Origin of the sequence: Amycolatopsis roodepoortensis (assembly GCF_014873915.1) — a bacterium.
In the GTDB taxonomy this organism is placed as follows: Bacteria; Actinomycetota; Actinomycetes; order Mycobacteriales; family Pseudonocardiaceae; genus Amycolatopsis; species Amycolatopsis roodepoortensis.
This window is the reverse complement of record NZ_JADBEJ010000001.1, coordinates 733,799-789,561: the sequence shown is the minus strand read 5'-3', so window position 1 is coordinate 789,561 and position 55,763 is coordinate 733,799. Positions and strand designations below refer to the sequence as shown.

53 protein-coding genes and 2 riboswitches (2 of these 55 running past the window's edge) are annotated in these 55,763 nt (G+C 70.5%); of the genes, 27 read left to right on the top strand and 26 right to left on the bottom strand.

All coding sequences use genetic code 11. From position 1 onward, the window contains the following. Positions 1 to 1,923 carry the 5' portion of a hypothetical protein gene (locus H4W30_RS03820; RefSeq protein ID WP_192741512.1) on the bottom strand. 522 nt of this gene lie to the left of the window's left edge, so 1,923 of the gene's 2,445 nt are visible here — the first part of the coding sequence; it begins with the start codon at positions 1,921 to 1,923; the stop codon falls past the left edge of the window. An 89-nt stretch (positions 1,924 to 2,012) separates the two neighbouring features. Next, a riboswitch (cobalamin riboswitch) is annotated at positions 2,013 to 2,080 on the bottom strand. A 136-nt stretch (positions 2,081 to 2,216) separates the two neighbouring features. Further along, positions 2,217 to 2,342, top strand: a riboswitch (cobalamin riboswitch). 32 nt (positions 2,343 to 2,374) lie between these two features. Between H4W30_RS03820 and H4W30_RS03815 the strand changes: the two genes are divergently transcribed. Beyond that, positions 2,375 to 3,379, top strand: a complete 1,005-nt coding sequence (locus H4W30_RS03815) for a prenyltransferase/squalene oxidase repeat-containing protein (protein WP_225948753.1) — start codon at positions 2,375 to 2,377, stop codon at positions 3,377 to 3,379. 117 nt (positions 3,380 to 3,496) lie between these two features. Here the strand turns inward: H4W30_RS03815 and H4W30_RS03810 are convergent, their stop codons facing one another. After that, complete coding sequence (locus H4W30_RS03810; protein WP_192741511.1) at positions 3,497 to 5,863, bottom strand: helix-turn-helix transcriptional regulator; 2,367 nt, start codon at positions 5,861 to 5,863, stop codon at positions 3,497 to 3,499. 48 nt (positions 5,864 to 5,911) lie between these two features. After that, positions 5,912 to 6,508: a QsdR family transcriptional regulator gene (locus H4W30_RS03805; protein WP_192741510.1), complete on the bottom strand. Its 597-nt coding sequence runs from the start codon at positions 6,506 to 6,508 to the stop codon at positions 5,912 to 5,914. A 140-nt stretch (positions 6,509 to 6,648) separates the two neighbouring features. Here H4W30_RS03805 and bdeA point away from each other — a divergent pair, with 140 nt between their 5' ends. The 6 genes from bdeA (at position 6,649) to H4W30_RS03775 (ending at position 12,227) form a co-directional block, all read left to right on the top strand. After that, entirely contained in the window at positions 6,649 to 7,509 is an 861-nt protein-coding gene (gene bdeA, locus H4W30_RS03800) for a bis(hydroxyethyl) terephthalate hydrolase (RefSeq protein WP_192741509.1), read from the top strand. 80 nt (positions 7,510 to 7,589) lie between these two features. Continuing rightward, the gene (locus H4W30_RS03795; RefSeq protein WP_192742413.1) at positions 7,590 to 8,339 is read left to right on the top strand and encodes an ABC transporter ATP-binding protein; all 750 of its coding nucleotides are present in this window, start codon (positions 7,590 to 7,592) and stop codon (positions 8,337 to 8,339) included. Beyond that, positions 8,326 to 9,030, top strand: coding sequence for an ABC transporter ATP-binding protein (locus tag H4W30_RS03790; RefSeq protein WP_192741508.1), 705 nt, complete (start codon positions 8,326 to 8,328; stop codon positions 9,028 to 9,030). The genes H4W30_RS03795 and H4W30_RS03790 overlap by 14 nt, the downstream gene beginning before the upstream one ends. Positions 9,031 to 9,041: 11 nt before the next feature. Beyond that, positions 9,042 to 9,920 carry a branched-chain amino acid ABC transporter permease gene (locus tag H4W30_RS03785; RefSeq protein WP_192741507.1) on the top strand — a complete coding sequence of 293 codons (879 nt, stop codon included), beginning with the start codon at positions 9,042 to 9,044 and terminating at the stop codon, positions 9,918 to 9,920. Position 9,921: 1 nt separating this feature from the next. Beyond that, entirely contained in the window at positions 9,922 to 10,923 is a 1,002-nt protein-coding gene (locus H4W30_RS03780) for a branched-chain amino acid ABC transporter permease (protein WP_192741506.1), read from the top strand. Beyond that, a complete protein-coding gene (locus H4W30_RS03775) occupies positions 10,920 to 12,227 on the top strand; it encodes an ABC transporter substrate-binding protein (RefSeq protein WP_192741505.1) in 1,308 nt (435 codons plus the stop codon). The genes H4W30_RS03780 and H4W30_RS03775 overlap by 4 nt, the downstream gene beginning before the upstream one ends. Before the next feature lie 149 nt (positions 12,228 to 12,376). Here the strand turns inward: H4W30_RS03775 and fahA are convergent, their stop codons facing one another. The 3 genes from fahA to H4W30_RS03760 form a co-directional block, all read right to left on the bottom strand. Then, positions 12,377 to 13,552, bottom strand: coding sequence for a fumarylacetoacetase (gene fahA / locus H4W30_RS03770; protein ID WP_192741504.1), 1,176 nt, complete (start codon positions 13,550 to 13,552; stop codon positions 12,377 to 12,379). After that, positions 13,549 to 14,391, bottom strand: coding sequence for a hypothetical protein (locus H4W30_RS03765; RefSeq protein WP_192741503.1), 843 nt, complete (start codon positions 14,389 to 14,391; stop codon positions 13,549 to 13,551). The genes fahA and H4W30_RS03765 overlap by 4 nt, the downstream gene beginning before the upstream one ends. An 80-nt stretch (positions 14,392 to 14,471) precedes the next feature. After that, positions 14,472 to 15,014, bottom strand: a complete 543-nt coding sequence (locus tag H4W30_RS03760; protein ID WP_192741502.1) for a MarR family winged helix-turn-helix transcriptional regulator — start codon at positions 15,012 to 15,014, stop codon at positions 14,472 to 14,474. A 206-nt stretch (positions 15,015 to 15,220) separates the two neighbouring features. Here H4W30_RS03760 and H4W30_RS03755 point away from each other — a divergent pair, with 206 nt between their 5' ends. The 3 genes from H4W30_RS03755 to H4W30_RS03745 are packed head-to-tail and all read left to right on the top strand — an operon-like array spanning position 15,221 to position 17,813. Then, entirely contained in the window at positions 15,221 to 15,838 is a 618-nt protein-coding gene (locus tag H4W30_RS03755; RefSeq protein WP_192741501.1) for a DUF1989 domain-containing protein, read from the top strand. Further along, on the top strand, positions 15,835 to 16,947 hold the full coding sequence (locus H4W30_RS03750; protein WP_192741500.1) for an oxidoreductase: 1,113 nt from the start codon (positions 15,835 to 15,837) through the stop codon (positions 16,945 to 16,947). The genes H4W30_RS03755 and H4W30_RS03750 overlap by 4 nt, the downstream gene beginning before the upstream one ends. After that, positions 16,944 to 17,813 (top strand): polysaccharide deacetylase family protein, encoded by an 870-nt coding sequence (locus H4W30_RS03745; protein WP_192741499.1) that lies wholly within the window; start codon positions 16,944 to 16,946, stop codon positions 17,811 to 17,813. Before H4W30_RS03750 ends, H4W30_RS03745 begins: the two co-directional genes overlap by 4 nt. On the opposite strand, the gene H4W30_RS03740 is transcribed toward H4W30_RS03745, so the two are convergent. Beyond that, on the bottom strand, positions 17,801 to 19,360 hold the full coding sequence (locus H4W30_RS03740; protein ID WP_192741498.1) for a helix-turn-helix domain-containing protein: 1,560 nt from the start codon (positions 19,358 to 19,360) through the stop codon (positions 17,801 to 17,803). The two genes, H4W30_RS03745 and H4W30_RS03740, sit on opposite strands and share 13 nt — an antisense overlap. A gap of 118 nt (positions 19,361 to 19,478) precedes the next feature. Between H4W30_RS03740 and H4W30_RS03735 the strand changes: the two genes are divergently transcribed. From H4W30_RS03735 to H4W30_RS03725, 3 genes are read left to right on the top strand one after another with little or no spacing between them, the layout of a single operon-like run. Next, complete coding sequence (locus H4W30_RS03735) at positions 19,479 to 20,681, top strand: serine/threonine-protein kinase (protein ID WP_192741497.1); 1,203 nt, start codon at positions 19,479 to 19,481, stop codon at positions 20,679 to 20,681. A gap of 56 nt (positions 20,682 to 20,737) precedes the next feature. Next, the gene (locus H4W30_RS03730; protein WP_192741496.1) at positions 20,738 to 21,364 is read left to right on the top strand and encodes a ClpP family protease; all 627 of its coding nucleotides are present in this window, start codon (positions 20,738 to 20,740) and stop codon (positions 21,362 to 21,364) included. After that, a complete protein-coding gene (locus tag H4W30_RS03725; RefSeq protein ID WP_126734194.1) occupies positions 21,361 to 21,951 on the top strand; it encodes a ClpP family protease in 591 nt (196 codons plus the stop codon). Before H4W30_RS03730 ends, H4W30_RS03725 begins: the two co-directional genes overlap by 4 nt. A 309-nt stretch (positions 21,952 to 22,260) precedes the next feature. On the opposite strand, the gene H4W30_RS03720 is transcribed toward H4W30_RS03725, so the two are convergent. After that, positions 22,261 to 22,593: a helix-turn-helix domain-containing protein gene (locus H4W30_RS03720; protein WP_126734195.1), complete on the bottom strand. Its 333-nt coding sequence runs from the start codon at positions 22,591 to 22,593 to the stop codon at positions 22,261 to 22,263. A 45-nt stretch (positions 22,594 to 22,638) separates the two neighbouring features. Beyond that, positions 22,639 to 23,583, bottom strand: a complete 945-nt coding sequence (locus tag H4W30_RS03715) for a GlxA family transcriptional regulator (protein ID WP_192741495.1) — start codon at positions 23,581 to 23,583, stop codon at positions 22,639 to 22,641. Between the two features lie 71 nt (positions 23,584 to 23,654). Between H4W30_RS03715 and H4W30_RS03710 the strand changes: the two genes are divergently transcribed. Continuing rightward, on the top strand, positions 23,655 to 23,990 hold the full coding sequence (locus H4W30_RS03710; RefSeq protein WP_192741494.1) for a cupin domain-containing protein: 336 nt from the start codon (positions 23,655 to 23,657) through the stop codon (positions 23,988 to 23,990). Here H4W30_RS03710 and H4W30_RS03705 read toward each other — a convergent pair. The 4 genes from H4W30_RS03705 to H4W30_RS03690 form a co-directional block, all read right to left on the bottom strand. Further along, on the bottom strand, positions 23,975 to 24,550 hold the full coding sequence (locus H4W30_RS03705) for a dienelactone hydrolase family protein (protein ID WP_192741493.1): 576 nt from the start codon (positions 24,548 to 24,550) through the stop codon (positions 23,975 to 23,977). The genes H4W30_RS03710 and H4W30_RS03705 overlap by 16 nt on opposite strands. Beyond that, positions 24,547 to 25,206, bottom strand: a complete 660-nt coding sequence (locus H4W30_RS03700; RefSeq protein WP_192741492.1) for a pentapeptide repeat-containing protein — start codon at positions 25,204 to 25,206, stop codon at positions 24,547 to 24,549. The genes H4W30_RS03705 and H4W30_RS03700 overlap by 4 nt, the downstream gene beginning before the upstream one ends. Positions 25,207 to 25,275: 69 nt before the next feature. Further along, complete coding sequence (locus H4W30_RS03695) at positions 25,276 to 25,452, bottom strand: CsbD family protein (RefSeq protein WP_034316186.1); 177 nt, start codon at positions 25,450 to 25,452, stop codon at positions 25,276 to 25,278. A gap of 77 nt (positions 25,453 to 25,529) precedes the next feature. Beyond that, a complete protein-coding gene (locus H4W30_RS03690; RefSeq protein ID WP_225948751.1) occupies positions 25,530 to 25,733 on the bottom strand; it encodes a hypothetical protein in 204 nt (67 codons plus the stop codon). 131 nt (positions 25,734 to 25,864) lie between these two features. Here H4W30_RS03690 and H4W30_RS03685 point away from each other — a divergent pair, with 131 nt between their 5' ends. From H4W30_RS03685 to H4W30_RS44460, 3 genes are all read left to right on the top strand, one after another. Beyond that, positions 25,865 to 26,392, top strand: a complete 528-nt coding sequence (locus tag H4W30_RS03685) for an EF-hand domain-containing protein (protein ID WP_192741490.1) — start codon at positions 25,865 to 25,867, stop codon at positions 26,390 to 26,392. A 78-nt stretch (positions 26,393 to 26,470) separates the two neighbouring features. Beyond that, positions 26,471 to 28,987, top strand: a complete 2,517-nt coding sequence (locus tag H4W30_RS03680; RefSeq protein WP_225948750.1) for an ATP-binding protein — start codon at positions 26,471 to 26,473, stop codon at positions 28,985 to 28,987. Next, positions 28,984 to 29,568, top strand: coding sequence for a helix-turn-helix transcriptional regulator (locus tag H4W30_RS44460; RefSeq protein ID WP_192741488.1), 585 nt, complete (start codon positions 28,984 to 28,986; stop codon positions 29,566 to 29,568). The genes H4W30_RS03680 and H4W30_RS44460 overlap by 4 nt, the downstream gene beginning before the upstream one ends. Before the next feature lie 52 nt (positions 29,569 to 29,620). Here H4W30_RS44460 and H4W30_RS03670 read toward each other — a convergent pair whose 3' ends face one another. Both H4W30_RS03670 and H4W30_RS03665 read right to left on the bottom strand, forming a co-directional pair. Further along, positions 29,621 to 30,256 (bottom strand): helix-turn-helix transcriptional regulator, encoded by a 636-nt coding sequence (locus tag H4W30_RS03670; RefSeq protein WP_125682074.1) that lies wholly within the window; start codon positions 30,254 to 30,256, stop codon positions 29,621 to 29,623. An 82-nt stretch (positions 30,257 to 30,338) separates the two neighbouring features. Then, positions 30,339 to 30,590 (bottom strand): hypothetical protein, encoded by a 252-nt coding sequence (locus tag H4W30_RS03665; RefSeq protein WP_126734204.1) that lies wholly within the window; start codon positions 30,588 to 30,590, stop codon positions 30,339 to 30,341. A 277-nt stretch (positions 30,591 to 30,867) separates the two neighbouring features. Between H4W30_RS03665 and H4W30_RS03660 the strand changes: the two genes are divergently transcribed. The 5 genes from H4W30_RS03660 (at position 30,868) to H4W30_RS03640 (ending at position 40,818) form a co-directional block, all read left to right on the top strand. Then, positions 30,868 to 32,931 (top strand): BTAD domain-containing putative transcriptional regulator, encoded by a 2,064-nt coding sequence (locus tag H4W30_RS03660; protein WP_192741487.1) that lies wholly within the window; start codon positions 30,868 to 30,870, stop codon positions 32,929 to 32,931. Positions 32,932 to 32,991: 60 nt separating this feature from the next. Next, entirely contained in the window at positions 32,992 to 36,636 is a 3,645-nt protein-coding gene (locus tag H4W30_RS03655; RefSeq protein ID WP_192742412.1) for a BTAD domain-containing putative transcriptional regulator, read from the top strand. A gap of 20 nt (positions 36,637 to 36,656) precedes the next feature. Further along, on the top strand, positions 36,657 to 37,916 hold the full coding sequence (locus H4W30_RS03650) for an ABC transporter substrate-binding protein (RefSeq protein WP_192741486.1): 1,260 nt from the start codon (positions 36,657 to 36,659) through the stop codon (positions 37,914 to 37,916). A gap of 11 nt (positions 37,917 to 37,927) precedes the next feature. Continuing rightward, a complete protein-coding gene (locus H4W30_RS03645) occupies positions 37,928 to 39,277 on the top strand; it encodes a GH1 family beta-glucosidase (RefSeq protein WP_192741485.1) in 1,350 nt (449 codons plus the stop codon). 305 nt (positions 39,278 to 39,582) lie between these two features. After that, positions 39,583 to 40,818, top strand: coding sequence for an HNH endonuclease signature motif containing protein (locus tag H4W30_RS03640; RefSeq protein WP_318780523.1), 1,236 nt, complete (start codon positions 39,583 to 39,585; stop codon positions 40,816 to 40,818). Positions 40,819 to 41,179: 361 nt separating this feature from the next. Here the strand turns inward: H4W30_RS03640 and H4W30_RS03635 are convergent, their stop codons facing one another. The 8 genes from H4W30_RS03635 to H4W30_RS03600 form a co-directional block, all read right to left on the bottom strand. Next, positions 41,180 to 42,007 carry a carbohydrate ABC transporter permease gene (locus H4W30_RS03635; protein ID WP_192741484.1) on the bottom strand — a complete coding sequence of 276 codons (828 nt, stop codon included), beginning with the start codon at positions 42,005 to 42,007 and terminating at the stop codon, positions 41,180 to 41,182. A 2-nt stretch (positions 42,008 to 42,009) separates the two neighbouring features. After that, on the bottom strand, positions 42,010 to 42,903 hold the full coding sequence (locus H4W30_RS03630) for a carbohydrate ABC transporter permease (RefSeq protein ID WP_225948748.1): 894 nt from the start codon (positions 42,901 to 42,903) through the stop codon (positions 42,010 to 42,012). After that, positions 42,900 to 43,661 carry a DeoR/GlpR family DNA-binding transcription regulator gene (locus tag H4W30_RS03625; protein WP_192741483.1) on the bottom strand — a complete coding sequence of 254 codons (762 nt, stop codon included), beginning with the start codon at positions 43,659 to 43,661 and terminating at the stop codon, positions 42,900 to 42,902. The genes H4W30_RS03630 and H4W30_RS03625 overlap by 4 nt, the downstream gene beginning before the upstream one ends. A gap of 135 nt (positions 43,662 to 43,796) precedes the next feature. After that, a complete protein-coding gene (locus tag H4W30_RS03620; RefSeq protein ID WP_192741482.1) occupies positions 43,797 to 44,978 on the bottom strand; it encodes an RNA polymerase sigma factor in 1,182 nt (393 codons plus the stop codon). Continuing rightward, a complete protein-coding gene (locus tag H4W30_RS03615) occupies positions 44,978 to 45,334 on the bottom strand; it encodes a YciI family protein (RefSeq protein ID WP_192741481.1) in 357 nt (118 codons plus the stop codon). Before H4W30_RS03615 ends, H4W30_RS03620 begins: the two co-directional genes overlap by 1 nt. Positions 45,335 to 45,361: 27 nt before the next feature. Then, positions 45,362 to 47,182: a glutamine--fructose-6-phosphate transaminase (isomerizing) gene (gene glmS, locus H4W30_RS03610; protein ID WP_192741480.1), complete on the bottom strand. Its 1,821-nt coding sequence runs from the start codon at positions 47,180 to 47,182 to the stop codon at positions 45,362 to 45,364. Positions 47,183 to 47,224: 42 nt separating this feature from the next. Further along, positions 47,225 to 47,497: a hypothetical protein gene (locus H4W30_RS03605; RefSeq protein WP_192742409.1), complete on the bottom strand. Its 273-nt coding sequence runs from the start codon at positions 47,495 to 47,497 to the stop codon at positions 47,225 to 47,227. Positions 47,498 to 47,553: 56 nt separating this feature from the next. Then, positions 47,554 to 48,630: a M20 family metallopeptidase gene (locus H4W30_RS03600; RefSeq protein ID WP_192741479.1), complete on the bottom strand. Its 1,077-nt coding sequence runs from the start codon at positions 48,628 to 48,630 to the stop codon at positions 47,554 to 47,556. 30 nt (positions 48,631 to 48,660) lie between these two features. Between H4W30_RS03600 and H4W30_RS03595 the strand changes: the two genes are divergently transcribed. After that, on the top strand, positions 48,661 to 49,845 hold the full coding sequence (locus H4W30_RS03595) for a cytochrome P450 (RefSeq protein WP_192741478.1): 1,185 nt from the start codon (positions 48,661 to 48,663) through the stop codon (positions 49,843 to 49,845). Positions 49,846 to 49,849: 4 nt separating this feature from the next. Here the strand turns inward: H4W30_RS03595 and H4W30_RS03590 are convergent, their stop codons facing one another. Then, the gene (locus tag H4W30_RS03590; protein WP_192741477.1) at positions 49,850 to 51,412 is read right to left on the bottom strand and encodes an adenylate/guanylate cyclase domain-containing protein; all 1,563 of its coding nucleotides are present in this window, start codon (positions 51,410 to 51,412) and stop codon (positions 49,850 to 49,852) included. Between the two features lie 61 nt (positions 51,413 to 51,473). Continuing rightward, the gene (locus H4W30_RS03585) at positions 51,474 to 52,277 is read right to left on the bottom strand and encodes a class I SAM-dependent methyltransferase (protein WP_192741476.1); all 804 of its coding nucleotides are present in this window, start codon (positions 52,275 to 52,277) and stop codon (positions 51,474 to 51,476) included. Between the two features lie 115 nt (positions 52,278 to 52,392). Here H4W30_RS03585 and H4W30_RS03580 point away from each other — a divergent pair, with 115 nt between their 5' ends. Next, positions 52,393 to 52,647: a hypothetical protein gene (locus tag H4W30_RS03580; RefSeq protein WP_192741475.1), complete on the top strand. Its 255-nt coding sequence runs from the start codon at positions 52,393 to 52,395 to the stop codon at positions 52,645 to 52,647. A 49-nt stretch (positions 52,648 to 52,696) separates the two neighbouring features. On the opposite strand, the gene H4W30_RS03575 is transcribed toward H4W30_RS03580, so the two are convergent. Further along, positions 52,697 to 53,407, bottom strand: a complete 711-nt coding sequence (locus tag H4W30_RS03575; protein WP_318780522.1) for a MerR family transcriptional regulator — start codon at positions 53,405 to 53,407, stop codon at positions 52,697 to 52,699. Positions 53,408 to 53,469: 62 nt separating this feature from the next. On the opposite strand from H4W30_RS03575, the gene H4W30_RS03570 reads away from it, so the two are divergent. The 3 genes from H4W30_RS03570 to H4W30_RS03560 all read left to right on the top strand — a co-directional run. Continuing rightward, positions 53,470 to 53,919: a DUF6194 family protein gene (locus tag H4W30_RS03570; RefSeq protein ID WP_192741473.1), complete on the top strand. Its 450-nt coding sequence runs from the start codon at positions 53,470 to 53,472 to the stop codon at positions 53,917 to 53,919. 18 nt (positions 53,920 to 53,937) lie between these two features. Beyond that, positions 53,938 to 54,657: a TioE family transcriptional regulator gene (locus H4W30_RS03565; RefSeq protein ID WP_192741472.1), complete on the top strand. Its 720-nt coding sequence runs from the start codon at positions 53,938 to 53,940 to the stop codon at positions 54,655 to 54,657. A gap of 205 nt (positions 54,658 to 54,862) precedes the next feature. Then, positions 54,863 to 55,763 carry the 5' portion of a S1 family peptidase gene (locus H4W30_RS03560; RefSeq protein ID WP_192741471.1) on the top strand. Its footprint extends 257 nt past the window's final position, so 901 of the gene's 1,158 nt are visible here — the first part of the coding sequence; the start codon lies at positions 54,863 to 54,865; the stop codon falls past the right edge of the window.

Below are 55,763 nucleotides of genomic sequence, written 5' to 3'. Positions count from 1 at the left end.
GGGCGCGGCGTCGGTATGCGGACGGGCGGCCAGCGCGGTGACCGCGGCGGCGGTCGCGGCGAGGTCGCCCGAACCGCATTCCACGGTGTCGAGATGCTTCGGGAAGGTTCCGTCGGCGCACTGACGCGAAAGGAGCAGTTCGACCGCGGGTCCGGGATCGGCCGCGGTGGCGAGCACCGCCCAAGAGTGCCGCTCGACGGTCTCGTCGGCGTCGGCGAACGATCCGGTGTCGGTGAACTCGCCGTCGGTGCCGCGCAACTTCACCAGATCGTCGCGCAGTTGCCCGGCGGCATCCGACTTCGCGAACTCGGCGACGAGCACGAGTTTCGCGAGCGGCTCGGCATACGACGCCTCGCCTTGCTCATACGGCGCGCCGTGGGCATAGGCCCGCACGGCTTCCGGCTTCAGCAGGAACTGCGACGCGCGGGCGACCGCGTCCGGCTGCTGGTCCAGCGCTCGCAGGGCCAGCACCACGTCGGCGGTGGCGTCGTAGTCGACGTAGGTCTTGCCGTCCTCGGCCACCTCGACGTGGTCGCCGCCGGCGAGCCGGTTCGCCAGGTAGGCGCCGAGGCGGGCGGCTGGTGTGGCGCTGTCCGGGATGGCGATCGTGGCCGGTGGCTGGACGGCGGTGGACGCCCTGGGCGTGCCTGCCTTCTTGGGTCTGGGCGGCGGCGTCACCGCGGTCGTGATGGTGGTCGCTGTGGGAGCCGGGGCGACGTTGGCCGGCGGCCGGACGTCACCCTTCGCGAGTGCGTAGAAGCCGACCTGCGCCAACCCGAGCGAAGCCTGGGCACCCGCGCGGATCCAGGTGTCGAGCCCGCTGATCCCCGAAGTGCGCGCGGCCTCGTAGGTGGCGGGGTTGTAGGCGATCGCGCCGAGTTCGCCCGCGAGCTTGGTGCCGGAGTCGGCGGCGTTCGCCTGTGCGGATTTGAGGTACCGCACGCCCTTGTCCACCGCCGCGTCGGCGCCGCCCGCGTCGGCGAGGGCCTGGACGACCAGGCCGGTGCTGTTGGTGTTCGGCGCCTCGGTGCTGACCCCGCCGCCCCAGCCGCCGCCGGGGTCCTGGTTCGCCTTGAGCCAGGAGACGGTCTTGGCGATCGGCGCGTCGAGTCCGGTCGCGCCCGCCTTCCGTGCGGCCAGCAGCGCCGAGAGCCCGAGACCGGTGGCGTCGCCGTCGGTCGGGGAACGGCCGAGCGGCTTGCCCTCGTCGCAGGTCGAAAGCTTGTGGCCGCTCGGGGTGACGTGGTCGCCGGTCTCCTCCGTCGCGATGTATTCGAACACGAGGCGGAAGTAGCCCTCGGAACACTGCTGGGTCAGCAGCTTGTCGATGGCGATCCGGTCGTTCTCGCCCGCCACGGCGAGCCCGATGACGCCGAGCGCCTGGCCGAACGTGTTCGCGTCGTTGTTCACCGCGCCGGTGCGTTCCGGATCTTTGGAGTAGTCGCTGATCCGGCCCTTGTCGGGGCCGTTGCGCATGATCGCGGCGTGGGTCTCGGCGACCAGGTCGTGGCCGTCGAAGCTCCGGGCGTTACGGCCGGCGACCTGGGCGGCGACCAGCGTCTTGGCCAGCGAGCCGCCGACGACGACCTTGTCGAATCCAGGTACGGGAACGAGCTTGTCCCAGGTGAAGTAGTCGCTCGCGTGACCTTCGTCGTCGAGGAACCTCATGATCGGCTCGGCCTTGGCGCCGTCGCCCGACGCGTACAGCGCGAAAAGCACGTCGAGCATCAGGCCGTGGTCGGGCAGTTCGCCGCCGAGGGGGTTCTCGATCGTGCCGTCCGGCTTCAGCTTCGTCGCGAGCCAGCGGGAATTCGCCTTCGCGGCGCCGGGATCGTTCCCGGCGATGGCCGTCCCGGTGAGCAGTGCGGCGACCACGCCGAGGCTGACGGCGAACGCCGTCGCGGCCAGGTACCCGCGGCGCATGACTCCTCCTTGCGGCGTGACGGAGGACGGCGCGGGACGCCGCGGTCACCCCTGTTTATCGCGACAGTGGTTCGTGCATCCGCCCGTTCGGTATCCCGGCTCGCCCTGGTGAAGGGCCTACGGTTGCGCGACAGCGCCGGATTTCGACCGGCTTCCCCGTCACGGGCGGCGGTGTTCTGTTGTCGAGCGAGGCGAGGTTAACACTCGATCACCTCCGGCAGGCACCGCTGACCAGGTCGGTCACCAGGATCACACCGGCCCTTCGCGCCCGGCGGTACCCGGGCGCTCGCCGGGGATGAGATTCTTCGGTTCGTCCGATTCAGCGCGGTCGTGGGGGAAGTCCGGTGAGAGTCCGGCGCTGTCCCGCAACGGTGTGCCTCCAGGCGAGCCCGGTCACCCACGTCGCGCGGTGTCACCGACTCCTGTCGTGGAAATGCGGGAAAGGGTTCTCATGAGACGTTTGGTTTTCGCTGTCGCCATGCTGTGCGGGCTCGGGCTGGTCGCCGCTCCGGCGGCGGCCGCGGCCACCCACAACAAGGCGGACGCCGCCGCGGGCTGGCTCGCGAGGCAGATGACCGACGGGGAACGGTTCGAGGCCGACTTCGGCGGCCAGAAGTTCCCCGACCAGGGTTTGACGATCGACGCCATCTTCGCGTTCGCCGCGGCCGGGGTGTCGGACACGAACGCGGGCAAGGCGATCGTGTGGCTGGCGAAACCGGAGATCACCACGGCCTACGTCGGCGGTGGCACGGAGGCGTACGCGGGCGCGCACGCCAAGCTGCTGCTCGCCGCGCAGATCCGCGGCAAAGACTCGGCGTCGTTCGGCGGCGTCGATCTCAAGGCGGGCCTGCTCTCGCTGCTGACGCCGTCCGGCCGGTTCTCCGACCGGTCCGAATACGGCGACTACTCCAACGCCCTCTCGCAGTCGCTCGCCCTGCTGGCGCTGGACCGCACCGGCGAGGCGCCGGCGCAGGCCGTGGCGTTCCTCTCGGGCAGCCAGTGCCCGGACGGCGGTTTCCCGCTGAACTTCGGCGAAGCGACGTGCACGAGCGACGTCGACGCGACCGCGACCGTCGTCCAGGCCCTGCGCGCCACCGGTGACGCGGTGAACGCCGGCGAGGGCACCTCCTGGCTGGTCTCCAGGCAGCACCCGAACGGCGGCTTCGGTTTCGGCACCGACGCGCCGAACGCGAACAGCACCGGCCTCGCCGCGCAGGCGCTCGCCGGGCACCGCCCCGCCGCCGCGGTGAAGGCGCGGGAATTCCTGCGGTCGCTGCAGACCGGCTGCACCGGCGCCGAGCCGGACCGCGGCGCGATCGCCTACGACGCCACGGGCCTGAACCCGTCGACCGCCCCGCGCGCGACCGCGCAGGCGATCCTCGGCCTGGCCAGGGTTCCGCTGAGCGACCTGCACGGCGGCGGACGTCCTCAGGCCCCGGTCCTGGCCTGCGCGTAACTCGCGTGATCAGAGACGTAACTCGCGTGTTTGGAGGCGTAACTCGAGTGTTACGCCTCTGATCACGTGAGTTGCGGCTCCAATCACGCGAGTTACGCCTTCGATCACGCGAGTGCGTCATTCGCCGGCGGCGACGCGGCGCGCGAGTTCCACGCGGGACCGCACTCCCAGTGCCGTGAAGATGTTCCGCAGGTGGTGATCCACCGTGCGATGGCTGATCACCAGCCGCCGCGCGATCTCCTTGTTCGTCTCCCCCGCTGCCACCAGCCGGGTGATGGCGTCCTGCTGCGGGGTGAGCCCGGCGAGCGACCGGTGCGGGGTGTCGACGGTCTCGCCGGTCGCCCGCAGCCCGGACCGCGCCCGTTCGGCGAACCGGGTCGCGCCGACGTTTTCGAAGCCCCGTAAGGCATCGCGGAACTGGTCGCGGGCGTCGCGGGTCCGGCGATGCCGTCGCAGCAGGGTGGCGTACGCGAACCGGGTCCTGGCGAGTTCCATCGCGCCACCCGCCCGCCGGTGCGCCTCGATGGCCAGTACGAAACGCCGTTCCGCGGTCTCCGGATCCGCCGCGGTCAGCGCGTGACAGCGGTGGCTCAGCGCGAGCCAGCAGGGTTCCGCGCCCGCGAGGGTCCAGCGGTCGAACACCTCCAGCGCGACGAGCGCGCGTTCGGGCCGCCCGGAACAGACGGCCGCTTCGACGAGTTGCGGAGTGGCCAGCACCCGGATGACCGGCTGGTCGCCGGAAACGCCCGAAGCGAGATCTTCGAGCCTGCTCAACGCGTCGTCGGGCCGGTCCTCGGCCAGGTCCAGACAGGCGTTCGCCCACGCGGCGACCGCGGCGGGCCTGCCGAGGCCGCGTTCGGCGATCCCCTCGGCCGCCTCGTCCAGCTCCGGTACGCGGTCACCGAGCAGGGCGGCGGCCAAGCCCAGCAGCGTCAGATGCTCCATCCGCAGGTTGTGCGGTGCGCGCAGCCCGTCGCGGGACGCCGCCCGCGCACAAGGGATTCGGTCGAGCGCGATCGCCGAGAGCGACAGGTAGATCAGCGCCCACGGCAGTTCCGCGTGCCGTTTGCCGAGCCGCGCGCGGCTCACGGCCGCGGCCGCGTATTCGTGCGCCCGTTCGGCATGCCCGCGGGCGAAGGCCGCTTCGGCCGCCCAGACGGCCCCGGCGACGTCCGAGCCGGCCATCCCTTTGGCGACGGCGTCCGTCAACGGAGCGACGGCGTCCTCGTGACGGCCGACGTAAACCGAGGTGAGACCGTGGAAATGGGCGGAGGCCAGCTCGTCGCCCGCCGGGACCGTCCGAGCGAGGGCCCGGTAGCCGCTCAGGTCACCGCCGAGCCTGCGCGCCTCACCCGCCAGCAGGAGCGCGCCCGCCGGGTCGGGCAGCAGTTCCGCGGCCGCGCCCAGTTCGTGGGTGGCGACGGCGGGATCGCCGTCGCGCAGCTCGATCTCCCCGTGCAGCAACGCCACCGCGCCCGGCGCGGTGTCCACTTTGGACAGAAGCAGGCGCGCCCAGCCCGGTCTGCCCGCCTGCCAGGCCGCGTCCGCCGCCGCCAGGAGCCGGGCCGCCCTGGTCCCCGGATCGGCGGTCAGGGCGGCCGCGCGTTCGAGCTGCCGGGCCGCGGCCGCGTGATCCACCGCCGGTGCGGCGGCGAGCGCGTCCGCGAGCGGCTCGGACGGCGTGGCCGTCGCCATCGCCCGATGCCAGAGCGCGTCCGGCCCCTCCTCGGCTGAGGCCAGCCGCGCGTGCGCCGCCCTGCGGTCGGCCGGGGACGCCGCCGCGTACCAGGTCGCCTTCCTCGCGGAGAAGTCCATGCAGGTGGCCAGAAAACCGAGACGTTCGTCGAGCCGCATCGCTTCGAGCTCGGCCGCATAGCGAGGCAGACGCTCCCGCAGGACCGGCGAGACCGGCTCCCGCCCGGCCGCCTGAGCGGGTGTCAGCGAAGCCGCCAGCGCGACCAGGTCGGCCGGGTTCCCGTCACCCAGTTCGACCAGCTGCGGGCGCACCCCGGCGGGCACGCCGCGGTCACGCAGCACCTGATCGGCGGCGGAATCGGTCAGCGGCGGCAGCTCGACGGAGTCGAACTCGTCGGATCCGGACCGCGAGGCGAGCACCATCCCGACCGGCGCGCCCGCCAATCGCCTGGCGGCGAAACCCAGCGCCGCCAAGGATTCCGGATCGACCCAGTGCGCGTCGTCGACCCAGCAGATCGTCGGCGCCGAAACCGCGCCGAGACGTTCACGCGCCTCCGCGCCGCCCGAGACCGGCGCGCCGAACATCCGCTGCAGGGCGCCGTAGGGCAGCTCGCGTTCCGCGCGCAGGCCCCGCACACCGACGAGCCGGACGCCGAGGGTGGCGCGCAGCGCGGTGAGCAGGGCCGACTTACCGAGCCCTTCCGCGCCGCGGACCAGCACGGCACGTCCGGCGGCCGACCGCAGCCCGCCGAAGAGGTCGTCCCTCCCCCGCAGCGGGTACACAGGCATCGGCGCCTCCTCGAGATCCCTCTCGATGAAACACCAGACGCAAGTGTTTCACAAGGTCTTGCTCGGCACCCGTCCTTCCACGAGCGCCCCGAGCAGCGTCGACGCCGCTTCGAGATCGGGGGTCCGGGAGGCGAGGACGTCCGAGTACAGGAACGCCTCCCCCAACCGCACGATGGCGTAACAGAGGCTGTCCAAGCCGACCGCCGGTTCGAAACCGCCGTCCTCGACGTCGCGGCGAAGAAGCTCGACATGCGCCGCGATCACCCTCGGCTGGACGCGTCCGTGCGGGTCGGTCAGCAGCCGGATCGCCAGCACCGGCTCGTCGTCGAGGAAGCGCCGGAACCCGGCACTCGCCGCCAGCACGGACCGGTACTCGCGCATGATCGAGAGACAGCGCAGTTCACCGGCCGCGTTGCGCACCACGTCGCCCTCATCGCGCTCCCAGGTGCGCGCGGCGGCCGTCAGGGTGCGCTCGGACAGGTAGTAGAGGGCATCACCGAGCAGGTCTTCCCGGTTGCCGACGCGGCGGAACAGGGTGCTGCGCGAGATGCCCAGTTCCTGGGCGAAGGCGGAGGTGTCGACGCGGACGCCGCGATCGATCCACCGCGCCGCGGTGCGGACTATGTCCTCGGCTGAGGGGTTCACGATCGCCGATCGTACGGGCGACCGGCCCGGCGGGAACGCTCGCGGACCAAGACTGGCGATTTCACCGATGCAGCGGGCTCCGGCCGTTTGCCACAGTCCATCACCACGGACCGTGTTCAACGGCGAACGGAGACGGCACCATGCGCAGTACGACTCGGATCCTTTGTGGACTGGCCACCGTCGCGGCACTCACTGTCGCCCCCACGGCGGCCTACGCCGCCGAGAACCCCTACGAACGAGGACCCGACCCGACGGAAAGCAGCATCGAAGCCACCCGCGGCTCGTTCGCGGTATCCCAGACCTCCGTGTCGAGTCTGGCCGTCACCGGCTTCGGCGGCGGAACCATCTACTACCCCACCAGCACCGCGCAGGGCACGTTCGGCGCGGTCGCCATCTCGCCCGGGTTCACCGCGACCCAGTCGAGCATCGCGTGGATGGGCCCGCGGCTGGCGTCGCAGGGCTTCGTGGTGTTCACGATCGACACCAACACGATCTACGACCAGCCCGACAGCCGAGGTGACCAGCTCCTGGCCGCGCTCGACTACCTGACCCAGCGCAGCACCGTCCGCTCCCGCGTCGACACCACCCGGCTCGCGGTGGCCGGCCATTCGATGGGCGGCGGCGGTTCGCTCGAAGCCGCGCAGGACCGGCCGTCGCTGCAGGCCGCGGTGCCGCTCGCAGCGTGGAACACGCAGAAGTCGTGGTCCACCCTGCGGGTGCCGACGTTCGTCATCGGCGGCGAGTCCGACTCCGTCGCGCCGGTGGCGTCGCACTCGATCCCGTTCTACACCAGCATTCCCGCTTCGTCGGAGAAGGCGTACATGGAGCTGGACAACGCGAGCCACTTCTTCCCGAACACGGCGAACACGACCATGGCCAAGTACACGATCTCGTGGCTGAAGCGGTTCGTGGACAACGACACCCGCTACGAGCAGTTCCTCTGCCCCGCTCCGGACGACCGCACGATCAGCGACTACCGGGACACGTGTCCGCACGCCTGAGTGTCATCGGTCCCGGCGCGCCCGCGCCGGGACCTCCTCTCTCCGTTGGGAGTTCTTGCGTGACCCTGTCGACCTTCGAGATGTCCGGTGTGACGGTGACCTTCGGTGGTCTCGTCGCCTTGTCGGACGTCTCCCTGACCGTCGCGCCGGGCCGGGTGCTCGGGGTGATCGGCCCGAACGGGGCGGGCAAGACCACGCTCTTCAACGTCGCGTGCGGTTTCGTCCGCCCGGACACCGGCACGCTGACCTGGCGCGGGCAGGAACTGCGGCGGCTGCGCCCGCATCACCTCGCCGGCCTCGGGATCGCCCGCAGCCTGCAGGAACTCGGCCTGTTCGACCGGATGACCGTGCTGGACAACGTCCTCGCGGGGGCGGGCAGGCACACGGAATCCGGCTTCTGGTCGTCGTTGCTGGGCTTGACGAAGGACGAGAAGGCGCTGACCGAGCGAGCGATGGCTCAGCTGGAGGCGTTCGACATCGCCGACGTCGCCCATCGCTATCCCGCGAGCCTTCCGTACCCGGTGAGGAAGCGGGTCGCGCTGGCGCGGGCGCTGGTGAGCGAACCCGACCTGCTGTTGCTCGACGAACCGGCGGGCGGCCTGTCGTCGGCCGAGATCGACGAGGTCGGCACGCTGGTCCGCGGCCTGACCGAGCGGATGTCGGTGATGCTGGTGGAGCACCATATGGATCTGGTGATGGGCGTCTGCGACGAGATCGTGGTGCTGGACTTCGGCAGGGTCATCGCCCGCGGCACCCCGGACGAGATCCGCGCGGATCCGGCGGTCCAGGCGGCCTACCTCGGCGAGGAGGTGGCCGGTGCTGACCGTTGAGAACCTTTCGGCGAGCTACGGCCCGGTGCGCGCACTCGACTCCGTGAGCCTTTCGGCCGCGGAGGGCGAGATCACCGCGGTGCTCGGCGCGAACGGCGCGGGCAAGACCACCTTGCTGCGCACCATTTCCGGTCTCGTGCCACCGGCGGGCGGCGAAATCTCGCTCGCGGGCCGGGACTTGCGCCGAGTGTCCACAGAGGACCTTCCCGCGCTCGGGCTCGCGCACGTCCCCGAAGGCCGCGGCGTGCTGGCCGAACTGACCGTCGAGGAGAACCTGCGGCTCGGCGCGCTCGGGGCGCGCGGCCGCGCGACGGCGGCCGATCTCCGCCGGATCTACGACCTCTTCCCGGCGCTGGCCGACCGCAAGAACGGTCTCGCGCACGTCCTTTCCGGCGGGGAACGGCAGATGCTGGTCATCGGCCGCGCGCTGCTCTCCCGGCCGAAGGTGCTGCTGCTGGACGAACCGTCCTTGGGCCTCGCGCCCCGGATCGTGGCGCGGATCTTCGGCTTGCTGCGCGGTCTCGTGCACGACGAAGGGCTGGCCGTCGTGCTGGTCGAGCAGAACGCGCGCAGCGCGCTGTCCATCGCCGACCACGGGGTCGTGCTCAACCTCGGGCAGGTCGTCGTCCGGCGGGACGCCGCCGCGCTGGTCGCGGACGACGCCCTCCGGCACGCCTACCTCGGATTCTGAAAGGGACCCCTGTGCAGCAACTGCTGACCACCGCGCTCACCGGCCTGACGCTGGGCGTGGTCTACGCCGCGTTTGCGCTGGCGCTCGTGCTCATCTGGCGGGCGACGCGGATCGTGAACTTCGCGCAGGCGCCGATGGCGATGATCACCACCTACCTCGCGCTGGTCCTCATCGACGCGGGCTGGTCGTACTGGGCCGGTTTCGCCGTGGCGCTGCTTTCGGGACTGGTGCTCGGCGCGCTGGTGGAACGGTTCGTGATCCGGTTCGTCTCCGGGAAACCCGAGATCAACGCCGTCATCCTCACCCTCGGGCTGTTCATCGTGCTGCACGCGCTGGCGGCGCTGGTGTTCGGCTCGCGGTACCGGTCGTTCCCGGCGCCGTTCGGGCTCACCGGTTTCCGGGTCGGTGACACGACGATCGCGCTGACCGGGTTCGGCGTGTTCACCATCGCCGCGGTCGGCGTGGTGCTGATCGGGCTCGTGTTGTTGTTCCGCGGTACCGATCTGGGCCTGCGGATGCGGGCCGCCGCCTTCGACCGGGAGGTGGCCCGCCTGCTCGGCGTGCGGGTCGGGCGGATGCTCACCCTCGGCTGGGCGCTGGCCGCGCTCGCCGGTTCGCTGTCCGGTCTGCTGATCGCCGGCGGCGGCCTCGTCCATCCGTCCTATATGGACGGTGTGGTGGTGTACGGTTTCGTCGCCGCGGTGCTCGGCGGGCTGGACAGCCCGGTCGGCGCGGTCGTCGGCGGCGTCGTCCTCGGCCTGTCGCTGAGCCTGGTGAGCGGCTACATCGGCTCCGAGCTCGTTCCGCTCGCCGCGCTGGCACTGCTCATGGTGGTGCTGCTCCTGAAGCCCGGCGGCCTGTTCGCGAGCGTTCGTGAGCGGAGGGTTTGACATGCCACGCCGCACTCTGCTGATCGCGCTCGCCGCGCTGGTCGTCGTCGTACTGGTCCTGGAGACCTCCGGACCGTTCCTGACCTCGCAGCTCACCACGATGGCGTACTTCGCGATCGCGGCCGCGGGCCTGACCGTCCTGACCGGGCTCAACGGGCAGCTCTCGCTCGGGCACGGCGCCCTAATGGCCGTCGGCGCGTACTCGACGGCGCTCCTGCTGAAGTCGGAATTCCTTCCGCTGCCGGTGATCCTGGTGCTGGCGATGGTGATCACGCTGGCCGTCGGGGCCCTCGTGGGCGTCGCCGCGGCCAGGCTGCACGGACCGTATCTCGCCGGGGCGACGCTCGCGCTCGCCGTCGCGGTCCCCGGGATCCCGTTGTTCTTCGGCGAAGCGCTCGGCGGCGAGCAGGGCTTGCCCGTGCGGATGCCGGAGATCCCCGGCTGGCTGGCGGACGCCGCGTACTTCGTCACGGGGCAGGAACTCACGTCGATCCGTTACCTCGCTTACCTTTCGTGGCTCGCGGTGATCATCGTGTTCGTCCTGCTGGCGAACCTCTCCCGCGGCCGCGTCGGACGTGATTGGCGGGCGGTGCGCGACGAAGACGTGGCCGCCGAACTGGCCGGGATCGACCTCGGCCGCACGCGGGTGCGGGCGTTCGTCGTCAGTTCGGGCTGCGCGGGGCTGGCCGGAGCGCTGATGGCGTTGTCGGCGCGGCTGGCGGCGCCGAGCGGATTCGCGCTGACGTTGTCGCTGCTGCTGGTGTCCGCGGTGGTGCTCGGCGGGCTCGGGAGCCTGACCGGAGCGCTCGCCGGGGCCGCGCTGCTGACCTTCCTGCCGCCGCTGGTGACCGGCGCGGGAACGGATCTCGGCCTGTCCGACGTGCAGGCCGCGCATCTGGCGCCGTTGATCTACGGCCTGGTCACCGTCCTGATCGTGCTGCTCGCGCCCGCCGGTCTCGCGGGTGGGCTGCGGAAACTCATCCACCGGAGGAGAACTTCATGAAACGCTGGACCAAGGCCGTGGCCGTCTTCCTGGCCGTCACGGTCACCGCCGCCTGCGGCGCGGGCGGCAGACCCGAGGGCGAGCAGAAGGGTTCGACGGTCGGCGTCACCGACACGACCATCAAGATCGGGGCGCATTTCCCGCTGACCGGCGTCGCCGCGCCGGGCTACAGCGAGATCCCGAGCGGTCACCAGGCCTACTACGACTACGTGAACGCGAACGGCGGCGTCAACGGCCGCAAGATCGAGTTCGTGGTGAAGGACGACGGCTACAACCCGACCACCACGAGCGCGGTCACCGACGAACTGGTGCTCAAGGAGGAGATCTTCGCGATGGTCGGCGGCCTCGGCACGCCGACGCACAGCGCCGTCGTCGATTTCCTGAACAACTCCAAGGTGCCGGACCTGTTCGTGTCCTCGGGTTCGCTGCGCTGGGGCGACGATCCGAAGAAGGCGCCGTTCACCTTCGGCTGGCAGCCGGACTACGAGATCGAAGGCAAGATCATCGGTGACTGGGTGCGGCAGAACCTGCCGAACGCCAAGGTCGGCCTGTTCCTCCAGGACGACGACTTCGGCCGCGACGGAGAGAAGGGCGCCCGGCGTTATCTCGGCCAGCAGATCGTGGAGGTCGCAAAGTACTCGCCCGGCAACACCGACATCGCGCCGCAGATCGCGAAACTCAAGGCCGCGGGCGTGGATCTGGTGCTGGGCTTCACCGTTCCGTCGTACACCGCGCTCTCCCAGCTGGCGTCGCTGAAGATCGGCTTCAAGCCGAAGTGGGTCTACAGCAACGTCGGCTCCGATCCCGCGCTCGTCGGTTCACTGCTCGCGCGGTTCTCCGAAGGCAAGGTCACCAACGGCGCGTCGCTCATCGACGGCGTGGTCACCACCGAGTACCTGCCCGGTGTCGACGCGCCGGACAACGCCTGGACGAAGCTGTGGCAGAACGTCTGGAAGGCCCACGGCAAGGGCGGCGACCTGACGAACTACCGCATCTACGGGATGGCGCAGGCGTACACGTTCGTCCAGGCGTTGCAGGCGGCCGGGAAGGACCTGACGCGCGAGCGTCTCGTCGAGGTGCTCCAGCAGTCCGGGAAGACGTTCCAGGGACCGGGTCTGGCGCCGTTCCGGTACACCGCCGACAGCCACCTGGGCATCTCCGGCATGTCGGTGGTCGAGCTCAAGGGCGGCGTCGGCAAGGATCTGACGCCGGTCCTGGTGTCCGACCTCGGCGACGCGCCCATCAAGGCGGACGACTCCGCCGCGAACGACGCGCCGCCGCCCAACGGGATTCCGGGGAACTGAACGGTGACAGAGGGGCAGCTTTGACGCCAGGTCTCCGGTAACGGACCATCGGCAACCGGCCACCTGTCGCGAAAGCCACTTTCGGGACACCAGACGTCCCGAAAGTGGCTTTCGCGACACACCACACCGGTCACAGCCGCCGCATCGGCTCAGTTCGACGGCAGAACGCGCCCGCGCACCTCGCCGAACCCGATCCGCGAGCCGTTCGCGCCGGGCGCGGTCCCGGTGATCACGACCTCGTCGCCGTCCAGCAGGAACGTGCGCTCCTCCCCCTTGACCGTGAGCGGTTCCTTGCCGCCCCAGGACAATTCGAGGAAAGCGCCGCGCTGGTTCTTCTCCGGTCCGGAGATCGTGCCGGAGCCGTACAGGTCGCCCGTGCGCGAGGAAGCGCCGTTGACCGTCAGGTGCGCGAGCATCTGAGCGGGCGACCAGTACATCTCGCGGAACGGCGGGCGGCTGACCTCCTCGCCGTTCCATTCGATGACGAGGTCGATGTCGAGGCCCCACGGTTCGCTCTCCCGCAGGTACGGCAGCGGCTCCGGGTCCGTCTGGCCGGGCAGCGGGATTCGCGCTGCCTCCAGCGCCAGGATCGGCACCACCCAAGGGGAGATCGACGTCGCGAAGCTCTTGCCGAGGTGCGGACCCAGCGGAACGTATTCCCAGGCCTGGATGTCGCGGGCGGACCAGTCGTTGAGCAGGACCGCGCCGAAAACGTGGCGGGTGAAGGAATCCGGGGTGATCGGGGTGTTCAGCGGGGTGCCGGTGCCGACGATGAACCCCATCTCGGCCTCGATGTCCAGCCGCGTGCTCGGCCCGAACACCGGCGCCGCTTCGGCCGGGGCCTTGCGCTGGCCGCTCGGGCGCACGATGTCCGTACCGGAGACCAGGACGGTGCCGGACCGGCCGTGGTAGCCGACCGGGAGGTGCTTCCAGTTGGGCAGCAACGGTTCCGCGTCGGGCCGGAAGAGCCTGCCGACGTTCGAGGCGTGGTGTTCGGAGGCGTAGAAGTCGACGTAGTCCGCGACCTCGATCGGCAGGTGGAGGGTCACCCGTTCGATCGCGTGGACCGCGCCGTCGGGGACCTCGCCGGAGACCAGGTCGCGGATCCGCTCCCGGACCGCCACCCAGCGGTCGTATCCCTGCGCCATGAACGGGTTCAGCGCCGGCGCGGCGAACACGTCGTCACCCAGCGCCGCTGCCAGGTCGAGAACGGAGTCGCCGACGCGCACGCCGACGCGCGGGGAATCGCCGTCGACGGAGAACACGCCGTACGGCAGGTTGTCGATCCCGAACAGGGAGCCTGCGGGGATGTCGATCGTGGTCATGCCTCTCCTCGGGGCGCGTCGAGCAGGCCGAGTCCGGCCAGTTCGGTCAGGGGGTCGGTGATGCTGCAGGTGCCGAACGACGTGAAGGCCGCGCGGAGGGCGGCGGCTCGATCCGCGTCCAGTTCCCGGAGCCGCCCGGCGATGACGGCGCCGTCTCGTTCGGCGAGAACGGCTTCGGCGTCGCCGTCGGTGAGGACGGCGTCGGTCGCGAGCATCAGGTTGAGGAAGCCGTGCTGTTCGAAGCCGGTCTCCGGATCGGTGTTGCGGAGGGCGTGGTGCAGCCCGGCGGTGGCCTTGAACGGAACGCCCGCCCCGACGGCCGCCCGGACCGCGGCGGCCAGTTCCGCTTCGCCGGGGTACAGCTCGGCACGGACGCCACCGGTGCGGAATTTCGCGTGGTGACCGGTGCCGGAAAGGGCGGTCAGCAGCGGGACACGGCGCTCGTCGCGCGGGATCTCGACGAAGACCGGCGCGGTGGCCCGGGAAATCCCGGTGAGCACCTCGTCCGGGCCCATCCCTTCCGGGACGGCGATCTCGAGCGCGTCGAGTTTCACCGGGAGTTTCTTCACGGCGTCGAGCACGCCGTCGAGCTGGGCGGGCCCGCCGGGGAGGGTCACCGAGACCGGCAGCGGGGTCGCCCGGTCCCCCAGCACTTCGGCGAGGTCGCCGAGCGCGGTGGCGGCGATGACGAGCGGGCCGACGAGGCCGGCGTACCAAGCGTCGAGGTGCTGGTTGTGTGCCGCGACGGCGTCCGGCAGCGGGGCCAGACCCGGCGGGAACACCGCGGCGTCGTCGCACAGCCCGGCGAAGAGCGCGGGAATCCGTCCGCCGTCCACCATGGTCTCCTCCTCGCCGATTTAGTTCATGCTTTTACTACCCCTGAGGCAGGGTAGTCCGGTCGTCCGCGCGACGGGAAGGCCTACTTGCGGCTCCGGGTGCCGAACTCGGCGCGGCTCGTGATCAGCTTGCCCAGCAGCATGACGAGGATGCGCTGTTCGGTCTCGGTCAGCGCGTTGGTCCAGCCGAATTCGCGCTCGTTGTGCTCGCGGAAGACGGAGACCATCTCCTTCTGCCCCGCCTCGGTGAGCGACAGCTGCACCGACCGGCCGTCGCGCTCGTCCGGGACCCGATGGAGCATCCCCTCCGCGACCAGCGTCTTGACCAGATTCGACACCGCCGCCCGGCTCATCCCGGTCAGCCGGGCGGCGCTCGTCGGTTCGAGCGGCCCGGCGAGCCACACAACGAACAGCAGCCGGAACGCCGACCACGACCGGCCGCGCGGCCGGTGCACCGCGGCTTCGAGGTCGTAGGTCACCAGGTCGGAGGCGCGATTCAGGGTCAGCAGCACCTCGGTCGCCAGCTGGTGCCGGAAGCCGTACTCGTGCGCGAGCCGTCGGTTCGCCAGCGCCACGAACGACCAGAAATCGAGCCCGGCCGCGTCCACAGCGTCGACGTCTTCCATCGGCGAACCCTAACCCGGCTCCGCGAAAATGGTCAAAGTCGAAACTATCTCACCGCGTAACTCGCGTGATTGGAGCGGTAACACGGTGTTGCGGCTCCAATCACGCGAGTTACGCCTTGCCCGATTGGAGGTTTCTCTATCGATACGCCTGGATAGTGGAGGTTTATCCATAGCTTGCCGCCCGTCCGCCCCTGTTTGCTGGAGCCATGAGCAGAACGGAAGTGCCACCGGGGACCGCCAAGGCCGTCCGCGTGGCCGCAGGGGATCTCGTGCGGGTGATCGACACCGAAGGCGGCCAGGTCGGCGACGTGTTCGCCTTCCGCGACGGCGGCGGGACCGAACTGACCGAGCACCACAGCGCGGCGCACACCCGCGCCGGGGTCGACAGGCTGTTCCCCGCGGTCGGCGAAGCCTTCCTGACCGACCTGCGCCGTCCGATCCTGACGCTGATCGAAGACACCTCACCCGGCGAGCACGACATGCTCGTCCCGGCGTGCGACCCGGCCCGATACACCGCGTTGGGCGCTCCGGGCCACCGGTCCTGCGCCGCGAACCTGCGTGAGGCGCTGACGGCCGAAGGCCTCGGCTTCACGGGCCCGACGCCGCAGCCGATCAACGTCTTCATGCGCGTCCCGGTCGGCGGGGACGGACGCCTGAACTGGCTGACCGCGAACTCGCGGCCCGGCGACGCGGTGACCCTGCGCGCCGAGATGGACTGCGTCGTCGTGGTCTCCGCCTGCCCGCAGGATCTCGTCCGGATCAGCGACGCCGGACTCTCCCCGCTCGCCATCGAAACCGTCCACAATGGAGGAAACCGGTCATGACGACCACCATCGAACACCCCGCGCTGGCCCCCACCACGCTCGGCCGCCTCGCGCTGCGCAACCGTTACGCCGTCGCCCCCATGTCCCGCGTCTCGGCAAGTCCCGACGGCACCCCGACCGGCGAGATGGCCGACTACTACGCCGAATTCGCCCGCGGGGGCTTCGGGCTGGTGTTCAGCGAAGGCACCTATCCCGACAGCGCGGCCAGCCAGGGCTACCTCAACCAGCCGGGCCTCGCGCGGGACGAACACGTCGCGGGCTGGCGCGTGGTCACCGCCGGAGTCCGCGCGGCGGGCGGCCGGATGATCGCGCAGCTCATGCACGCCGGGGCGATCGCGCAGGGCCACCCGAACACCGTCGCTCCTTCGGCCGTCCAGCCGCGCGGGGAGATGATGCGCGCGTACGGCGGTTCCGGGCCGTGGCCGGTGCCGCGCGAGCTGACCACCGCCGAGATCGACGACGTCGTCGAAGGTTTCGCGGCAGCGGCCGTGCGTGCCCGTCAGGCCGGGTTCGACGGCGTCGAGGTGCACGCGGCGAACGGATACCTCCTCGACCAGTTCCTCACCGACTACACCAACCACCGCACGGACTCCTACGGCGGACCGGTCGCGAACCGGATCCGGCTGACCGCCCGCGTCGTGACCGCCGTCGCCGAGGCCGTGCCCGAGCTGGTGACCGGCGTGCGGCTGTCGCAGACGAAGGTCAACGACTTCACCTACCGCTGGCCCGGCGGCCGCGAAGACGCCGAGGTGATCTTCGCCGCGGTCGCCGAAGCGGGCGCGCAGTACCTCCACATCGCCAGCGAGGGCCGGAACTGGCTCGAGACGGCGAAGCTGGCCGACGGCGGCACCATCACCGCGCTCGCCCGGCAGGTCACCGGGCTGCCGGTGATCGCCAACGGCGGGATGCACGACCTCGCCCAGGCGCACGAGGTGCTCACCGGCGGGCATGCGGACCTGCTCTCGCTCGGCCACGGCGCGCTGGCCAACCCCGATCTGCCCGCCCGCGTCGCGGCGGCGCGGCCCCTGGCCGAGTTCGACCGCGCGATGGTCTCCCCGACGGTCACGGTGGCGAACGCGCGCCGTTGGCGGGAGAGTCGGCAGGCGTGACGGAACCAAGCTGGCACGGCGGCGCGGCCGCGGTGGCGACCCTGACCTTCGACGTGGACGCGGAATCCCCGATCCTCGCGCGCGGGCGGGGCTACGCCGACCACCTCTCGACCATGTCCCATCAGGCGTACGGACCCAGGGTCGGGGTGCCGCGCATCCTCGACCTGCTCGGCGAACTGGCCGTGCCCGCGACGTTCTTCGTGCCGGGCTGGGTCGCCGAACAGCGGCCCGGCCTCGCCGCCACGATCGTGGAGCGCGGGCACGAGGTGGCCCACCACTCCTACAGCCACCGGCCGCCGACCACGATGACCGCCGCCGAGCAGCGTGCCGATTTCGAACGGGGCATGGCGGTGTTCGCCGCACAGGGCATCGAGATCAGCGGGCATCGCGCGGCGGGCTGGGAGTCCACTTGGGACACTCCGGCACTGGTCGCCGAACACGGGTTGAGCTACGACTCGTCGCTGATGGCCGACGACCGGCCGTACCTGATCGAAACCGCGGCGGGCCGGATCGCCGAGTTGCCGGTGCACTGGTCGCTCGACGACTGGGAGCAGTACGCGTTCCTTCCCGCGCCTCAGGTCGGCTCGGTGATCACGTCTCCGGTGCGGGTGCTGGAGATGTGGCGCGCCGAGCTGGACGCGATGCGCCGCTACCGATGCCTGTTCAACCTGTGCCTGCACCCGTTCCTTTCGGGGAGGCCGGGACGGCTGGAGGCCGTGCGCTCGCTCATCGAGTTCGGGCTCGGTCTCGGCGACGTCCGGTTCGCCCGGTGCCGTGACGTGGCCGCCGCGGCGCTGGCCGACCCCGCGCTGCCCGCGGAACCCTTGCGGCGCCTCGAAATCGACCCGGCGGTCTACCCGGACTGAGCCGCCTCCAGCGCCAGGAAGAGGTCGACCCGGTCCGCGGTCCGCCCGACGTCGCGGCCGGTCAGCTCGGTGACCTTGGCCAGCCGGTTGCGCAGGGTGTTGACGTGCACGTACAGCGCCGCGGCGGTGGCCGCCCACTGGCCGTCGTGGTCGAGGAACGCCCGCAGGGTCGTCTCCAGGTCGCCGTCGCGGACGCGGTCGTGCTCGCGCAGCGGACCGAGCAGGGCGTCGGCGAAGGTGTGCCGCCACTGCTCGTCGTGCGACTCCAGCAACAGGCGATAGCTGCCCAGTTCGGCGAAGCTCGCCGCGACCGGGCCGCCGCGCCTGCCCCGGAGCACGCGGCAGGCTTCGCGGCTGCGTGACAGCGGCACCCGCAGTTCGGCGGCGCCGGGCACGGGATCGGCGAGTCCGACCACCACGCGTCCTCCGGCGAGCCGGTGCGACACCGCCGCCGCCAGCCGCGGCGCGAAGGCGGCGGGCGACTGCCGTCCCGACCGGAACGGCAGTACCGCGACGACGTCCTGGCTGCCCGCCGCCACGACCGCGGGCAGCCCGTCCGCCAGCAGGAAATCCGTCACGGCCTCCGCCATCCCCGCCCGCGTCGCGGCGTCGTCGCCCGCGAACGCCAGCGCGATCACGGACAGGGGCCCGTCCGGGTCGACGCCGAAGGCCCGCAGCCTGCCGGGCACCTCCGCGGCGCGCTGCGCCCCGGACAGGACCATGTCCAGCAGTTCGACGGCGAACCGCATCTCGATCGCCTGCACCGCCTGGTGCCGGGCCACCTCCAGGCTGAGGTAACGGGCGGTCTGCTCCAGCGCGTCCCGCTCCTCGCGAGTCAAATCGGCCACCGGCCGCAGGCACAGCAGCGCGGCGTCCGCGTCGCCGATCGCGCCCACCGGGAACAACGCCGCCCGCGTCCCCGCGCCGAGATCCGCCTCCAGCGGCGGCGGATGCCCGGCCAGCGCCTCCGCCGCGGCGCGTGCCTGCCCGGCGTCCAGTTCGGCACCGGCGGACGCGAGCTCCCGGCCCATCCGGTCCACGACGGCCAGCGGGAGCTCGTGCTCACGACGGAGGATCGCGAGCACCCCGGCCGCGCCCGCGCCCCGCGACAACGCCGAGGTCAGCTCGTCGCCCCGGCGCACCATCGACATCAGCGCGTTCTGCCGGTCCGCGGCCTGGATCGCGGCCGCGGCCCGGGTGACCGCCGTGAACGGAACCGCCACCGAGATCTCAAGCAGGGGCAATCCGGCTTCCCGGCAGGCCTCCGCGAGTTGCGGAGGAGTGTCGCGCTGCTCCACGCGCAGGCCGAAGATGATCCCCGCCGCTCCGGCGCCGGCCACTCGCGCGACGAAGTCCGCCGGGGCGACGCGGTCCAGCCACAGGCCGTTGGTCAGCACGACCTCGTGTTCGCGCACGTACGGCCCGGGGTCGGGGAGCTCGGTGTTGTGCACCCACAGCACCTGCCCGGTCAGCGCGCCGTCGCGGCCGGGGACGACCACCCGCAGTTCGAGAGCCGGGTCGTCGACCAGGGCCGCCAAGGTCAGCATGACTGTGAATATATCCAGCCGGGTAGGTCCTTTATGGATGAACGGCCATTTCATCGTTTTGTCATGAGCGCTGATTAGCGTCCTTCGAAGACCACTTCAGGATTCGAGGAGAACCACTGTGACGGCAGTTTCCCGCACGATCGCCGAGCGCTACACCCTGCTCGAGGAGCTGGGGCGCGACGGGACGGCCGTGCTGTGGCGCGCCGAGGACGGGCCGGACGGCGACCGGGTCACGATCAAGGAACTACGGCTCCCCGGCCACGAGCCCGCCCTCGTCGAGCGGCTCCAGCGTGAGGCCCGAGTCGCGCTGGATCACCCGTCGGTGGTGCCCGTCCACGACGTCGTGGTGACGGACGGGACGGCGTTCATCGTGATGGGCCCTGTGGAAGGGCGGACTCTGGAGGACGTCGCGGCCGCGGGCCCGCTACCGCCGCGGTTCGTGGCGGACCTCGGCGGACAGGTGCTCGGCGCGCTCACCGCCGCACACACCGCGGGCGTCGTGCACGGGGACGTGCGGCCCTCGAACATCCTGGTGGCTCCCGACGGCACGGTGAAACTGACCGGTTTCGGGATCGCCAAGGCCCTCGACCCGGCCGGCACCCCAGCGTTCCTCGCCCCCGAAACGATCGCGGGGCACGAAGCCACTCCCCATTCCGATCTCTGGTCGGTCGGCGTGACCATGCTCAGCGCGAGCGAGGGCGGGAACTTCTTCCAGCGGGCGAACGTCGCGGCCACGCTGTACGCCGTCGTCAACGAGCAGCCGCCCTTCAACCGGACGCCCGCGCCACTGGCGGACGTCCTCCGCGGGCTGCTCGCGAAGGCACCGCAGGCACGCATGCTGCCGGACCAAGCGCTCCCGCTGCTGGCCCAGGCCGCGAGCGGGGTCGAAACCCCCGTGCCGCAGCCGTCTTCTCCCGGGCTCGGCATGCCTTCGATGCCCGCGATCCTGGCCGGCGTGGCGAGCATCCTGTTCGGCTTCTACGTGTTGACCGACGCGATGGTGATCCACCAGGCGTATCTGTTCGACGTGTTCTGGCCGCCGATGCTCCTCGCCCGCGTCGGCATCGTCCTGGCGGGCGTGTTTTCGATCGTCGGTGGCGGTCTCCTGTTCGCCAGCGTCCGCCGCGGACAGGTCATGACCGCCGTCGGCGCGGGGCTGACGTTGCTCAGCCTGCTCCTGCTGCAGACGCTGGACGAACGGGAACACCTGGGCCGTGCCCTGCAACCGGGGCTCACTCTCGACCTCGTCGCGCTCGTCTTCGCCGCCATGCTGGTCATCGGCGTGTGGCTGGTCCCGGCCAAACGCCCTGCTGTGGGCTGATCCGCTCACAGCAGCGAAACCGGCGGACGGCCGCGCCCCGGCGGCATGGTCGGGGCATGACCGACAACGAGAAGCGGCCACTCTTCGACCAACGGCTCCGGGAACAATTCTTCAGCCAGCGTGTGCTGGTCCTCGACGGCGCGCTCGACGACGACAACGGGACGGTCCTCACCACCCAGCTGCTGTCACTCGCGAGCGAGGACCCGCGCAAGGACATCGCGTTGTGGATCCACTCGCCGGGCGGATCGGTCCCGTCGATGCTGGCCATCCGCGACGTGATGCGGCTCGTGCCGTGCGACGTCGCCACCCTCGCGCTGGGGCTGGCGTGCAGTGCCGGGCAGTTCCTGCTTTCGGCGGGCACCCCGGGCAAACGCTTCGCACTGCCGCACGCCCGGATCCTCATGCACCAGGGTTCGTCGGGTATCGGCGGTTCGGCCGTCGAGGTGGAGGTGCAGGCGGACGACCTGCGCTACACGCGGGACACGGTGCTGGGTCTCATCGCCGACGACACCGGGCAGCCCATCGACCGGATCTTCGCCGATTCCCTCCACGATCGCTGGTTCACCACCGCGCAGGCGCGCGAATACGGCTTCATCGACCACATCGTCGAGCGCCTCGACCAGGTCGTCCCCGTCCGCACGCACAAACTCGGCCTCGGCACGGAAAGGGGTGCGGGCGCATGAGCTCTTACACCATCCCCAACGTCATCTCCCGCAGCCCCGCGGGCGAGCGGATCATGGACGTCTACTCGCATCTGCTGTCGGAGCGGATCATCTACCTCGGGACCGCGATCGACTCCGGCGTGGCGAACGCCCTGATCACCCAGCTGCTGTACCTGGAGGCGGACAACCCCGAGCAGGAGATCAACCTCTACATCAACACCGAGGGCGGCGACCCGTCGGCGATGCTCGCGTTGTACGACACCATGCGTTTCATCAAGGCGCCCGTGGCCACGACCTGTGTCGGCCAGGCCGTCGCGGCGGGCGCGATCCTGCTGGCCGCGGGCGAGGCGGGGCACCGGTTCGTGCTGCCGCACACCAGGGTGGTGCTGCACCAGCCCGCCGCGCAGGGCCGGGGCACCATCCCGGATCTCATCCTGCAGGCCGACGAGGTCGTGCGGGTGCGGACGCAGCTGGAGGAGATCCTGTCCGCGCACACCGGCCGCGCCGTGTCCGATCTCCGGCACGACACCGACCGGGACCGCGTGTTCGACGCGGCGGGCGCCGTCGCCTACGGGCTCGCGGACCGCGTTCTCGACGAGCGGGCTTAGGCGGCGTTTCATAAGCCAAGTCCGCGGTCTTGGCGGTGGTCACTGGCGGCACGAAGCCCATCGAACAGGCTTATTGACGGGTAAGGCGAAGGTGGCGTGGTCGGCACTTCCGCGGGGTACGTTCCGCTCGAAGCCGGCGCCCCGGTGCTCATGTCGCGAAAGCCACTTTCGGGACACCAGACGTCCCGAAAGTGGCTTTCGCGACACATCCGACAGCGCTGAAACCTCCGGCCACAATCCCCCATCGACGTTGCGAAAGAGGCTTTCGCGACACGCCGCCTTCGGCTTACCCCTCGATAGGAAACACGCTCAAGCGGCCATGAGCACGGGCCCTCGCGGGCGGCGGCCGACCGCGAGCCCCGTGCTGCCGCCCCGGCTGATCGTGCCCGCGATACCGAAGAGCAGATCCGCCAGGTCGAGCCCGAGCGCGCCGGTGACCGCGGCGATCATCTCGCTGGACGGCTCCTTGCGGCCGCGTTCGATCTCGGAGAGGTACTGCGGCGAGATCCCGGCGCGTTCGGCGACGTCGACGAGGCGGCCACCCTGTTCCTCCCTCGCGGCGCGCAGGCTCTTGCCCAGCACGTCACGCCACAGCGGCTCCGGTTCGGGACGCTTCTGGTGGAAAGGGAGGATGTCCGCCATACGCTCATCGTGACATTCCGCCGGGACGCGCGTGCTCCGTTCCGCTCAAGGCGAAACGGAGCCACGGAACGCGCGCCGGTACGCGCCCGGCGTCGTGCCGACCTGAGCACGGAAACGGCGGCGGAGGTTCACGGCCGACGTCAGGCCGACGCGGGTCGCGATCACCTCCACCGGTAAGCCGGTCTCCTCCAGCAGGGTGCGCGCCTCGGTCACGCGCCGCGTCAGCAACCAGGCGCCCGGCGTGGTGCCGAGCTGATCGGCGAAGCGCCGGGCGAGCGTGCGGGGCGAGACGTTGAGGTGCGCGGCCAGATCGCCCACCGACAACGGTGTCCCGAGGCGCTCACCCGCCCATTCGAGGAGACCGTCCAGCTCGTCGCCGGGCGGCGGGGCCGGGACGAACTGCGCCTGACCGCCGTCACGGTGCGGCGGCATCACCATGTGCCGGGCGACGAGGGCGGCGTGCGCGGCCCCGTGGTCGCGCCGGACCAGGTGCAGGCAGAGATCGATCCCCGCGCCCGCCCCGGCGCTGGTGGCGACGTCACCGTGGTCCACGTAGAGCACGTCCGGTTCGACGCGAATCCGGGGGAATTCCTCCTGCAGCTGGGAAGCACGCGCCCAATGCGTGGTCGCCGTCCTGCCGTCCAGCAGCCCGGTGCGGGCCAGTGCGAAGACACCCGTGCAGATCGTGACGAGCCGCGCTCCCCTGGCGTGCGCGCGCAGGAGCGCCCGGCGCACCGGGGCCGAGAGCGGCGCCTCCGCCGGCGACCAGCCGGGGATGAGCACCGTGTCGGCGTCCGCCAGCGCGGACAGGCCTTTGGTCACGGAGATCGCGTACCCCGCCGTGGTCGGCACCTGGCCGGGTTTCTCCGTGCAGACGTCGAATTCGTAGTACCGCGGCACTCCGGCGCGCTCCGTGCCGAAGACCTCGGCGGCGATCCCGAGCTCGAAGGTCGACTGCACCGGCCGCACCAGTGCCCTCACGCGATGCATGGCAGAAAAATACCCCATGGTGTCTTCCCTGACACTGTCCGGCCGCGAGGCGGCCACGGCACCATGAGGTCATGCACCCCGAAATCCTCGCCCAAGAGGGCTACACTTCCGTCCCTGTCAAGGAATCCCCCGTTCGCGAGCTGTTCCCCGGGATCCGGCTACGTCCACTGTGGACGGGAACGGACGGCGCGCACGCCAACGTACTGGAAATGGATCCCGGCACCTCGTGGCCGCATCGCGACGTCCACGAACCGGGCCCCGAAGAGGTGTTCGTCGTCTCCGGCACGTTCAACGACGGCGCGCGCGACTATCCGGCGGGGACCTTCCTGCACGCTCCGGCCGGTTCGTGGCACGTGCCGACGTCGGCGACCGGATGCACGCTCTTCGTCTTCTATCCCGAAGGCTGAGCCGCCAGGAACGCCAGAATCCGTTGCCAGGTCAGGGCCGCCGCGTCCTCGTCGTGGTCGGGCAGGCTGCTGTCGGTGTAGAAGTGGCCGGCTCCGGGGTAGGTGAACACTCGCGCGTCGGCGCCGGAGCAGGCCGCCGCGGCGAGCCAGCCGGGAAGCGCGGCCGGTGGCGCGAAGTCGTCCGGGTCGGCCGCGTGGAGCTGGATCGGCAGACCGTCGCGGACTTTCGCGGGCAGGTCGGCGATGGCGTGGAGCAAGAGCACGCCGGCGGTGGCCGGCCGGTGCGGGAGCAGCCCCGCGGCCACCACCGCGCCCATCGACATCCCGGCCAGCACGGTGTCCTCGGGCAGCTTCCGGGCGGCGTCGAGCGCACGTGCGGCGACGGTGGACCATCCGATCCGGTCCTTCAGCGCGAATCCGTCTTCGAGCGTGGTCGCGGTCTCGCCGCCGTAGAGGTCGGGAGTGGTGACCTCGTGCCCGGCGGCACGCAGGCGGTCCGCCGCGGCCAGCTCCGCCGGCCGTAACCCCAGGACCGAGTGGAAGAGGACGACGCTGGTCATCCGACGACCGACAATCCGCTTTCGGTCGCCAGGATCCCCGCGACCGAGACGGCCTGCTCGCCGGTGATCTTCGCGCCGCGAAGGGTCAGCAGACCGCGGACATCGGACAGGCGCGAACCACGGAGATCACAGTCCAGCGCGGAGACGGCCGCGAATTCCGTGCCGGTGAACTCACAGTCCACAAAGGTCAGCCGGGACAGGTCACCGGAGAACACCGTTTCCCGGAAAGAACATCCGGAGAAGACGGCCGGGCCCTTCGCGCGCTCGACCGTCACCGACGCGTAGTCGAACCGCGCGTTCTCGACGTACAGATCGGACGCGGAGGTGATCGCCACTCCGAGCCCGATCGCGCGGCAGCGAAGGATTTCCACCCGGCGGGCCGACAGCTCGCGGATCGCCGCGTTGGACAGGTCGACGCCTTCGAGGGACACGTCCGAGAGCGTCAGCCTGTCGAGCCGGGAGTTCGCCAGGATCACGTCCGAGACGAGTGAACGCACGATCTCGCCACCGCCGCGGGCTCCGCTCTGGTCTCCGCCGTCGAGGCGGACCGAGTCGAATTCGAAATCGCCCCGGAACACGGCGGGTTCGCTTTCGAGGTCGTCGCGCTCGACCGAAGGGCGCCGCACCTTGATGCCGTCGAAATCCCGGAAGTCCATGATCCGGACCGTACCCCAGGGGCTCGCGCGTGAAGGGTGCCTTCACGCGCGAGCCGCCCGCAGGGTCAGTCAGTCCCGGACGCCCTTCACGGCGTCCTTGATCTTCTCGCCTGCCTGCTTGACGTTGGCCTTGCCCTGCTCGGCCTTGCCTTCGGCCTGCCACTGCTCGTTGTCCGTGGCGTTACCGGCGGCTTCCTTCGCCTTGCCCTTGAGCTCGTCGATCTTGTTCTCGGCTTTGTCGTTCATCAGGGCCTCCCTTTCGTCGTCCGCTGCCTCCGGATACCCGTCGGCGGGCCGGGGAAACGACGTTTTCGCTGTGGCCCTCATCTCTCCCCGCCCGTGTGGCCGCACGGGTACACCGTCTTCGCGACGACTGTCTCGCAGGCCGGGCAGTTGTTCACCGGCCGCTCACGGCGGCCCCAGTACGCATGGGTCGCCCCGCAGAGCGCCGTGACCGGCTCGCCGAGGCCGGGGTCCGGGTTGCAGACAGGGCAGTAGGCGTGGGCCGCCCGTTCGATTTCGGCCATCATCCGCCACCTCCGGGTGTGGTCGTCCCCCTTCACGGTACGGCGCTCCCCGCACCGTCCCCCGATCGTGGATCGCCGTGGCCCTGAATGGCCGATGTGCCGTTACGCCACCGGTTCTATCGTTCGGACGCATGGCAAGCGACTTGCAGCGACGCAAGATTTCGGGCGTCTTCGCCGCGATGGACGTCGACGGCGACGGTTTTCTCCAGGAGCGGGACTTCCAGGCGCTGGCCGACCGCTGGGCGCGGCGGCGCGGCCAGGGTGACGAGCGGCGCCTGACCGGCATCATGCTGAGCTGGTGGACGACGCTGCTGGCGGCGTCGGATCTCGACCGGGACGACAAGGTCACCCTCGACGAGGTCCTGCTGGTGGTCGACAAGCTTCCCGACACGCCCGAGGCCGTGACCGCGACGGCCGACGCGATGTTCGAAGCGATCGACGAAAACGGCGACGGGCTGATCTCCGCGGCGGAGTACCGCCGGCTGATCGAGGTCTGGAACGGCCGCCCCACCGACACCGACGCCACCTTCCCGCTGCTGGACGCCGACGGTGACGGAATGCTGTCCCGGGACGAGTTCGCCGCGCTGTGGCTCGAGTTCTGGGCGGGCGACGACGCGCAGGCCCCGGGCACCCTGGTCTTCGGTCCGCTGGCCGCCTGACGGCTTTCGGGCGGACTCGGCGGCCATACGGGCCAGACCCCGGCCTCCACCGCGTCGCGGACGTCCCGGCCGCTCAGGATGTCAGGCGTGGACGAGGTGGCCGAACGGATCCTGGAGCGTGTCACCGGCGAGGGCGCGCCCTGCGTCTGGGTTACCGGGCCGGCGGGCGTCGGCCGGACCACCCTGCTCGCGCGGCTGTCCGAGCGGCTTTCCGCGTCGGGGCAAGGGGTTTCGACCGTACGCTTCATGCAGGACGGCGACCTCGCGCCCGGTGGCGATCCGTGGCCTCCCGTCACCGGTGACGGGCGCGTGCTGCTGCTCGACGACACCCAGTGGATGCGAAACGACGACCTCGCCGTCCTGGCGGCGTGGCTCCGCCGCTCGTCGGGCAAGCTGGTCTGCGCCACGCGGACCCCGGTCCGTGACGCGGCCGAGAGGCTTGCCGTCGTGCGGCGGTTGCGCGCCGAAGGCCTGGTGGAACCGGTGCGGCTGCCGCCGTTGACGGCGGCGGAGATCACGCGGCCGGTCGTCGAGGCACTGGGCGCCGTTCCGAGCGACCTGCTCCGGGACCGGCTGCACGAACTCAGCCGGGGAGTGCCCGCCGCGTTGCGCCAGGCGCTGGACCTGCTGCGCGCACAGGGCGCGATCCGGATCGTCGACCGGCGCGCCTATCTCGTGCCCGGCACGCTGGTGCCGCTGCGATCCATGCAGCTGGCCCCCGGGCGGCTCGCCGTCGCGAAGGCCGCCGCGATGCTGCATCCGCTCGGTGCGGCGATGCCGTCGCTGATCAGCGAGGTCCTCGCGCAGGATCCCGCGGAAACGCTCGCGATACTGGAAACCCTGCGAGCGGACGGGATTCTGCACCGCGGCCGGGGCTGGCGGTTCACCGTGCCGGTGGTGGCGTACGCGCTGATCGCCGAACTCGGGCCCTTCGAACGCCGGCGTATCTCCGCGGCCGCCGTCACCGCGTTGTGGAACGGGACCGCGCACACGTCCGCCCCGTACTACCTTCCCGACCGGATCGCCGAGGCAGGCAAGCTGATCGACCCGCGCCGCGCCCTCGCCGAACTGCTCGACAACGCGGCCTTCCTGCCCGACGACCAGACCACCCGCGGCGCGCGATGGCTGCGTGCCGCGGTCGAGCTGACCGAGGACCGGCCGCAGCGGGCGAGGGTGACCCTGCTCCACACCATGTGGTGTCACCTGAACGGCGACCACGAACAGAGTCTCGCGGGGACGCGGCGGCTGCTGGAGGAATTCCCCGACCGGCTGTCTGCCGACGCCGCGCAGGAAGCCCAGTCGATCGCCGTCTGCGCGCTGCACAACTCGGGCAACACGGCCGAACTGGCGAGGATCGCCGCGAACCCGCCGGACTGGTCGGTGGCCTCGAGCGCGATCGCGCTGAGCCTGCTGGACCGCTGGGCGGAAGCGGCCGAACTGCTGGCGGAGAACGACTCCTGGCGGACCGGATCGACGGTTTCCGCGATGCTGGGCGAACTCTTCGGCAGTCTGGCCGAGCTCTGGGCCGGCCGCTCGGCGAGGTTCGGCGCGAACCTGACCGAACGCGAACGGTGGCCGCTGAGGACGGCGCGGCGGCACCGGAACGACCAGATCACCTCGTACGTCACCGCGTTGCTGGTGCTGGGCGAACGAGCACGCGCGGAGAAACTGCTCGCCGACGAAGACTTCCCCGAAACCGGGCTGCGCGACAGCGAACGTTCGATGCTCGCGGTCATGCGGGGCAGGCCCGCCCGCGCGATCGACTTCGCCCACCGCAGCGTGGCCGACCGTTCGCGGCGCGGGTACGACACCGGCTCGGCCGCGATGCGCCTGTCGGCCGTCTCGGTCCTGCTGTCACAGGGACGGTTCACCGCGGCACGGGAGCTGCTGACCGCCGCCCGCGCCACGACACCGATGCTGGCGCATCTGCTCGACATCGCCGAAGCCCGGGTCGACATGGCCCTCGGCGAGACCGACCGCGCCGCCAAACGCCTGCACGCGGCCACCTGCGGACTCGCCGTCGGCACGGACATCGCCTGGGCCGATCTCGCCGAACTCGCGTTGCGGAAGAACGACCGCGCCGCGGCCAGGAAGGCGCTCGACGCGCTGGAGGAACTCGCTTCCGCGATGCCGACCGGGCGGGTGCTGCTGCATCGCCACCTGGTCCGCGCCTGCCTCGGACAGGAGCCGGACGGCGAGTGCCTGTGGCTGGCCAGGGAGCGCGACCAGCCGTTCGAGCTCGCCATCGCGGCCGAACGCCTGGTACGGCACCACGCGACGGATCCCAAGGTGCTCGTCGAGGTCTACGAGACGCTCGGTTCGCTCGACGCGCTGCTGTACCGCGCACGGCTGCGGAATCTCATGCGGGACAACGGGATCACTCCGCCCGGTGACCAGGAGGAGACGGCCACCGAGAACGAGCACCTGCTGGCGCTGCTGGCGGGCGAAGGGCTGACGAACGAGCAGCTGGCGAAGACCCTGCAGACCAGCCGCAAGAGTGTGGACGGACGGCTGAGCCTGCTCTTCAGCCGGACCGGTTACCGCTCCCGGATCGAACTGGCCACGGCCCTGTTGAACGGCCGATACGCCTCGTGAAGGCGCCGGATGTCCGGGTCGCCGTCTGCGCGGCGGACCCCGTGACCAGCGCGGGCCTCGTCGGCATCCTTTCGCAGGACACGACGATCGCGGTGGTCGCCGGCCAGGACGCCGACGTGCTGGTGGCCGCCGAGGACCCGGCCGGGCAGGACCTCCCGGTGCTCCGTCGGGCGGTGAGCGAACTGGGCGCCCTGCCCGGGATCCTCATCGCCGGACCGCTCCCGCCGTCCGGCCACCGCTGGGCCGCGGACGCCGGCGTGCGCTGCGTCCTACCGCATCGGGCGGCCCGGCCGGACCGGCTGATCGCCGAGGTCATGGCCGCGCGATCGGCACCGACGGCCTCCGCCGACCGGCTGGCCGCCGGATACGGCGCCCTGACCGAGGGCCCGGCGCTGTTCCACCCACGCGAGATCAACGTGCTTCGGCTGATCGCCGAGGGCAAGGACACCGCGGAGATCGGCGCGGTGATGGGCTACTCCCAGCGCACCATCAAGAACATCCTGCACCACGCGCAGCGGCGGCTGGCCCTGCGGAACCGCGCCGAAGCGGTGGCCGAGGCCATCCGGGCCGGCTTGATCTGAGAGTTGCGCCTTCAATCACGCGAGTTGCGCCCTCGATCACGCGAGTTACGCCTCAGATCACCCCGGCCCGCACCGCGTACGCGACGGCGTGCGGCCGGTTCTTCAGCTTCAGCCGTCCGGTGATGCCCTGGATGATGTGCTTCACGCTGCGTTCCGAGTAGCTGAGCTCACCGGCGATCTCGACGGTGTCCTTGCCCTCGGCCATCAGCCGCAGCACGTCGATCTCCCGGGTGGTGAGCCCGGCGGTGTTGACGCCCATCGGGTCGAGCACCTCGCGCTGCAGCCGCTCGACGTGCTTGAGCAGTTCACCGAGCAGGCTCGGCGGGAGCACTCCGCCGCCGGTGGCCGCCGCGCGGACGGCGTGTGCCAGCCGTTCACCGGTCGTGGCCGAGCGCGGCAGGACCGCCACCACCCGGCATTCGATGGCGGGTACGAGTTCCGCCTCGCTGATCTGGCTCACCACGAGTACCACCGGCTTGCCGTCCTCGGCGGCGAGCCGCCGCAGCCAGAGCACGATCTCCGGCGTCAGGCATTCGGCGGCGAACACCAGGACGTCGGTCTCGGCGCGCTGATCCCAGTCCCGGATGTCGATCCCCTGCTGTGTGCCCAGCTGGCTGGCCAGGCCCGCGGTGGTGATCGGGTCGGGCGCGTGCACCGCCACGGTGATCTGTCGGGTTTCCGTGTCCACTTCGTCCCCTCCGCTTGTCCGCGGCCCCAGTCGGATGGGACACAGTCTGCGAAGGAGCTCTTCACGAAGTCTCCACGAGTTCTCAACGAGGCGTGAAGGACTTCGTGGCCTGCTGAAACGCCTCGACGTACTTGGGCAGCTCGTCCAGGATCTCGCGGAGCCTGCCCTCGGGCCCGGTGTAGTCCGGGTCGGCCAGGAGGGCGTAGCCGAAAGCCAGCGTCCGCCGAAGCTCGGCGATACGCGCTTCGGCCTCATCGGCGTCGAGCACCAGCCTGCCGTTCCTGGCGAGGCTGAGCAGGACATCACCGGCGAAGTGTTCAAGATCCTGGCTCACTGTCACAGCATGCACAGGCTCGCATGCCTTCGACCAGCGCCGCAGGCCTTTCTGCCCCCGCGAACGCCCGGCTTTGCCCGGTCGCCCCTCGCCTGAACGGGGCCTGAAACCCACATGAACGGACATCCGAAAGTCCACGAAACGGCTTGTTCCAGGCTCGGCCGTCGAAACCCACACGGTGAGTGCCCGATTGATTGCGAAACCCACATCGCCGCCACTAGACTTTCCGCTGAGCAGGACACTCTTTTTCGGCAGTCGGACGCACAGGCGGCAGGTCATGGACGAGGTTTCCTCGCTGACGGTGCGCCTGCTGGGCGGTTCCCCCGCGCGCCACGGCGAAGGCGAGATCGCGCTGGGCCCCGCCCAGCGTCAGGCGGTGTTCGCCACGCTCGCCCTGCGTGCCGGCCAGTTCGTCTCCCGCAAGGAGATCATCGACGCCGTCTGGGGCGAGCGTCCCCCGGACAGCGCCACCGGCATCGTGTACACCTACGTCTCCGCGCTGCGCCGCGCCCTGAAACCGGCGGGCGGGCCGCTCGTCGCCAGCCGCGCCGGCTACAGCCTCGACCTGCCGAGGCAGCAGGTCGACGTCCACGTCTTCGAAGCCGAGCTGGAGCGGGCCCGCGCGCACCGGCTCGCCGGCTCGCACGAGCGGGAGCTGGAGTCGCTTCACTCCGCGCTCGGGCAATGGCGGGGTTCCGCGCTCGACGGGATCCCAGGACCGTTCGCCGAGACCCAGCGCGCCCGGCTGAACGAGCTGCGGATGAGCGCGCTCGAACGCCAGGCCGAGGTCGCGCTGCACCTCGGCGCCTACCGCGACCTCGTGGGCGAGCTCGCCGTGCTGGTCGAGCACCATCCGTTGCGTGAGGGCCTGCACCGGATGCTGATCACCGCGTTGTTCCGGTCCGGCAGGCAGGCCGAGGCGCTGGCCGCGTTCGACCGCGCCCGCGAGACCATCATCGAACAGTCCGGCCTCGAACCCGGGCCGGAGCTGCTCGCGCTGCGGCAGCGGGTCCTGAACGACGATCCGGCGCTGCACCACCAGGACCGGCCGGAACGGCATCGGCAGGCCCACGCCGTGCCCGAACGGCCGTCCGCGTTCGTCGGCCGGGAGTTCGAACTCCGCCGGGTGCGCCGTCATCTGGCCGCGCTCATGGACGAAGGCCGCGGCGGGACCATCTGGCTGGACGGCGAGGCGGGCGGCGGCAAGAGCGCGTTCCTGGCGGAGGCCCTCGCCCCGGCACGGAGCCGCACGCGCTGGGTCGAGGCCGACGAGCTGACCAGCGCGGTCCCGCTGAGCCTCATCGCCGACAGCCTCGGCGGCGAAGCACTCGACGATCTCGGCAGAACGGTCACCGAACTGTGCGCGGGCGGACCGTGGGTGCTCGTCTTCGAAGACCTGCACTGGGCCGACGAGGAAAGCCTGCTCGCCTGGCAGCGGCTGCACGGGTTCACCGCGCACCTGCCGCTGCTGCTGGTCGGCTCGGCTCGCCCGCTCCCCCGGCGCCGCACCCTCGAAGTCCTCCGCTCGCGGCTCGAGGGGGACGTCATCTCGCTGCCGCCGTTCGACGGCCCGGCCGTCGCCGCGCTCGCCGAGGAGACCCTCGCCAGGGACCCGGGCGGGGAATTCCTCGGGTTCGCCGCCGAGTACAGCGCCGGAAACGCCGGCTACCTGTGCGAGCTGTTCGCCGAGTTCGCCGACGGGCGCGAGCCCGACGTCACGCCGCACAGCAGGCTCGCCACCGTGGTCGAAGATCATCTCGCCGCGCTTTCCGTGCCGTGCAAGCGAACGCTGAGCTCGGCGGCCCTGCTCGGCGCGTCGTTCACGGTCGCCGATCTGACCGGTGTCACCGGCCGCGAACTGCGGGCGCTCATCGGAGCGGTCGAAGAGGCGCTCGCCGCGCACGTGCTGGAAACCGAGGGTGAACGGCTGCGGTTCCGGGTCCCGCTGGTGCGGGACGTGTTCGCCGCGCACACCCCGCCCGCCATCCGCGCCGTGCTGCACCAGGAGATCGCCGCCACCATGGCGGGTTCCGGCGCGCCCGCGGACCGCGTCGCCGAGCAGTTGCTCCAGGTCGGCGACGAGCTGACGGCCCGCTGGATCCCGCAGTGGCTGCTCGCCAACGTCCGCGCGCTGTCCACCGGGCCGGCGGTCGAACTGCTCCACTTGCTTTCCCACCAACGAAATCTGACCGAGGAACAGCACCGGAGCCTGGCGGGTGAGCTCGCCGCGCTCCTTTTGCCCGAAACGGGCGCCACGCCCTCCGGGTCCGCGCAGCCCTGGTGCGCGCCGCTGCACGCACTCGCCCGGGTGCGCAACCGAACCGGACCGAGGACGTCCTAAACTGCGGGGACACAGTAGTGATCCGGCCACTTTCGGTGCATGACGAGAAATGGAGCCGGCGTGACGAACGGGCTGCGCGTCGAGCTGCTCGGGCCGCCTCGTGCCTGGCTCGACGACGTCGAGCTGAAGCTCGGGCCCGCCCGGCAGCGCGCGGTCTTCGCCACCCTGGCGGCGCGGCGCGGCCAGGCGATCTCCCTCGGCGAACTGATCTCCGGCGTCTGGGGCGAGTCGGCGCCCGCCAGCGCCACCGGCAGCGTCCACACCTACGTATCTGGTCTGCGCGGCGCGATCCGCAAGGCCGGCGGTGACGCGCACGACGTCCTGAGCTCGTCAGGGTCGAGTTACGTACTGCGGCTGGACCGGGAAGCGCTCGACGTCAGCCGGTTCGAGCAGGACGCCGCGGCCGCTCGACGGCTGCTCGCCCAGACCGATCAGCGGGGCGCGGCCGCCAGGCTCACCACCGCGCTCGGTCTCTGGCGCGGCGAGGCCTACTCCGGCGTGCCGGGCCCGTTCGCCGAAGCGGAACGCGTCCGGCTGACCGAACTCCAGCTCACCGCCACCGAACTGCGCGCCACGGCGCTGCTCGGCATCGGTGACCACCGCGAAGTGGTGGCCGAGCTGACCGCGCTGGTGCAGCGGCACCCGCTCCGCGAGTCGTTGCACGAGACGCTCATGCGCGCCCTGCACGCCAGCGGGCGGCCGATCGAAGCGCTCAGCGCCTATCGCGAGGCCAGGCGGATACTGCGGGACGAGCTCGGCGTCGAACCCGGTGCGCCGTTGCGTGATCTGCACCAGCGCATCCTCGACGGCAGCGAAAAACCTGTCACCCGACCGAAACCGGCTCCCGTCCGCGTCGTCCCGCCGCCGGTCGCCAAGGCGATCGAACGCGGCGGCCAGGGCAGGCTGCCCGGCCGCGCCCGGCAGGTCGAGCGGCTGGACGGCTTCGTCACCGACGTGCTCGCCGGCCGCGGCCGCCCGGTCTGGCTCGAAGGCGAACCGGGGATCGGGAAATCCGAACTGCTGATCGCCGGGCTGTCGGGCGCCGCGGCGCGGGGCTGCCAGCTCGCCTGGACCGCGGCCGACGAGCTGCGGCAACGGTTCCCGCTGCAGGTCATCATGGAATGCCTCGGGGTGCACCACGGCGCGGCGGATCCGGCCAAGGCCAAGCTGGCCGGCGAGCTGCACGCCGAACCCGCGCACGGGAACTGGGGCCCCACCGACCCGATCCTGTCCACTGTGGACAAATTGCTGGCCCTGGTCGACGAGACCTGCGCGGCGGGCCCGCTGGTGCTGGTGATCGACGACCTCCACTGGGCCGACGAGGCGAGTGTGCTGCTGTGGCAACGGCTTGCCGCCGCCACCCGCCAGCTGCCGCTCCTGCTGGTCGCCGCCACCCGCACCGGGCACGGCCGCCGCGATCTCGCCCAGCTCCGCCGCGGGGTCGAGGCGAGGGACGGCGAGATCATGCCGGTCGAGGTGCTGACCGACGACGACGTCACCGCCGTGTTCGAGGTGGTCCTCGGGGCCAGGCTCGGGGCGAGTCTCCGCCCGCTGGTCCGGCGCGCGGCCGGAAATCCGCTCTACGCCAGGGAAATCGCGCAAGACCTGGTCCGCACCGGCTCGTTGCGGATAAAGGACGGCGTCGCCGAGGTGACGCTGGACGGCACCGAGAACGCGCCGCGGTCGCTGCTGGCGGCGGTGGCGAGGACGCTGGAATGCCTCGACCCCGCCACGACCGAGATCCTGCGGACCGCCTCGCTGCTGGGCGCGGAATTCGCCGTCGAGGACCTGGCCGCGCTGGCGGACAAGGGTCCGCTGGAGGTCCTGCGGGAGCTGGAGCCCGCCACCACCGCGGGCGTCATCGAGTACGCCGGAGACAAGCTCGCCTTCCATCACCCGTTCCAGCGGCAGACGCTCTACGGCGCCATCGCCGAACCGGTCCGCGCCGCGTTGCACCGGCGTGCCGCCGAATCGCTCGCCCGGGCGGGCGCGCCGATCAAACGGGTCGCCGAGCAGCTGGCGGCCGGGCCGGTGCCGTTCGACCCATGGCTGGCGGGCTGGCTCACCGCCAACCACGTCGCGGTGTCCAACCGGGCCCCGCATATCGCGGCCGACCTGCTCCGCGGCGCGCTCGACAGCACGGTGCCCACCGGCGAGCAGCGGGAGACGTTGATCGCGGCGCTGGTGCGCGTGCTGTTCCGGCTCGAACTGGCTCCGGAGGCGGAGGCCGAGCAGGCGGTGAAGATCGTCACCGACAAGGCGGATCTGGCGCAGATGCGGCATTTCCTCGCCGCGCTGCGGTACCGCCGGGGCGACACGCCGGGCGCGATCGAGGCGCTCGGCGACACCGCGGACGACCCGTCGATGCCGGAACTGTGGCGCACCAGCACCCGGACGCTGCTCGCCAACTTCCGGCGCGGCACGCTCGCCGACCTCGACGAGACCGAACGGATCGCGCGGGCCCTGTACGCCGAGGCGAGTGAGCGCTACCCGGCCGCGCACGCGCAGCAGACGTTGTGGCTCGTGCATTCGATCCGCCGCGAGCACGACCTGGCGCTGACCGCGATCGACGCGGCACTGGAGACCACCGGCGACGAGGCAGACCTGGCGACGCTGCGGTTCGACCTGCTCGACAACCGCCTGTTCACCCTGCAGAACCTCGACCGGCTCGCCGAAGCCGACGCCACGCTGCACGCCGGGTACGAGACGGCCGCGCGGCACGGCCTGCCGACCGGTCCGCAGGTCTCGGCGGCCGTGCACTACTACTGGACCGGGCGCTGGGACGAGGCGCTGGCCGAATTGGACTCGGTCACCGAAGACGGCCCGGCGATCACCTTCTACGGTGTCCGCGAGCCGGGCGCCGCCGCCCTGCTGCTGCACGGGGTCGCCGCCCTCATCGCGGGCCATCGCGACGAACGCGTCGCCGTCCGCGCCCATCTGGAAGCGGCCGAGGCGCACTCGCCGTCGAACTCGTCCGAACGCGAGAGCTGCGACTTCTACCTGGCGGCACAGGCGATGGCCGCCGAGCAGCGCGGCGAACTCGACGACGCGCTGCGGCTGTTCGCGCCGGTGCTGCGTCCCGACTACGCCCGGATGATGTTGCGCCACCAATGGCTTCCCGACGTCGTCCGCGTCGCGCTCGCCGCCGGGAACGACGCCGTCACTCAGGAAGCGCTCGCCGTCTGCACCGAGGAAGCGAGCCAAGAGACCATTCCCGCCAGGGCGAGCGCGGCCGCTCTCCGGTGCCGGTCGCTGATCGACGGCGATCCCGAAGGCATGCTGGCCGCGGCCGATCACTACCGCGAGGTCCACCGCCCCATCGAACTCGCGGCCGCGCTGGAGGACGCCGCCGAACTGCTCGGCCGCGCCGGGTACCTCGAAGCGGCGACGCGTTCGCTCACCGAAGCGTGTGAGGTGCTCGGCGAGGTCGGAGCCACCTGGAGCATCCGCCGGGCGGAAAGCAGGCTACGGCGCTACGGCGTGCTGAGCCGTGCCGAGCGGAGTCCCCGGCACAGCGGGGCACTGTCGCCGCTGGAACTGCGGGTCGCGCGGCTGGTGGCGGCGAAGCTGTCGAACCCGGAGATCGCCGCCGAGCTGAGCCTGCCGCGGCGGACGGTGCAGTCGCTGGTGTCCAGGGTCCTGACCAAACTGCACGCCGATTCCCGGCTGACCGTCGGCGACCAGCTGCCGAGACGACTCGCGTGACCGCACGACCGAGGAGAACCATGACCCGCGTACTGGCCGGATTGACGGCCCTCGTGCTGCTGCTGAGCGGCTGTTCGAGCGCGCCGGAAGCCGGCGGCCCGATCAAGCTCACCGTCGCCACCTTCGGCGAGTTCGGGTACGAGAAGCTCTTCGACGAGTACGAGAAGTCCCATCCGGGGATCACCGTCGAGGGCCGGGTCGCCGACTTCGAAACGCATCACCGCCAGCTCGCCACCGGCCTCGGCGCCGGACGCGGCAGCGCGGACGTGGTGGCGATCGAGGAGCAGTATCTCCCCAAGTTCCGCCAGTCGACGGACAAGTTCAGCGACCTGTCCGAGTTCGGCGCGCAGGGTCTCCGCGAGCAGTGGCCTGCCTGGAAATGGGACCAGGGCACCGCCGAAAACGGGAGGTTCGTGATGGGCCTCGGCACCGACATGGGCAGCCTCGCCCTCTGCTACCGGCGCGACCTGTTCGCGAACGCCGGCCTGCCCACCGACCGCGACCAGGTGGCCGCGCTGTGGCCGACCTGGGAGAAGTTCGCCGAAACCGGCGAGCGGTTCAGTGCCAAGGCACCGGACGACGTCAAGTTCGCCGACTCGGCGGGCACCGTCTACACGGCGATGCTCAACCAGGCGCAGGAGAACTACTTCGCCAAGGACGAGCGGTTCATCGCCGACACGAACCCCAACGTGCGCAAGGCCTTCGAATTGGCGGGCGGGATGGCGCTGAAGAAGGAGACGGCCGCCGTCACCACCTTCACCCAGCCGTGGACGGTGGCGATCAAGCAGAGCCGGTTCGCCGCCATCACCTGTCCCGCGTGGATGCTCACCCAGATCGAAGAGGCGGGCGGGCCGGAGCTCGCGGGCAAATGGGACGTCACCTCGGTTCCGGGCAAGGCGGGGAACTGGGGCGGCTCGTTCCTGACCGTCCCGAAGCAGGGCGCACACCGCAAGGAGGCTTACGACCTCGCCGTCTGGCTCACCGCGCCCGAACAGCAGAAGCGGATCTTCCTGGAAAGCGGGCTCCTGCCGAGCGCGCTGGGCGCGTACCAGGACACCGCCGTGCTTTCCCACACCAGTCAGTACTTCAGCGGCGCGCCGATCGGCAAGATCTTCGCGGCCTCCGCCGAGGCCTTGCGGCCGAACTACCGCGGGCTGCGCGACGGCGAGGTGCGCCCGGTGTACGGGCACGCGCTCGGCCGCGTCGAAGAGGGGAAGCAATCGCTCGACGAGGCATGGAACCAGGCAGCGACCGAGGGCCGCGCCGCGGCCGCCAACTGAGTGGGGACGGCGTGACACGCAGGTTTCCGGCCGGGTTCCGCTGGGGCACGGCCACGGCGGCGTACCAGATCGAGGGGTCGACGACGGCGGACGGCCGTGGACCGTCCATTTGGGACACATTCACCGCGCGGCCGGGTGTGGCCACCGGTGACCCGGCGTGCGACCACTACCGGCGCTACCGCGAGGACATCGGGCTGCTGAACGGGCTCGGCGTGCCGTATTACCGGTTCTCCGTCGCGTGGTCGCGGATCATGCCGGACGGCCGCACGGTCGAACCACGCGGCCTCACCTTCTACGATCGCCTTGTCGACACGGTGCTGGAGCACGGGATCACCCCGATGGTGACGCTCTACCACTGGGATCTTCCGGAAGCCCTGCAGGCGGAAGGCGGCTGGCCGGACCGCGACCTCGCGAGCCTTTTCGCCGACTACGCCCTGACAGTCCACAATGTACTCGGAGACCGGGTGCGACAGTGGACCACGATCAACGAACCGTTTTGCGCCGCCTTCATCGGTTACGGCAACGGCGATCACGCACCGGGTATCAAGGACGAAGGCGCGGCCTTGGTCGCGGGGCACAACCTCCTGCTCGCGCACGGTAAGGCCGCGCAGGCGTTGCGGTCTGCCGGCGGCGAGCAAGAGGTGTCCATCGTGCTCAATTTCGCCCCGGTGCTGACCGATGTGGACGATGTCGCCCACCGCGAGGCCGCGCGCAAATTCGACTTCCTGCACAACAGATTCTTCCTCGACCCCTTGTTGGGCCGCGGCTACCCGCCCGAACTGCTGGCGGATCTGGCGCATCTCGGCACGCTGGAACCGGCGATCGCCGACGGCGACCTGGAGATCATCGCGCAGCCGCTGGACGTCCTCGGCGTCAACTACTACGCGCCCGCCCGCGCGGTCCCGCTCGAAGACCCCGAGGCCGACAGCAATTGTCCGCTGCCCGGTCTGCGCGGAATGGACGTCCAGCCGCCCCGCGGCGATCTGACCTCGCTCGGCTGGGAACAGCGGCCCTCGTCGTTCACCGATCTGTTGCTGTGGCTGCACGAACACTGTCCTGGCCTGCCGCTCGTGATCGCCGAGAACGGTGCCGCGTTCGAGGACGAGGTCGTCGACGGGCGGGTCCACGACGAAAAACGCGTCCGGTACTTCGCCGAGCACCTCGCTGCCGTGCACGACGCGATCGAACGCGGTGCCGACGTCCGCGGCTACATGGCCTGGTCGCTGCTGGACAACTTCGAGTGGGCGATGGGATACACGCAGCGGTTCGGCCTCGTGCACGTGGATTTCGAAACGCAGGAGCGGGTACTCAAGGACAGTGCGCGGTTTTACGCGGATGTGGTGGCGCGCAACGGTCTTTGACGGCTCAGCTTTGTTGCCGGAATTCGGCGATGGAAGTTCGCATGCGCGACTTCGACACGATCCTGCACGGACATATAGGCGTCGAATCTGACACACGTCACCGAAAAACGACGACGCGCCGACAAGGAAACCCTCGGCGGCCAGTCGCATGCCCAACCTCGAAACACAGGAACAAACACCCCTCCAGACACGCACGTACACAACAACCCAGACCTACGACCACACCACAACCAAATTCACACACGCCACCGAAAACGACGAGGCACGACCCGGAAACTGTCGGTGGTCGGTTGTAGCTTCTGTGTGTGGACACACGCAACGCCACTGTGGCGCTACTCAAGGAAATCACCTCACCTGATGCTTTGCAGGAGGTCAATGCCGCCTTGGATTCGTTGGAGGACAACGATGCCGTCGACGCTGCCGTCGCGGCGTCGGAGGGCATCGCACGCCTGGAGGCGGTTCGGTTCCGCGCGCTCGCGCAGCTCAACCGTCACCGTGACGGCGCGTCGAGCGTGGCGCAGGAAGTCGCGTTCGCACTGTCTGTTGTGGACGGTCACGCGGCCGGTCTGGTGTCGACGGCGGCGGCGCTGACCACGCGGTTACCTCGGACGCTGGGGCTGCTGGACCAGGGGCAGGTGGGTGGTTATGGGGCGATGAAGGTCGCCACCGCCACCGCGTGGCTGTCCGACGAGGACGCCCGCGCGGTCGACGAGGTCCTGGAAGACCGCCTGCCGGGCCGGAACTCCGAGCAGATCCGGAAAGCAGCGAATCACGCGGCGATGATGGCCGACCGCGAGGGTGCCGCCCGCCGCACGGAACGGCACCGTGCCGGGCGCCGGTTGTCGATCCGCCAGGGTGAGATCGGCGTCGCCTCGATCGAAGTCGAGGACGGCCCTGTCGAGAAAGTGGCCGCCGCCTACACCCGGATCGACCGCGAGGCACGCGCCCTCAAAACCGGCGGGGAGACCCGCACGCTGGATCAGCTGCGCGCCGACATCGCCCTCGATCTGATGTTGGGCGGCCAAGGTGGCAAAGCTGAACGGTCCGAAGTGTTCCTCTACATGGACCTCAACACCTACCTCGGCCTGAACGACGACCCCGCCGAACTGGCCGGACACGGCCACATCCCCGCCGCACTGGCCCGGCACATCGCCTCCGGCCCGGACACCGTCCTGCGCCGGATCATCACCGATCCGCTCTCCGGGCAAGTCCTCGACCTCGGCCGCGACCGCTACCGGCCCACCACCGGACTGGACGAGTTCGTCCGGGTCCGAGACCGGGAATGCCGAAGACCCGGCTGCCACCGCCCCGCCCAAACCTGCGACCTCGACCACGCCCTGCCCTGGCAACACGGCGGCCACACCGCCGACACCGAACTGATCGACCTCTGCCGCCGCGACCACCGGCTCAAGGACGAGCCCGGCTGGACCTACCGGCTGGCCGAGGACGGCACTCTCACCATCACCACACCCACCGGCCACAGCTACGACAGCACGCCACCGCCGCTACACGAGCCCCGCACCCAAGAGCCACCATTCTGAAACCGCCGCCGGAAAAGGGCCACGGGTCCACAACGAGTGGCGCCAACTCGGTTGCCGAAATACGGCCACGGCACCGTCGGGCTGAAGTCCGCTCGCGATCACGCCGCAGGCCGGCCTGACAGCTATCAGTAGCTCCCCAACGACAACGCCGAAAAACGGCGACAGCCTCGTCCGCGACGATCGGCACCGGCTTGGTCGCCGAAAAACGGTCACGCCTCGATCGGGCTGAATTCCACTCGCGATCACACTGGGCGCGGCCACGGCCCAACTTGCTCAAACCGACCGCAGGAAGCGGCCGTCGCCGAAAAACGGCAAATACCCACGAAACCAGACCCAGCGACCCGAACGACACCCACCACGGTCAAGCCCGCGGCGCACCCCGCATCACGCCGTCGACCACCTTCCTGGCCAGCAGGATGAACAGCACGATCACGGGCAGCACCCCGATAGTCGCCGCGGTGAGCATCAGCGAGTAATCGGTGAAGTAACCACTCGCCAGCCGCGACAACGCCACCTGGACGGTCGGATGTGCGTTGGGGTCGAGCACGATCAGCGGCCAGAAGAAGTCGTTCCACGCGGTCATGAACGTCAGCATCCCGAGTACGGCGGCCTGAGGGCGGATGGCGGGCATGGCGACATGCCAGAACAGCCGCACCGTCGAGCAGCCGTCGACGCGGCCGGCGTCGAGCAGTTCGCCGGGGATAGCCTCTTCGCACGCCTGCCGCATCCAGAACACGCTGAACGCGCCGACCAGCCCCGGCACGATGACCGCTTCCAGCCGTCCGTACCAGCCGAGTTCCCCGACCACGAGGTAGAGCGGGATGACGCCGAGCTGGGCGGGCACCATGGCCGTACCGATGACCACCAGGAAAAGCGAGTCGCGGCCAGGGAAGCGCAGCCGCGCGAAGGCGAACCCGGCCATGCTGGAGAGCAGCACGTTCGACACGGTGACCGTGCCGGCGACGATCAGCGAGTTCTGCATCGCCAGCCAGAAGTCGACGGTCCCGAAGACCCTGCCCACGTTCTCGACCAGATTGCCGCCGGGCAGCAGCGGCGGCGTGGTCTCACCGAGGGCGGAATTGTCCTTGGAGGACACCACGAACGACCAGTACAACGGAAAGATCGACGCGACGGCGACGGCGAGCAGCAGCCCGTAGACGACGAAACCGGTCCGTTCCCTGGCCGCCACGGTCACTCACCGCCCCGCATCCGGCGCACGAGCGAGAAATTGACCAGCGCGAACACAGCCGAGCACAGGAACAGCAACCACGCGATGGCCGCCGCGTATCCGGCGTCGAACTCGCCGAACCCCTTTTCGTACAGGTACATGGCGAGCGTCTGGAACTGCCGGTCGGCGCCGCCCGTCCCGTTGACGCCGGTGTCGTCGAACAGTTGTGGCTCGGCGAACAGCTGCAACCCGCCGATGGTCGAGACGACGACGGTGAAGGCGATGGTCGGCCGGATCGCGGGCACGGTGATGGACCAGAAGGTCCGCCAGCGCGAGGCGCCGTCGAGCATCGCGGCGTCATAGCGTTCCTGCGGCACGGATTGCATGGCCGCGAGGTAGAGCAGCGCGTTGTAGCCGGTCCAGCGCCACATCACCATCGTGCTCACCGCGACGTGCGAGGCGAACCGGTCCGACCGCCAGTCCACCGGGTCGATCCCCACCAGCCCGAGCGCCCAGTTGACGACGCCGTAGTCCTCGGCGAACAGCTGGCTGAACACCAGCGCCACCGCGACCACCGAGACGACGTTGGGCAACAGCACACTCGCTCGCCACACGGTCCTCGCCCGCAAGGGACGGTCGAGGAGCGCGGCGAGCCCGAGCGCGGCCAGCAGTTGCGGGACGGTCGAAAGGATGAAGATGCTGACCGTGTTGAAGAGCGCGTTGTAGAAATACGGATCCTGAAGCAGGACCGCGAAGTTGCCCAGCCCGGCGAACCCGGTGTCACCGTTGACCAGATGCCAATGGTGCAGCGCCACCCAAGCGGTGTAGAGCAACGGGAAAAGTCCGAAGACGCCGAAGAGGACGTAGAACGGCGCTGTCATCAGGTATCCGGCGAGCCGCTCGCCCGTACGCTTCAAACGATGATCACCTTGACGCCTGCCCGGCTGATGTCGTCGATCTTCCGCGGTTCGACTCCGCTGTCGGTGATCAGGGTGTCGACGTCGCAAAGGCCCCCGAACCGGGCGAAATGGTCGTCGCCGATCTTCGTGTGATCGGCCAGCAGCACCGTCCGCCGTGCGGACGCGATGGCCGCACGCTTCACCATCGCCTCGGCGGTGTCCGGAGTGGTGAGCCCCCGCTCGACGGAAAGACCGTTGGTACCGAGGAAAGCGACGTCGACGAAAGTGTCCTTGAGGGCGTCGAGCGCCCAGCCGTCGACCGACGCCATGGTCCGGCCGCGCAGCCTTCCCCCGACCAGCATCAGCGTGACACCGGGCCGGTTGGCGAGCGTGAACGCGTTCGGCAGCGAAGGGGTGACCACGGTCAGCCCGCGATCGGCGGGGACGAGGTTCGCCAGCCGGGCCACCGTCGTGCCCGCGTCCAGCAGGATCGAGCCCCCGTCGGGGATCTGCTCCAGCGCCGCGACGGCGATACGGTCCTTCTCCGCGGTCATCACCGCGTCGCGGGCGTCGAGCCCCTGTTCGATGCCCAGCCGTTCGACGGGGATCGCGCCGCCGTGCACCCGCCGCACCACTCCGCTGCGTTCCAGCGCCGTCAGGTCACGGCGGACGGTCTCGCTGGTGATCTCGAAGGCCGCCGCGAGCGTCGCCACGTCGACCCGGCCGTTCTGCCGGGCCTGTTTGAGGATGGCGCGCTGCCGCTCTTCGGCGTACAACGGTCACCTCCTGCCTGGCGGATGAGCGGTCATGGCGACAATAGTTGGTTTCTCCCCGGTCCGACAACGGAACCCTCCGGCCGGCCGCGGCGGTCTGTCCATTGAGGACACAGTGCGCGCGGCGGTTGCCCGAAACTACGACAGGACTGCCCGTTTGGCCCGCAGGAAGGCCCGTTCCGTGTCGTTGGTGGCCAAGGCGATCGCCTCGTCGTAGGCGGCGACGGCGTCCGCTGTCCGGCCGAGGCGGGCCAGCAGGTTCGCCCGCGTGGCGGGCAGATGGTGATACCCGGGCAGCTCCAGTCCCTCGATCCCGGCCAGTGCCGCCGCGGGGCCGTGCACCTCGGCGACGGCGACCGCGCGGTTGAGCGCGACGACCGGCGTCGGGGTGAGCCGCCACAGCTGGTCGTAGAGCGCCAGCACCTGTGTCCAGTCGGTCGACTCGCCGTCCGTGTGCACCGCGTTGATCGCGGCCTGCACCTGGTACGGGCCCGGACGGCCGAGCCGCAGGCATCGCCGCACCAGTTCGTGGCCCTCGGCGATCAGTTCCCGGTCCCACAGCGACCGGTCCTGCTCCGCGAGCACCACCAGCTCACCGGACGGCCCCACCCGAGCGGGCCGCCGGGCTTCGGTGAGCAGGAGCAGGGCCAGCAGCCCGATCACCTCCGGCTCGCCGGGCATGAGATCGGCGAGCGCCCTCGTCAGGCGGACCGCCTCCACACAGAGGTCCGTCCGCAACAGGTCACCCGACGTGGACGTGTACCCCTCGTTGAAAACCAGGTAGAGCACGGTGAGCACCGAGTCCAGCCGATCCGGCAGCTCGTCCTTCGCCGGCACGCGGTACGGGATGCCCGCGTCGCGGATCTTCTTCTTCGCACGGACGATCCGCTGGGCCACGGTCGGTTCCGGGACGAGGTACGCCCGCGCGATCTCCCCCACCTCCAGCCCGCCGATCAGGCGCAGGGTGAGCGCGGTCCGCGCGAGCGGCGAAAGCGCCGGATGGCAGCAGGTGAAGATCATGCGGAGCTGGTCGTCGCGCACCGGTCCCAGCTCGCGCGGCTCCTCCGGCGAGTGCAGGAGGAGCGCCTGGGCGTGCCTGGCCTCGCGGGTGGATTCCCGGCGAATGCGGTCGATCGCGCGATTGCGCGCGGTGGTCACGATCCACGCGCCCGGATTGGGCGGCGTTTCCGCCCACTTCTCCACCGCCGTCGCGAACGCGTCCTGGACCGCCTCCTCGGCGAGTGAGATGTCGCCGAGGAGACGGGTCAAGGTGGCCACGCACCGGCCGTATTCCGCCCGGTAGATCCCGTCGAAATCCATCACGGGAGCGACGGGTCGCCGAACGGCCGCACTTCGATCGGCTGCCCGCAGGCGAGCGCGCATTTCTCCGCCCAGGCGAGCGCCTGGTCGAGGTCTTCGACCTGGATCACCCAGAACCCGCCGAGCTGTTCCTTCGTCTCGGCGAACGGCCCGTCGGTGATCGTGGTCGTCCCACCGACGGGCCGGACGACCGTGGAGACGTCCGAATGCTCCAGGCCACCGACGAAGACCCAGGACCCCGCGGCCTTCATCTCGTCGGTGACCTTGCCCGTCCTGGCCAGCATCGCCCGGACCTCATCCGCGGGCGCGTCCCGTTCGCTCTCGTCGAGCTGGACGGCGAGCAGGTACTGCCTCATGTCGGACCCCTTCGACGGCTCAGGAGATCATTCCACGGTGACGGACTTCGCGAGGTTACGCGGTTTGTCGATGTCGTGACCGAGGAGCAGCGCCGCGTGGTAGGCCAGCAGCTGGAGCGGAATGGTGAGCAGGATCGGGTCGAGTTCCGGCTCCGAACGCGGGACCACGAACCGCGGCACGTCCAGATCGCCGAAGTCCACGTCGTCGTGGGTGATCGCCAGCACCTGCCCCTTGCGCGCCTTGATCTGCTGCATCGCGGCCAGGTTGCGGTCGGCCAGGTCGTCGGACGGCACGATCGCGACCGTCGGCAGCTCCTCGTCGATCAGCGCGAGCGGACCGTGCTTGAGCTCCGAGGTCTGATAGGCCTCCGCGTGCCGGTACGAGATCTCCTTGAACTTCTGCGCGCCCTCCCGCGCCACCGGGAACCCACGGACCCGGCCGATGAAGAACAGGCTCCGCGCGTCCGCGCAGATCTTGGCGTGCTCGGCGATGCGGTCCTCCGCCTCGACGATGGCCGCGACCTGCTTCGGCAGCGCGCGCAGCGCCGCGACGATCCGCTGTCCGTCCGCGTTGGACAGATCGCGGACGCGACCCAGCGCCAGCGCGATCATCGCGAATCCGACCGCCATGTTGGTGAGCGCCTTGGTCGAAGCGACCGCGATCTCCGGGCCGGCGTGCAGGTACAGGCCACCGTCGCAGGCCCGCGCGATCGTCGATCCGACGACGTTCACGAGACCGACCACCCGGCCGCCCTTGCGCTTGACCTCTTCGACGGCGAACGCGGTGTCCGCGGTCTCGCCGGACTGGCTGACCGCGATGTAGAGGGTGTCCGCCTCGATGATGGGGTTGCGGTAACGGAACTCGGACGCGGCCTCCGCGTCGGCCGGGACCCGTGCGAGGTCCTCGATCATGGTGGCGCCGATCTGGCCCGCGTAGTACGCCGAGCCGCAGCCGAGGATCTTCACCCGCGCGAAGCCGCGCAGATCACGGGGAGTCAGGTTCAGACCGTCCAAACGGGACACTCCGAACCGGTCGTCCAGCCGTCCCCGGATCATCCGCTCCAGGCATTCCGGCTGCTCCTGGATCTCCTTGTACATGTAGTGCTTGTGCCCGCCGAGGTCGAGGTCGTCGGCCTGAATGTCGATCGCCGTCGCGGCCTTGCCGGTGTCGCTCTCGTCGACGGTGAAGGTGCGGTAACCGGTGGCCGAGACGCTGGCGAACTCGCCGTCGTCGAGATGCACGACCTGCGAGGTGTGCCGGACCAGCGCGGACAGGTCGCTGGCCACGAACATCTCCCGGTCGCCGACGCCGATGATCAGCGGCGAACCGTTGCGCGCGACCACGACCCGGTCGGGGTGCGCGGTGTCGGTGACGGCGATGGCGTAGGTGCCGGTGACGCGGGAGACGGCCTCGACGACCGCGTCTTCCAGTGTCTTCGCGCCCGACCGCGCGATCAGGTGGGCGAGCACCTCGGTGTCGGTCTCGGACGACAGCGTCACCCCGGCCTGGGTGAGCTGCTCGCGCAGCGCGTCGGCGTTGTCGATGATCCCGTTGTGCACCACGGAGATCCGGCCGTCCTCGGAGACGTGCGGATGGGCGTTCGCCTCGGTCGCCGGGCCGTGCGTCGCCCACCTCGTGTGCCCGATGCCGACCTTGCCCGCGAGCCGTTTGGGCAGCGCGGCCGTCAGATTCCGCACCCGCCCCACGATCCGGTGCACCTGGGCGCCTTTACCGCCCAGGACGGAGATCCCGGCCGAGTCGTAGCCGCGGTACTCCAGCCGCGTCAGCCCCTCGATAAGGATCGGGGCGGCGTTCTGGCCACCGATGTAGCCGACGATTCCGCACATGACGAGTCAACCTCACAAAAGAAAACGGACGGGCGTGGTCCGTCAGCCGTAGACGATGCGGCGCAGTTGCCGCTCGGACAGGTCGGGAGGCGCGACGAGACGACGGTTCAGCTCACCGGCGATAAGGGGGAAGATCTCGGGGTTCTTCCTGCCTTCGGCCTGCAACCGGGCATGCCGCTCCCGGACGTACTGCTCGACCGGCTGCCGGTAGAACGCCAGGACGTCCTCGACGACACGGGCGGCGATGGCCGTCGACAGACCCGTCGACAAGGCCACCTGCTCGACGATGTCCGCGTCCTCCACGGAGCCCATCATGCACATCGGGGGATCGAAACGCCAGTTCTTGCCCGAAATCGGGCAAAAACTGGCGATCAGCGGCCCAGGATCGCCTTCACCAGCCCACCGGCCAGCTCCGCCCGTTCCGCCATCGAGCCGACCAGCAGATACTCGTGATCGGCGTGCGCGCCGCCGCCGACGGCGCCGAGCCCGTCGAGGGTCGGGACGCCGATCGCGGCCGTGAGATTGCCGTCGCTCCCGCCGCCGACGGACACCCCGGCGACTCCAGGCAACAGCCGTTGAGCGATCGCGAACAGGTCCGCGGCGGCCGACTCGGGCATCGGCGGCCGGTGGATCCCGCCCCGCACCGTGATCTCCGCCCCGGGCAGGCGCGGGGTGAGCGCGGCGAATCCGGCTTCGACCCGTTCCTTCTCCTCGGTGGTCTCGACTCGCACGTCGGCCACGACGGTCGCTGACGCGGGCACGACGTTGCTCGCCGTTCCCGCCGAGGCGACCGTCGGGGTGACGCTGGTCCCGGCCTCGGGCCGGTCGAGCGCGGCGATCGCCAGCACCTGATGCGCGGCTTCGGTCAGGGCGTTCACGCCCGCCTCGGGTTCGAGGCCGGCGTGCGACGCCCGGCCCGTGACGACGACTTCGAACGTGCCGCAGCCCTTGCGGCCGATCTTGAGCCCGCCGCCGTCGGCCGCGCCTTCGAACACGAGCACCGCGCCGCACGTACGGGCGCGTTCCTCGATGAGCGCGCGGGACGCGTGCGAACCCGTTTCCTCGTCGGCCGTCACCAGGATCTCGACCCCGGAGAGGTCGTCGAGCGCGGCCAGGCCGTGGATCGCCTGCACCAGTCCGCCGAGCATGTCGAACACCCCCGGCCCGGTCACGCGGCCGCCGGCCACGGCGAACGGGCGGCGCGCCAGCGTGCCGATCGGGAACACGGTGTCGTGGTGCCCCAGGATCAGCACGCGCGGTTCACCGCCGCCGGACCACCGGACGTGCGGTCCCGCCGCACTCTCGACCAGGGTCGCGGTTCCGCCGAGGCGGGCCTCGACGAGAGCGGCCACCGCCTCCGCCGACGCCGTCAGAGCATCGATGTCCCCCGAAGGCGACTCGATCTCGACGAGGGTCCTGAGGTCTTTGATCATCGCGTCGACGTTCATGCGCATACCTTCGCGCATAGGATCGAGACCATGCTCGAGAGCCTGCTCACGCCGGAGACCAGGACCGATCCGTACCCGTTCTACCGTCAGGTCTTCGACCGCGGTCCGGTCTTCGCGGCCGCGGACGGGTTCTTCGTGGTGAGCGGGTTCGAGGAAGCGTCCTCGCTGCTCAAGAACCCCGCGTTCGGCCACGGCGAGCCGGAGGTGCTGCCGGATCCGCACGAGAACGAGCCGGTCGACGAGCAGGGCCGGGTGGTCCGGTCGTTCCTCGCACTCGACCCGCCCGACCACACGCGGCTGCGGCGGCTGGTGTCCAAGGCGTTCACGCCGAGGATGGTCGAGCAGCTCGCGCCGAGGATCGAGGAACTGGCCAAGGAACTCGTGTCGAAAGCGCTCGAAATGGGCGAATTCGACCTGATGACCGAGATCGCGAAGCCGCTGCCGGTCGTCGTCATCAGCGAACTGCTCGGCGTGCCGCTGGCCGACCGCGAGCGCTTCGAAGGCTGGTCGCATGCCATGGGGCGCGCGCTCGATCCCTCGTTCCTGATCGCGAAGGAGACCGTCGCGGCGGCCGTCGCCGCCCGGCGGGAATTCGTCGCCTACTTCCGCGAGCTGGCGAAGGACCGGCGGAAGCGGCCGACCGGCGATCTGTTCTCCGATCTGGTGTCGGTGTCCGACGAGGGCGACCGGCTCAGTGAAGGCGAATTGGTGATCACCGCGATGCTCCTGCTGGTCGCCGGGCACGAGACGACGACCAACCTGATCGGCAACGGGGTCCTCGCGTTGCTGAATCATCCGGAACAGCACCGGAAACTGGCCGGGGACCGCTCGAAGATCCCGAACGCGGTCGAGGAGATGCTCCGGTACGACTCCCCCGTCCAGCTGACCACTCGGCTCGCGCTGCGGGACACGACCGTCGGCGGCCAGTCCGTCGGCGAAGGCGCGCAGGCCGTGGTGCTGCTGGGAGCGGCCAGCCGCGACCCGCGCGCCTACGAGGATCCGGACCGCTTCGACGTCGACCGTCCTTCGCCACGGCATCTCGCGCTGGGACAAGGCATCCACTTCTGCCTCGGTGCTCCGCTGGCGCGCCTGGAGGGCCGCACCCTGTTCGAGGCGCTGCTCGGTGCCGGCCCCTTCCACCGGACCGCGGATCCGGTCTGGGTGAAGCAGGTGACGTTGCGCGGCCTCGAAAGCCTGCGGCTCGAATTCGCCTGACGGGTCAAGCCTTCGGTGTCGCGAGCGTGGTGGGCCGGGCGCGGCCCCGCAAGGTGACGTCCTCCGTCGCCTTCCACCGCGCGGCTTCGTCCTCGGCCGCCGACTCGACCGCCGTCCACGAAGCGAGCAACCGGGCTTCGACGTTCTTCGCGAGTTCGGTCAGCCGGGCGGCTTCGTTGACCGGGTCGCCGATCACCGTGTACTCGAACCGCCTCGGGTCGCCGACGTTGCCGGCGACCACCTCGCCCGTCGCCACGCCGATCCCGGCCGGGCATTCGGGCACCTCCGCCGCCAGCCTGCGCGAAATCGCCCGGCCGGCGGAAAGCGCGAGGGTCGCGTGGTCGGCCAGCCGCACCGGTGCGCCGAAGATCGCCAGCGCCGCGTCACCGACGAACTTGTTGACCAGACCGTGGTTGCGGTCGACCTCGTCGACCACCACCGCGAAGAACCGGTTGAGCAGGCTGACGACCTCCTCGGGCGGGCGGCTCGCGGCCAGCGCGGTCGACCCGATCAGGTCGACGAACAACACCGACACCGTCCGCACCGTGCCGCCGAGTTCGGCCGACGTGCGCATCGCCTCGCTCGCGACGTCCTCGCCGACATGCCTGCCGAACAGGTCCCGCAAACGTTCGCGTTCGGCGAGACCGACGGCCATACCGTTGAAGCCCGCCTGCAGCAGACCGAGTTCGGTGCCGTCGTAGACCGGGATCTCCACAGCGAAGTCACCGGCCCGGACCCGGCCGAGCGCGTGCTGCACCGACCGGATCGGGTTCACCACGGCGCGTGCGGTGAACACGGTCACCAGCAGGCCGAAGACCAGGACGACCAAGCCGAGCGCGATGACCGAGATGGCGAGCTTCGTCGTCGACACGTCGCCGCGCACCCACGCCAGCACCGCCGTGACCACCAGCCCGGCCACCGGCACCCCGGTGCCGAGACACCAGAACAGCAGCATCCGCAGATTGACCCCGCCGCTGAGCGGCCGGTCCGGTGAAGTGCCGGCGAGGGCGAGGGCCGCGTACGGCCGCAGGATGAACTCGCCGGCCAGGTAGGCGATCGCGCAGACGACCACCCCCGCGAAGGCGACCACGAGCAGTTCGGTGAGCACGACCCGCGGCTGCACCAGCGCGGCCAGTACACCGAAGACGACGGTCGCGACGCCCCACAGCACGGCCTGGACCAGCGTCAGCCGCAACGGAACGCGGAGGCTGGCCGCTCGCTCCTCGTCGCTCGGCGTCCGGCCGTCGGCGGCCCAGCGCAGGGTCCGCAGCGCGCCGCGGGTGCCCCACAGCGCGCCCACGACGACGGCGGAGACCACGTAGACGGGGACCGCGATGGCGGTCACGCGGACGAGTTCGCCGGACATGCCGGGAGCGGGCATGAGCAGCGCCGCCAGCCCGACCACGACCAGTGCGCCGATGACGTTGGTCGCGATCAGCGTCCCGGTGAGCAGTCCTTGGACGCGACGGCGCAACGCGGCCGAATCCTGGTCGAGCGGGCCGAGCAGCCAAGAGCCGAACGGCCCCTGCCCGCGGCCCCGAACAGAGGAGTCGTTGTCTGGTCGCACCCGTGTCCCGCCGTTCACCCCGGTTTGAGTGAACGACTGTACACCGAAGTGGGCTCGGCCGTCAGCGCACGGTGCCCGAGCCGATCAGCGTCGTGGCGTCGAGTTCGGTCACGCCCTCGGCTCGCAGGGAATCGAGGTAGCGCTCACGCACCTGCTCGACGACGCCGGGTTCGAGGCCGTCGAGGAGTCCGCGGAATCCGGAGCCGATGACGACTAGCCACGCGACCTCCGGTGTCATGGTCAGCCGCAGTTCGTTCTCCACGACGTCCACATCGGACAGATTCCGCTCGGAAAGCCATTCTCCGTAAGGGCCTGCCTGGTCGATGCGGTCGATAAGTCCCGGCTCGCGTTCCGGCGGCGGCGCGGAATCGGTCACCGCCGCCACCGCGCGGCCGAGGTGGCGGCCCGCCGCCACCATCGACCCGCCGCGCCAGATCGTGAACACGGCCCGGCCGCCGGACCGGGCCCGGCCGATCAGCCGCTCGGTGCCGTCCGTCATGTCGGGGAAGAAGAAGATGCCGAGCGCGCACTGCACGACGTCGTAGCCGCCGGTGCCCCACGCCGTCGCGTCGGCCTCGTGGGCGCGCAACTGCGGCAGATCGGCCGAGAGGCGGCGCAGTTCGGCGACCATCGGGCCCGAGAGGTCGATCGCGTCCACCACGCCACCGGCACCGACGGCGCGCGCCGCGGGAATCGCCGACGCCCCGGTGCCGCAGCAGGCGTCGAGGACGCGGTCTCCTTCGGCGGGCCCCGCCGCCGCCACCGTGGCGGCGCCGATCGGCTCCCAGAGATGCCGCCCGAGCGCGGCGAAATCGGCGGCGGCCGCGTCGAAGGCCCGCCGGGTTCCCACTTTGCGAGAAGACATGCCGCGACGATAGCCGTTTCGCGCCCCGTGCGAACCCGGCTGCGACGGACGGAGGCCGCGGGAACGTCCATCCGGTCGGCGAATCGCGCACCGTCGCGGCCCTAGCTTGTTCGGTATGAGGAAAACGTTGCTCGCGCTGCTCGGCGCGGCCGCCATGACGGGCGCGATCGCCGCCCCGGTATCGGCGAGTACGCAGGAGACCAGGGAATTCGTCGGGCACGGGTCGAGCGACTTCGGCCTCGCGCTCTTCCACGCCCGCCACGACGCCAGGACCCAGGCGGAACGGGCCGGGTTCACCGACTGCGAGGAGTACTACAAGCTGGTCATCTCGCCCTATTCGGCGACGGTCTTCTGGCGCTGCACGCGCTGAAAGCGATCCGGCGCCCTGGCGCTCACTTCCGTCCTATGTGGACCCGTCTTCACCCCTCAACCCCTTGCACCACCAGGGAAAGCGCGGCGGTGCCGTCGAAAAGCGCCCGTGAGCGGGCCGCGATCCCGGCGTCCCTGGCCGCGAGCGCGGACGCGACGTCCTCCAGCCTCCGGGAGCGCCGCAACTCCGGCATCAAGGCCCGCAGTGGCGCGACGCGGTAACCGGCCAGCCGCAGCTGCTGCACGATCCGCGCGTCCCGCACCTGGGAAGGCGTGTACCGCCGCGTCCCCCGCCCATCGCGGCCAGGGACGACGAGCCGTTCCGTGTCCCAGTGCCGCAGCGTCGACGGGCGCACACCGAGCGCCGACGCGAGCTCGGAGACGCTCATCGAGTCCGACACGCGTACGTCTTCGATCGGTTCGCGCGAGATCACCCGGACCGCTTCCCTTGCCTCCCTGAGGTCCGCGCGTTCGGCGTCGAGCCCGGCGTGGGCGGCGTCGAGGAGCGCGAGCACTTCGGGGAGCGGATCCCGGTGCACGGAGCGGACGATCTTCTTGGCCTCCACCGGCCCCACGCCGGCGGCGAGCGCGCGGTAGGCCAGCGCGGACCGGAGGTGGATCTCGCCGTAGGTCCGGTAGCCCGAAGCCGTTCGCGACGCCGCCGGGAGCACGCCGTCGCGTTCGAGGTTGCGCACCTGCTGGACGGAGCACCCCGCCAGGCGCGCGACCTCCGCCGTGCGCATCGATTTGAGACTTGACACCTTCACTCCACCGAAAACCAGCTCGAACCCTCCACAAGCACTTTAATGTCACGCTTGAGCACATGACCATCGAAGAGATCATCGGCCTCGTCTCCGGCCTCGACGGCGTCCTGACCCTCACCCCCGGTCCCGGCGACGAATGGCCGGAACTCAGCTGGGGCGACGCGTTCTTCTACTACTCCCCCGACGGTGTCGTCCCGACGAACGTCCAGCCCTTCGCGACGATCGTGACCAAGAACTATCCCGGCGACGAGAGCTCGCGGCTGGACCGGCCGGACACGTTCCGCGTGAACATCCACGCCGGCAAGAAGGAGTTCAACCGCCAGCTCGGCCAGGACCCCTCCGCTACCGACACCCTGATCGCCCATCCCGTGTACGGCAGCGCGGGCTGGCTGGCGGTGGTCAACCCGGCGTCGAACACCGAAATGGCCACCCGCGAGCTGCTCGAAACGGCCTATCGGCTGGCTCGCGCCCGTTACGAGCGGCGGGCGGATTCCTCGCGCGGCCGGTAGACCGAATATCGTGGGGCGGTGGGCCGGAACCTTCAACCCCGCGAGCGGCTCAGGCCGGTCGACCTGGCGCGCGAGCACGGTCTGTCCACCCAGGCCGTCCGCAATTACGAGGCGGACGGCATCCTCCCCGCCGCCGGACGCGGTCCGCAGGGCTATCGCGCCTACACGCCACTGCACGCGCAAGCTCTGCGCGCGTTCCTCGCCCTCGTACCGGGGCACGGCCACGCGACGGCGACGTCGATCATGCGGGCGGTCAACCAGGACGCGGTCGAGGAGGCTCTCCGGCTCATCGACGAAAGCCACGCGCAGCTGCTCGACGACCGCCGCACCCTTCAGGACGTCGCGGCCGCGATCCGCGATCTCGAACCTGTGGCGCAGGAGCGGGGTGAGACGTTCGTCGGCCCGCTGGCGCGGAAGCTCGGCGTCCGGCCCGCCACCCTGCGCGAATGGGAACGGGCGGGTCTGCTGCGGCCCGGACGCGACCCGAAGACGGGCTATCGCGTCTACAGCGCGGCCGACGTACGCGACGCGAAACTGACGCATCAGCTCAGGCGCGGCGGCTACCTCCTGGAGCGGATCGCGCCGGTGCTCGACCAGGTCCGTTCGGCGGGCGGGGTCGTCCCGCTGGAGTCGGCGCTACGCGACTGGCACTCGCGTCTCTCGGCGAGGGGCCGCGCCCTGCTCTCCGGCGCCGCCGCGCTGGAGAGCTACCTCGACGTGGCACTTTTGCGCCAATGACACTTCCGCGCAATTGATTACGCGGGCAATTCACGTTTTCCGCATACGAAAGTAGGTCCGCGATCACGGATCCTACTTTCGGCGCTACGGCACGCCGTACGGGCGCTCGTACTGTGCGTGACGTCGAGATGAACCGCCCGGTCCCCTGCGCTTTCCGAACATATTCCGGCGGTTCGTCGTTCCCTCCTTATCGAAGGAAATTCGCATGCGAATTCGCGGACCCGTCATGCTCACCCTGCTGAGCGTCTGTGCCGGAATCGGAGCGCTCGCTGTGCCGGCGACCGCCGCGCCGGTCACCGCCTACGACCAGACGATGCTCGAGACCCTCGCCGCCCAGCTCAAGGTCAGCCCGCTTCAGGCCGCCCAGAAGCTGGACCACGAGAAGAACCTGATCGCGTCGCTGGAGAGCATCAGAACGCGCGGTCTCCACACGGACGGCGCGTACTTCGACGACGCCGGCGCCCTCGTGGTGAACGCCGACGCCGCCTCCGCCAAAGAGCTCCGCTCGGCCGGGCTGACCCCGCGCACCGGCGTCCGCGGTGAGAACGCGCTGAACGCCCTGTCCGCCAAGGTCGGCACGGTGATCGGCAAGGACGTCGGCCAGGTGCAGTCCTGGGGTCCGGAACTCGCGGCCGACCAGGTCGTCGTCACCGTGCAGCCGGGTGCCGACAGCGCCCTCGTCCGCCGTCTCACGGCGCTGCCGGGCGTGTCGGTCCAGACCGGCGTCGCCAACGGGAACACCACGCACGCCGACGTCATCCCCGGCCAGATCATGGACCTCGTCCCCGGCACCAACTGCTCGCTCGGCTTCCCCGGCACCACCAGCAGCGGCAACAACGTGATGCTCACCGCCGGGCACTGCGTCGAGGGCAACCCGGACATCCTCAACCGCAGCGGTGTCCACATCGGCCGCGGTGTCGCCACCCAGTTCCCGTCGGCCGACATGGGCCTGATGGACATCGACGCCGAGGACACCGGCCGCGGCTACGTCGACACCCGCATGGGCACCACGGTGCGGATCACCGGCAGCTCGAAGGCGCCGGTCGGCACCACGCTGTGCAAGGCGGGCAACACCACCGGCTGGACCTGCGGCAAGATCACCGCGT

Excerpts from the sequence above, each read along its gene's own strand:
- H4W30_RS03815 (WP_225948753.1), top strand. The coding sequence starts at position 2,375 with ATGAGACGTTTGGTTTTCGCTGTCGCCATGCTGTGCGGGCTCGGGCTG.
- H4W30_RS03810 (WP_192741511.1), bottom strand. The coding sequence starts at position 5,863 with ATGCCTGTGTACCCGCTGCGGGGGAGGGACGACCTCTTCGGCGGGCTG.
- bdeA (WP_192741509.1), top strand. The coding sequence starts at position 6,649 with ATGCGCAGTACGACTCGGATCCTTTGTGGACTGGCCACCGTCGCGGCA.
- H4W30_RS03795 (WP_192742413.1), top strand. The coding sequence starts at position 7,590 with ATGTCCGGTGTGACGGTGACCTTCGGTGGTCTCGTCGCCTTGTCGGAC.
- H4W30_RS03780 (WP_192741506.1), top strand. The coding sequence starts at position 9,922 with ATGCCACGCCGCACTCTGCTGATCGCGCTCGCCGCGCTGGTCGTCGTC.
- H4W30_RS03775 (WP_192741505.1), top strand. The coding sequence starts at position 10,920 with ATGAAACGCTGGACCAAGGCCGTGGCCGTCTTCCTGGCCGTCACGGTC.
- fahA (WP_192741504.1), bottom strand. The coding sequence starts at position 13,552 with ATGACCACGATCGACATCCCCGCAGGCTCCCTGTTCGGGATCGACAAC.
- H4W30_RS03765 (WP_192741503.1), bottom strand. The coding sequence starts at position 14,391 with ATGGTGGACGGCGGACGGATTCCCGCGCTCTTCGCCGGGCTGTGCGAC.
- H4W30_RS03760 (WP_192741502.1), bottom strand. The coding sequence starts at position 15,014 with ATGGAAGACGTCGACGCTGTGGACGCGGCCGGGCTCGATTTCTGGTCG.
- H4W30_RS03755 (WP_192741501.1), top strand. The coding sequence starts at position 15,221 with ATGAGCAGAACGGAAGTGCCACCGGGGACCGCCAAGGCCGTCCGCGTG.
- H4W30_RS03750 (WP_192741500.1), top strand. The coding sequence starts at position 15,835 with ATGACGACCACCATCGAACACCCCGCGCTGGCCCCCACCACGCTCGGC.
- H4W30_RS03740 (WP_192741498.1), bottom strand. The coding sequence starts at position 19,360 with ATGCTGACCTTGGCGGCCCTGGTCGACGACCCGGCTCTCGAACTGCGG.
- H4W30_RS03730 (WP_192741496.1), top strand. The coding sequence starts at position 20,738 with ATGACCGACAACGAGAAGCGGCCACTCTTCGACCAACGGCTCCGGGAA.
- H4W30_RS03725 (WP_126734194.1), top strand. The coding sequence starts at position 21,361 with ATGAGCTCTTACACCATCCCCAACGTCATCTCCCGCAGCCCCGCGGGC.
- H4W30_RS03720 (WP_126734195.1), bottom strand. The coding sequence starts at position 22,593 with ATGGCGGACATCCTCCCTTTCCACCAGAAGCGTCCCGAACCGGAGCCG.
- H4W30_RS03715 (WP_192741495.1), bottom strand. The coding sequence starts at position 23,583 with ATGCATCGCGTGAGGGCACTGGTGCGGCCGGTGCAGTCGACCTTCGAG.
- H4W30_RS03710 (WP_192741494.1), top strand. The coding sequence starts at position 23,655 with ATGCACCCCGAAATCCTCGCCCAAGAGGGCTACACTTCCGTCCCTGTC.
- H4W30_RS03705 (WP_192741493.1), bottom strand. The coding sequence starts at position 24,550 with ATGACCAGCGTCGTCCTCTTCCACTCGGTCCTGGGGTTACGGCCGGCG.
- H4W30_RS03700 (WP_192741492.1), bottom strand. The coding sequence starts at position 25,206 with ATGGACTTCCGGGATTTCGACGGCATCAAGGTGCGGCGCCCTTCGGTC.
- H4W30_RS03695 (WP_034316186.1), bottom strand. The coding sequence starts at position 25,452 with ATGAACGACAAAGCCGAGAACAAGATCGACGAGCTCAAGGGCAAGGCG.
- H4W30_RS03690 (WP_225948751.1), bottom strand. The coding sequence starts at position 25,733 with ATGGCCGAAATCGAACGGGCGGCCCACGCCTACTGCCCTGTCTGCAAC.
- H4W30_RS03685 (WP_192741490.1), top strand. The coding sequence starts at position 25,865 with ATGGCAAGCGACTTGCAGCGACGCAAGATTTCGGGCGTCTTCGCCGCG.
- H4W30_RS03680 (WP_225948750.1), top strand. The coding sequence starts at position 26,471 with ATGTCAGGCGTGGACGAGGTGGCCGAACGGATCCTGGAGCGTGTCACC.
- H4W30_RS03660 (WP_192741487.1), top strand. The coding sequence starts at position 30,868 with ATGGACGAGGTTTCCTCGCTGACGGTGCGCCTGCTGGGCGGTTCCCCC.
- H4W30_RS03650 (WP_192741486.1), top strand. The coding sequence starts at position 36,657 with ATGACCCGCGTACTGGCCGGATTGACGGCCCTCGTGCTGCTGCTGAGC.
- H4W30_RS03620 (WP_192741482.1), bottom strand. The coding sequence starts at position 44,978 with ATGGATTTCGACGGGATCTACCGGGCGGAATACGGCCGGTGCGTGGCC.
- H4W30_RS03615 (WP_192741481.1), bottom strand. The coding sequence starts at position 45,334 with ATGAGGCAGTACCTGCTCGCCGTCCAGCTCGACGAGAGCGAACGGGAC.
- glmS (WP_192741480.1), bottom strand. The coding sequence starts at position 47,182 with ATGTGCGGAATCGTCGGCTACATCGGTGGCCAGAACGCCGCCCCGATC.
- H4W30_RS03605 (WP_192742409.1), bottom strand. The coding sequence starts at position 47,497 with ATGATGGGCTCCGTGGAGGACGCGGACATCGTCGAGCAGGTGGCCTTG.
- H4W30_RS03600 (WP_192741479.1), bottom strand. The coding sequence starts at position 48,630 with ATGAACGTCGACGCGATGATCAAAGACCTCAGGACCCTCGTCGAGATC.
- H4W30_RS03595 (WP_192741478.1), top strand. The coding sequence starts at position 48,661 with ATGCTCGAGAGCCTGCTCACGCCGGAGACCAGGACCGATCCGTACCCG.
- H4W30_RS03585 (WP_192741476.1), bottom strand. The coding sequence starts at position 52,277 with ATGTCTTCTCGCAAAGTGGGAACCCGGCGGGCCTTCGACGCGGCCGCC.
- H4W30_RS03580 (WP_192741475.1), top strand. The coding sequence starts at position 52,393 with ATGAGGAAAACGTTGCTCGCGCTGCTCGGCGCGGCCGCCATGACGGGC.
- H4W30_RS03570 (WP_192741473.1), top strand. The coding sequence starts at position 53,470 with ATGACCATCGAAGAGATCATCGGCCTCGTCTCCGGCCTCGACGGCGTC.